The sequence below is a fragment of the Vreelandella piezotolerans genome, assembly GCF_012427705.1.
Taxonomy (GTDB): Bacteria; Pseudomonadota; Gammaproteobacteria; order Pseudomonadales; family Halomonadaceae; genus Vreelandella; species Vreelandella piezotolerans.
Genome location: NZ_CP048602.1, coordinates 2,529,601 through 2,587,271 on the forward strand (window position 1 = coordinate 2,529,601; position 57,671 = coordinate 2,587,271).

The window sequence follows — 57,671 nt, forward strand, 5'->3', positions numbered from 1 at the left end:
CTATTGGCAATGATAATGCCAACATTGGGGCGAAAGCCGTCAGCGTCGATCACGGACATCACCTTCATAAATTTTCAGTTGTCCCCATTTTTCCATAAGGGAGACAACCGTATCAATACAATATAACGCTAAGTGGTTAAACCCAGGTGACTCTGCGATAATCCCGCGCTTTGTGTCGCTTATAATTAACGAACATTGACCGTCAAGGGGAGCGCCGTGAGTCTGGCCATTTTCGACCTGGATAATACGCTGCTATCCATCGATAGCGATCATGCCTGGGGGGAGTTTCTGGTGGAGCAAGGCGCAGTGGACCCGGTGGCCTACCGCGAGGCCAACGAGCGCTTTCTCGCCGATTACAATGCCGGCACGCTGGATATGATGGCGTTTCTGGCGCTGGCGCTGAAACCGCTGGCTGACAATAGCCCAGAGCAACTTGCTGCTTGGCACCAACAGTTTATGATTAGCAAGATCGAGCCGAACATTCTACCCAAGGCGGAAGAGCTGCTGGCGCGACACCGCACCAAGGGCGATACCTTGCTGATCATTACGGCCACCAACCGTTTCATCACTGGCCCGATTGCCGAGCGGCTGGGCGTGGACGACCTGATTGCCGTCGACCCCGAGATGGTCGATGGCCGTTACACAGGACGCGTGGCCGGTGTGCCCAGCTACCGGGAAGGCAAAGTCACCCGCTTGGAAGCATGGCTGGAAGGGCAAGAGTGCACCCTCGATGATGCGTGGTTCTATAGCGACTCCCATAACGACCTGCCGCTGCTGGAAGTGGTCGATAACCCCGTCGCCGTAGATCCTGACGATACACTTCGCCAAGTGGCCGAAGAGCGACACTGGCGAATCATGAGTTTGCGGGATTAATGGCATTCGACCCACCTACCCTATTAACGCTAACCATCGCCATTGCCGCTGCAGCGGCGCTTTATTTGCTGATGGAGTGGCGTGGCGCTCGAGAACGGGCGCTGCTGCTATGGGCAGCAGGGTTTGCCACGATCACGGTGGGCTCGAGTCTTTCACTGCTACGCGCCAATGGTTTCTTCCTGGTCGGCGTGTGGTTTGCCAATGGCCTGCTGATCCTGGCCCACTGGCTCTTCTTGCTGGGCGTCTTGCGCTTCGTCGGCCAACGTCCCAGCCAGGCCTGGTGGCTGCTGGTCGTCATCTGGTGCGCACTGCTGCTACTCCCCGCCCCCTTGACCAGCTCCAAACTCTATCTGGCACTCAATTCGTTATTGGTAGGGCTGCTCGCCTTGAGGGCCAGCTGGGCGCTCAAACTGGAGTCCGGCAGCGCCACTCTCGGCACTCGCCAATTGCACTACGTCTTGTTGATTCACGGTCTTTTTTACATCGCCAAGGGGCTGCTGCCCTTGGCCCCCAACACGCTGGTCGACCTCATGGCCTTTCGTGGAGCCATCATTCGCGTTTCATTGGTGGAGGGTGCTATGGCCATCTTGCTGATTGCGCTCTCGATGACCGGCACCGTGCGCTACCAGCGAGAGCGTCACATCACGCATCTCGCCGAACGCGATGCCTTGACGTCACTGCTCAACCGGCGTGGCTTCGAAACCCAGGCACTTCGCGTGTTAAAACGCATCACCCCAAGCCAACCTGGGGCGCTACTCCTGGTCGATTTGGACAACTTCAAGCAGGTCAATGACCTCTATGGCCACGCCGCGGGCGATCACCTACTGATCGCCCTGGGCGATATCGCTCAACAAACATTGCCAGCGGACGCTCTGATGGCCCGCTTGGGCGGCGATGAGTTCGTATTCCTGCTGAAAGACGTCGATGACGATGCTGTACTGCGCATGGGCCAACAATTACGCCAACGGTTTCAAACCGTGGCTTCGCACACGTACCCCACACCCAACCCTGTTTCGTTGAGCCTGGGCGTCACACGCCTCACCCAGCCCAGCCAAGACCTGTCCAGCCTCCTTGCACGAAGCGACCAAGCCCTATACGAAGCTAAACGTAGCGGCCGAAACCGTATGGAAATTTGCTGACGCCACCACCACGAGACATCGGGGTGCCCAGCTACTATACATCTCGACAAATCGAGCACCCGGCTACCACATCACGGTGAATCGAGGCACCCCCGTAGCACGGCGTAACGACTGAGCGAGAGCAACGAGCGAAAGAGGCACCCACGAAGGCGGCGGCAGCCGCCCCGATGGCGTTACCGAACCAAACGTGCCACCAACACCCACCGCGCCCCATCGGCAACGCTCCTCGCGTTGCTTCGCGGATGCGCTCCGCTTACGCCGCGCTACGGGTGTATCCACTGAAGCTATCCCGCAAGCGACATAACGTTCCATCCAAATCCATTGCGCTGGGCATAAAAAACCCCGCAAGCATGGCTTGCGGGGTGGATGCGGTTGGCGGGTGCCAAACGGCGCGTTTAGCCGAGCAGATGCTCGACGGCGGCGCGCTCTTCACGCAGTTCTTTTTCGGTGGCTTGCATCTTCTCTTTGCTGAACGCGTCCAGTTCGAAGCCTTGGACGATTTCATATTTGCCACTCTGGCAGCGCACCGGGTAGGAGTAGATGATGCCTTCGGCAATGCCGTAGCTGCCGTCGGAGGGAATCGCCATGCTGACGATGCCGTCGCAACCCAGCGCCCAGTCGCGCATATGGTCGATGGCCGAAGAGGCGGCAGACGCTGCAGAGGACGCACCGCGCGCTTTGATGATGGCAGCACCGCGCTGCTGAACGGTCGGGATGAAGTCGTTTTCGTACCAGTCGCGCTCGACCAGATCGAAAGCGGCTTTGCCGTCGACTTTGCACTGGGCCAGATCCGGATACTGGGTGGCGCTGTGGTTGCCCCAGATGATCATGTTTTCGACGTCGGTGACGTGCTTGCCGGTTTTCTGAGCCAGCTGCGTCAGCGCGCGGTTGTGGTCCAGACGCGTCATGGCCGTGAACTGACCTGCATCCAGATCCGGCGCGTTGCAAGAAGCGATCAGCGCGTTGGTGTTGGCCGGGTTACCGACGACCAGCACTTTGACGTCACGGCTGGCGTGGTCGTTCAGTGCTTTACCCTGCACGGAGAAGATCGCAGCGTTGGCTTCCAGAAGATCTTTACGCTCCATACCCGGGCCACGCGGACGTGCACCTACCAGCAGGGCGAAATCGGCATCTTTGAACGCTACGTTCGGATCGTCGGTGGCGACGATGTCTTGTACCAGCGGGAACGCACAGTCGTTGACTTCCATCACGACGCCGTTCAGCGCGTCCATCGCTTGGGGAATTTCGAGAAGCTGGAGAATGACGGGCTGATCCGGCCCCAGCATGTCGCCAGCGGCAATACGGAAAATAAGAGAGTAGCTGATTTGACCGGCACCGCCGGTAATCGCAATACGGACTGGATCTTTCATCATTGCTCCTTGATGGTTCGCCTAATGGAGGTTCGCCTGGTAAAGAATAGCGCCACGATGTTATGCCCAGACGCTCAAAAACTCAATCAGACATGAGACGACTACCCATTTGCACGCGGGCTTGATACTCGCTGAAAACGGCCAGTTACGCTATGGTGTGACGGGCTGCGGTACCATCCTTACCGCGCTATCTATTTTGTCATTTCCTTGGAACAGTGACTTCCCATGCGACGAATTCCCCCTTCTTATGCGCTGGCAAGCCTGCTGGTGCTGGCGTTAGTGGTTTGGTTGGCCGTCGGCGATTTTCAGCAGTTTCAATCGTCTCCGCCAGAGAACAACGCGGAAGAGGCCAACGCCCTGCCCCGTGTGGAGGTCAACAGGCAACAGAGCACACCCTATATTCCCCAGCAGGTGCTGCAGGGCCAACTTACCGCCGAGCGTGAGACGGTACTGCGTGCCAACGTCGCGGGTTACGTGGCCGAAAAACCTATCGAGCAAGGGGAGAGCGTGAATCAGGGGGAAACGCTACTCGTGCTGGATAACGACGCCCTGCCCGAGCGCTTACAGCAAGCCCGAGACGAGCTAGCACTGGCCGAAGCTGAGTACGCCGGTGCCCAAAACCTGCGCCGCCGTGAGCTGATCTCGCAACCGGAACTGCTGCGCCTGCAAAGCGCACTCAGCGCCAGCGCGGCTCAAGTGGCTCAGTTGGAGAAGCAGCTCGAAGACACCCGCCCCACGGCCCCGTTCGAAGGCGTGCTGGATCGTGTTCAGGTGGAGCTTGGCGACCTGCTCCAGCCTGGCGAAGAGTGGGCGCGCTTGATCGATGATCGCCGTTTGACCGGCACCGCGTGGGTATCGCAACAGCAGGTGGGCAAATTGGCCGTTGGCTTGCCGGTGACGGCGCGCCTGCTCAACGGTGGCTCGCTCACCGGCGAGGTCAGCTACATCAGCAGCCGCGCCGAGGAGGCGACGCGCACCTTCTATATCGAAGTCGCCCTGGACAACCCCGAACGCTTGCGCTTGGCCGGGGGAAGCGCGGAGTTCACCATCACCCTGCCCCCTCGACAGGTGCACACGCTCTCTCCGGCGCTGTTTAGTCTGGATGATCGCGGTCAGTTAGCCATCAAACATGTCGATGACGAAAACCGCGTGGTGCAAACGGCGGTCGAGCTGGTGAGCGCCGACACCGAACGCGCCTACGTGACCGGCCTCCCCGACCCCGTCACGCTGATCACACTGGGCGCGGGGTTGGTGAGCCCCGGCGACGCAGTAACGCCCGTGTCTGCCCAGGAAGGTGGTCATGCGTCGACTGATTAATGCCGCCCTCACCCATACACGCACCACGCTTTTACTGCTCGTCGGGCTATTGCTAGCGGGGACGACCGCTTGGCAGATGATTCCCAAAGAGGCGAACCCGGACGTGACGATCCCGATCATCTATGTGTCGCTCGCCCTAGAGGGCGTGAGCCCTGAAGATGGCGAGCGTCTCTTGGTGCGCCCCATGGAGCAAGAGCTTCGTGGCATCGAGGGGCTGCGTAAGTTCACCGCACAGTCCAGCGAAGGGCACGGTTCGGTGACGCTGGAGTTCGACCCCGGATTTGATCCCGATACCGCGCTGGCCGACGTCCGGGAGCGTGTCGATATTGCCCGCAGCAGCCTACCCGACGAAGCCGAAGAGCCTCGGGTGATGGAGGTGAATGTCTCCGAGTTTCCTGTGCTGAGCATTGGCCTCTCCGGTGAGCTGGATACCCGCGAGCGCATGACCATTGCCCGGCGCTTGAAAGAGGAGATCGAAGGCATTGCCGATGTGCTCGAAGTGGACATCGCGGGGGAGCGGGAGGACCTGTTGGAAATCGTCGTCGACCCATTGGTGCTGGAGAGCTACGGCGTCGATTTCGATACGCTGTTCAATCAAGTGTCGCGCAATAACCGCTTGGTGGCCGCGGGCAGCCTGGATACCGGTGCAGGGCGACTAGCGCTAAAAGTGCCTGGGATCATCGAGTCGCTGAACGACGTGATGAACATGCCGGTGAAGGTCGAGGATGACCAAGTCGTCACCTTTGGCGATGTGGCTTGGATTCACCCGACCTACAAAGAGGCGGAAGGGTTCGCCCGGATCGATGGCCAGCCTGCCGTGGTATTGGAAATTTCCAAACGCGCCGGGGCCAATATCATTGCCACCATCGAGGCGGTGCGGGCCACTTTTGCCCAAGCAGAGGAGCTGCTGCCGGAGCAGCTGCGTGTCACCACCATTCTCGATGAATCGGTGACCGTGCAGAACATGCTCTCGGAGCTGCTCAATAACGTATTGACCGCCGTGGTGCTGGTGCTGATCGTGGTGGTGGCCGTGATGGGCTGGCGGATGGCGCTGCTGGTAGGGCTGACGATTCCAGGGGCGTTTTTGACCGGCATTCTGCTGGTGTGGGCGTTTGGCTTCACGCTCAACATCGTGGTGCTGTTTGCACTGATTTTGGTCGCGGGCATGCTCGTGGATGGGGCTATCGTCGTCAGCGAGTTGGCCGACCGGCATCTGCACGACGGCCAAGCACCGCATCAAGCGTGGCTCAATGCCGCCTCACGCATGAGCTGGCCGGTCATCGCCTCTACGGCAACGACACTTGCCGTGTTCATCCCGCTGCTGTTTTGGCCGGGCGTGGTGGGCCAATTCATGAAGTACCTGCCGGCTACGGTGATTCTATGCTTGCTGGCCTCGCTGGCCATGGCGCTGGTGTTTCTGCCTACGCTCGGCCGGTTGTTCACCCGCACTTCGCACGCTAGTGGCTCCGGGCCGATAGACGAAAGCACGGCGCTCGGGCGTAGTTATCGTCGCCTATTGGGCCGCCTGCTGCAGCATCCGGCCTGGGTACTGCTGTTTGCGGTACTGCTCATTGCCCTGCTATACACCGGCTATGCCCGTTTCAATCATGGCGTGGATTTCTTTCCTAACGTCGAACCCGACAGCGCCCAGGTGCTGGTCCGCGCTCGCGGTGATTTCTCGGCAGAGGAAACGGATGCCATTCTGCAGCGCGTAGAGCAGCGTTTGGAAGGCATGGGCGAAGTGGAAGCCCTCTATGCGCGCTCTTACGCCGTGCCTGACCAGCAGATGGGTAGCGATGTGATTGGCATGCTGCAGTTTCAGTTCATCGACTGGTATCAGCGTCGCCCGGCGCGCACCATTTTGGCGGACATGGCCGAGCGCACCCAAGACATCCCAGGCATTACTCTGGAATTCCAGGAGCAGGAAATGGGTCCCGGCGGCGGTAAGCCCATCGTCCTGGAAGTCAGCGCGACGGACCCAGAGGTGGCCGATGCGGGGGTCGATCAACTGACGGCCATGATGCGCCAGCTGGGCGGTTTCACCGATATTCAGGATAACCGCAGCCTGCCGGGCGTCGAGTGGCAGGTGAATGTGGACCGCGAAGCGGCCGCCCGAATGGGGACCGATATCACCACGATTGGCAGTGCCGTGCAGCTACTCACGACCGGCCTGCAAGTGGCATCCTACCGCCCGCCCACGGTCAACGACGAGGTGGATATTCGCGTGCGCCTACCGGAGAACTGGCGCACGCTGAACCAGCTCGAACGTTTGACCATCAATACCCCACGGGGCCAGGTTCCGATTTCCCACTTCGTCGAGATCACTCCTGCGCCCAAGGTGGGCACGCTCAACCGCATCGATGGCCGTCGCGCCATTACGGTCGAAGCCGACTTAGCGCCAGAATTCTTGGCCGATGAGCGGCTGCGCGCGCTATTGGACGCTGGCCAAGGCCAACTGCCCGACGGTTTGATGGTCAACGTCGCCGGTGAGCAAGAGGATCAGCAGGAGTCGATGCAGTTTCTGGTCAGCGCTTTCTTGGTTGCGATTGGCTTGATGGCATTGATTCTGGTGACGCAGTTCAATAGCTACTACCAAGCCGCGCTGGTGCTGTCGGCGATCGTTTTCTCGACCGCCGGGGTGTTGATGGGCTTGCTGATCACCGGCCAAGCTTTTGGCATCGTGATGGTGGGTATGGGGGTCATCGCGCTAGCGGGTATCGTGGTGAACAACAATATCGTCTTGATCGATACCTATAACGAGCTGCGCGCCGAGGGCATGCCCCCCGCTCAAGCGGCCTTGGAAGCAGGCTGTTTACGCCTGCGCCCGGTGCTACTCACCGCGATTACGACCGTACTGGGGTTGATGCCGATGGTGTTGGGCGTCAACGTCAATTTGTTTGCCCCGGCATTAGGTTTCAACGCCCCGTCTGCCCAGTGGTGGACACAAATGTCCAGCGCCATTGCCGGCGGCCTCACCTTCGCCACTGCCCTCACCCTCCTGCTCACCCCGTGCATGCTAGTGATTGGAGGTAAGTTAAGGCGTGATAAATAAATGGTGAGTGGTGAAGCATTGTGCATCAGGCAGCGGGCGCGCTGCCTGATGATGAGATGTTAGGCGGGGGATTTGGCCTGCTGGGGGCTGTGGGCAGCGTGCAAGCGGGCGATGAGCTGGTCTTCCAGGGCAAAGCGCTCGGTCAGGCCTTTGGCAAGGCGGTCGATCCAGGCGGGGAGGCGCGCTAGGTTTTGCTGGCAGCGTACTGAAGAGGCGAAATCCTCGTCGAACTCCAGCACCATGGCCGTGGACATCTCTAGCCGTTCGAGCAATTTACCGGCGATTTGCAGCGCGCTATCGTCGTCGAAGGCTTTGGCTTCTTCCGCTAGCTGCGGATACACCTCGAAGTGACCCGCGCTGATGTAGTCCATCAGCAGCTCGCTGAAGGTGTCGATACGCGCCTTGCTCACGGCTTCCAGCTCCGCGTCACAGGCATCTTTTAGCTCAATGAAGCTCACCAGCAGCGCTCGGCGTTGATCCAGCCAGCGGTCGATCAGGCTGTGCACGCCCCCCCAGCGCTCCAGGGCATTTTTGCAATCTTCGAGCATGGGGCTTTCTCCTTGCAGATAGCCGCCTTGAACAGGGCTAGACTCGCTTTTCCTTCTACCTCTGTCAATCCTGGCGGGAATGATTTCCTTGATACTGGAGAGTACGTCTTCGTTAGTCAACGCTTGCGTTAGACAGCCGTCGATAGATCGGCTGCCTAACGACTATGCTAGCGCTTGATGGCTAGCCACAGCATACGCAGCGGCGCCAGGGCCAGCACCAGAAAACCGATCAGCGTCCAGGCAGGCAGTGACAGCCCTAACAGCATGAAGTCGATCTCAGCGCACTCGCCTGACCCTGTCAGCACCATGGCGACAACGTCCTGCATGGGCAGGATATCCATCATGTAATCGAGCCCTGGGCCGCAGCTCGGCACTTCATCGGCAGGCAGCCCCTGCAGCCACACATGCCGCCCAGCAATGAAGGCACCAGTGCCTACGGCCGCCAGCCCCAATACGCCGTAGAGGCCTTTGCCAACACCGCCTTTAGGGTTATGGATGGCCGCCATGGCTAGCACCAAGCCAGCCGCGATGACCGCTACGCGCTGAAAAATACACAGCGGACATGGCTCCAAGCCAGCAATGTGCTCTAGGCTCAAGGCAACGGCCATCATCAATACGCAAAAAGCAACACCGGCAAGCGCCGCCGGACGAATAGCGGAAGGGGTCATTGGGCATCCTCGGAGGGTAAAGCGGACAGCGCCCGTGACTCACGCGCCTTGGCAAAATAGCTCTCAAGAAACGCGCTGAAGCTCTCTTGGTCGGCCTCTTCGATATCCCGTTGCTGCTGATGCGAGGTATCGATCAACTGCGCCAGCAGTGCCTCGCGAGAGCGTAACATGGGCGTGGCTTTTAGCTTATCGGCTTGCGCCTGCGCCATTTCAAGCAGCGTATCGCTCAGTGAGCCATTGCTTTCCTGCAGACGCGCCAGCATCTGCCCTGACGGTGTTAGCGATGGATCCTGAAGGCGTGGCGCCAACTCGTCGAGCGCAGCAGCGTGGGGCTCGCCCTCTTCGACCGCATCGAGCAGCCGCGCCACATCGGCCATCTCCGCAAAGATTTGCTCGCCCCACTCAGGCAGTGTGACCGACTCGCCATCCCGCGTGAGACGAAGCTCCGGATCGCGCCCACGCTCTACCACTAAGCGACGGTTATCGTCCAAACGGTCGCACTCCTCGTCAGAAATCCATGGGCTATCGCTAAGTAGACACCACATCAAGAAGGTATCGACGAAGCGCATCTGCGTTTCGGTGACGCCCAGCGGGTCGAACGGGTTGAGGTCCAGGCAGCGCACTTCGATGTACTCGACGCCACGCGCCTCCAGGGCTTGGCTGGGGGTCTCGTTGTGTTTGGCAACACGCTTGGGCCGAATATCACTGTAGTACTCGTTTTCGATCTGCAGGATATTGGCGTTGAGCTGCCGCCACTCGTCGCCGTTTCTCACGCCGAGTGCTTCGTAGTCGGGCCAGGGAGTGGAAATGGCATGACGCAGCGTATTGACGTAGTTCGACAGCGAGTTGAAACAGATTTTGAGCTGCGCCTGCACCTTGTTCTGGTAACCAAGATCCGACATGCGCAGTGTGGTCGCATAAGGCGCGTAATACGTGTCGTCGCTCAGCGGCTGAAGTTTATCCGGCACGTGGCCATTCGGCAGAAAGCTCTTGTCGATGGCCGGCGAGGCGCCAAACAGATAGAGCAGCAGCCAGCTATGGCGACGAAAGTGGCGAATCATCCCGAAATATCGGGTCGAGCGGTAATCATTGAAGGGAATATTGGTGGCTTTTTCCATTTCCCGTAGGGCGTGCCACATATCCTCTGGCAACGACACGTTGTAATGCACGCCTGCAATCGCCTGCATGATACGCCCGTAACGCACGTCCAACCCTTTGCGGTAAACGTGCTTCATGGTGCCCACATTGGAGCGACCGTAATCGGCAATGGGTACGCTGTCGTTGCCAGAAAGACGTGCTGGCATGCTGCCCGGCCAGATCCACTCGCTGTCTAGATGATGATAGGTAAATGTGTGCAGATCAGATAAGAAGGCCAGTGCCTCCTTCGGCTCGGAGTAGACCGGGGTGATGTACTCCAGCAGCGCTTCGGAGTAATCGGTGGTGATATGCGGGTGCGTCAGTTTCGATCCGAGCGCGTGCGGGTGAGGCGTTTGGGCGATATGGCCATGGGCATCGACCCGCAAACCCTCTTTTTCCAATCCGCGACGCAGGCGACCCAAACGCCCTAACCGCGCGCTCGGCAGCAGCCGCTCTACCTGGGCGGTGAGCGAGGGTGGCACAGTGAGTGGTTCAGACAAGGTGAACACTCCTTGTTAGTAAGGCCTGCATCGCGCAGGCCTCGTTGAGATCAGCTGGCATCGCCATAACCATTACCCTGCTTTCTAATCGAGAATAGACAGCAGGATATGGCGGCAATGGTGAAATATTCAAGACACGCGACTATTTGCCCCGCTTGGCTTTGAGCAACGCAGCACCGAGCGCCCCCATGGCGGCAGGGGCCTCATTTTGCTGTCCCGCTGGACGCTTGCCACCTTGGCGCTGGCTTCGGGCAGGCTTGCGCGGCGCTGGCGAGGCCGGACTGCCCGACACCTCGGGCTGTTCCGGTTCATCATCCAAGCGCATGGATAGCCCCACCCGTTTACGCGGAATGTCCACGCTCATCACTTTCACCGTGACGATATCCCCCGCCTTGACGATGCTGCGCGGATCATCGATGAAGCGGTCGGACAGCGCCGAAATATGCACCAAGCCGTCTTGATGCACGCCAATATCCACGAATGCCCCAAAGTGGGTCACGTTAGTGACGGTGCCTTCCAACACCATGCCCAGCTTCAAATCGTTGAGGGTTTCGACGCCCTCACGGAATTCAGCGGCCTTGAACTCCGGGCGCGGGTCGCGACCGGGCTTATCCAGCTCTTTGAGAATATCGCTTACGGTAGGCACACCAAAGCGCTCATCGGCGAAGTCGGCGGGCTTGAGCGCTTTCAGGGTGGCGCTGTCGCCAATCAGCCCTTTCACGTCGCGGCTGTTCTGCTTGGCAATGCGCTCTACCAGCGTGTAGGCCTCGGGGTGAACCGCACTGGCGTCCAGCGGGTTCTCGGCGTTGCTGATACGCAAGAAGCCTGCGCACTGCTCGAAGGTTTTCGGGCCCAGGCGGCTCACTTCAAGTAGCTCTTTACGGCTCTTGAACGCCCCCTGAATGTTACGCTGCGCCACGATATTGTCGGCGATCGCCGCGCTGAGGCCTGCCACACGCGATAACAGCGCGCTGGAGGCGGTATTGAGATCCACGCCCACGGCGTTCACGCAGTCTTCGATGACCGCTTCCAGGCTGCGCGAGAGCTGCACTTGAGAAACATCGTGCTGATATTGGCCAACGCCGATGGATTTCGGTTCGATCTTCACCAGCTCGGCCAAGGGGTCTTGCAAGCGGCGGGCAATCGAGACAGCGCCGCGAATGGTCACGTCGAGATCCGGGAGTTCGCGCGCCGCGTACTCGGATGCCGAATACACCGATGCGCCCGCCTCGGATACCATTACCTTGCTCAGCCGATGGGCTGGAGCCAGCGCTTTTACCAGCTCGCCCGCGAGCTTATCGGTTTCCCGGCTGGCGGTGCCGTTACCCACGGCAATCAATTCCACGCCATGCTGCTTGACCAACTTGGCGAGCACGCTGAGCGACTCGTCCCAGCGGTTTTGCGGCGCATGGGGATAAATGGTGGCTTGGTCGACGAACTGGCCAGTGGCATCGACCACCGCTACTTTACAGCCGGTACGTAGGCCGGGGTCGAGCGCCAGGGTCACTTTCTGTCCGGCCGGTGCGGCGAGCAGCAGATCCTTCAAATTGGCGGCAAACACGTCGATGGCGGTCTGTTCGGCCTGCTCGCGCAGGCGGCCCAGCAGCTCGGTTTCCAGCGCGGTGTATAGCTTCACACGCCAGGTCCAGCGCACCACTTCATTCAACCACTTATCCGCTGCACGCCCCTCATCGCTAATGCCCACCTGCTTGGCAATCGCTACCTGGGCGGGATGGATGGGCGCGTCGTCTTCGCCCGGCAAGCGGATCGCCAGGCTCAAGATGCCTTCATTGCGGCCGCGGAACATGGCCAGCGCCCGGTGCGAGGGCACTTTCGCCAGCTTTTCGTCGTGCTCGAAGTAGTCGGAGAACTTCGCGCCCTCCTGCTGTTTGCCCTCCAGCACGCGCGCACTGAGTTCGCCCTCTTGCCATAGCCGCTCGCGCAGTTGACCAATGAGCTCCGGGTCTTCGGCAAAGCGCTCCATCAGAATCTGCTTGGCGCCATCCAGCGCCGCTTTGACATCGTCGATGGCGGGGATATCCCCCTCGGCTTCACGCAGGTAGTGGGCGGCTTCGCTTTCGGGCTCGAGCGCTGGATTCGCCAGTAGCGCGTCGGCCAGGGGCTCCAACCCCGCCTCACGGGCAATTTGCGCTTTGGTGCGGCGCTTTTTCTTGAAGGGAAGGTATAAATCTTCCAAACGCTGCTTGGTATCGGCGGCTTGAATGGTCGCTTTAAGGCTCGCATCCAGTTTGCCCTGCTCATCGATGGCGGCTAATACCGCCTCACGACGCTCTTCCAGCTCGCGCAGGTAACGCAGGCGTTCGTCCAACTGGCGAAGCTGCGTATCGTCCAGCGCGCCAGTGACTTCTTTACGGTAACGGGCAATGAAAGGCACGGTAGCGCCCCCATCCAGAAGCTCTACCGTGGCGGCGACCTGTTCCGGCCGGACGCTCAGCTCTTCGGCCAAGCGTGCAGTAATGCGTTGTTTGACATCCATAACGTACAACTAACTCATGCAGCATTCGAGGTGCCGACAAGGTACCACAAACCACCTAGGGTGGCATGGCTTGGGTGGCATGGCTTGGGTCGCATGGGCTGCGTGGCCGACACCCGATACCGCTAGGCAGGCACGAAGCGCAGCGCCACGCCATTGTTGCACCAGCGCAGGCCGGTTGGCTCGGGGCCATCTTCGAACACGTGCCCCTGGTGACCGCCGCAGCGGGCGCAGTGGTACTCGGTGCGCGGCCAGACCAACTTGAAATCCAGTTTGGTCAGCAAGTGACCTTCGACATGGTCGAAGAAACTCGGCCAACCGGTACCCGAGTCGTACTTCATGGCGCTGGTGAAGAGCAGCAAGTCGCAGCCTGCACACCGGTACTCGCCCTCACCGTACTGTTCATCCAGGGGGCTCGAAAACGCCGCTTCGGTGCCCTCTTCGCGCAATACATAAAAGGCGTCGTCCGAGAGGCGCTCCCGCCACTGCTCTTCACTCAACTCCAGCGTATCCAAATCCGGGGCGGCTTCGAGATCGAGACGGGGAAAACCGAACGAGACTCCCGGCAATACACCGGCCAAACCGGTCAACCCTGCCAGTCCTAGGAAGTGGCGACGTTTCATTGGCGTGACTCCCATCGACAACGGTCGAATAGCAAAGAGAAACAAGCAGATAAGAAAAAGGGACGGTGCCTACGCACCGTCCCTTTCTGACTACTTAGTTGCCCTTACGTTCGGCAACTACTGTTCGCGAGACGTAAAAAATCACGTCAGCTGCGGGCCTGCTTGAATGATCGCGTCGTTGACGCCTTCGAATTTCTTGAAGTTATCGACGAACTTGGTGGCCAGCTCCTGCAGGTGGCGGTCGTAGGCGTCGCGGTCTGCCCAGGTGTCACGCGGATCGAGCAGGCTGGAGTCGACGCCCGGCACGGCGACCGGTACATCTAGGTTCAGGCCGTCGATGTGTTTGGTCTCTACGTCGCGCAGAATGCCCGACTGAATGGCGCTGATGATCGCGCGGGTGGTCGGAATGGAGAAGCGCGAGCCGCCTTCACCGTAGGCACCGCCGGTCCAGCCGGTGTTGACCAAGTAGACCTGGGCGTCTTTTTTCTCGACGCGCTTGATCAGCAGGTCCGCGTACTCACGGGCCGGACGCGGGAAGAACGGTGCACCGAAGCAGGTGGAGAACGTCGCCGCCAGACCTTCGGACGAACCCATTTCGGTAGAGCCGACCTTAGCGGTGTAGCCCGACAGGAAGTGGTAAGCCGCCGCTTCTTTGGACAATATGGAGACGGGTGGCAGCACGCCCGACATGTCGCAGGTCAGGAAGACGATGGCATTCGGCTCGCCCGCCAGGTTTTCCGCCACGCGCTTCTCGACGTGCTCCAGCGGGTAAGCCGCACGGGAGTTCTGGGTCAGGCTGTCGTCGGCGTAATCCGGCTCGCGACGGTCGTCGAGGACGACGTTTTCCAGCACGGTGCCGAACTTGATCGCGTTCCAGATGACCGGCTCGTTCTTCTCGGACAGGTCGATGCACTTGGCGTAGCAGCCGCCTTCCATGTTGAAGACGATACCGTCGCCCCAGGCGTGCTCGTCGTCACCGATCAAGAAGCGCGCCTGGTCGGCAGACAGGGTGGTTTTGCCGGTACCCGAGAGGCCGAAGAACAGGCAGGTCTCGCCATCTTCACCGACGTTGGCCGAGCAGTGCATCGGCAGCACGTCGGACGCTGGCAGCAGGAAGTTTTGGACGGAGAACATGGCTTTCTTCATTTCGCCTGCATAGCGCATACCCGCAATCAATACTTTGCGCTCGGCGAAATTGATGATGACACAACCATCGGAATTCGTGCCGTCACGGTTCGGGTCGCAATCGAAACCGGCAGCGTTAAGGATCGTCCATTCGTCTTTCGCAGCTTGGTTGTAGGCCTGAGGGCGCACGAACATGGTATGGCCAAACAGGTTCTGCCAAGCGGTTTCCGTCGTGACGCGTACTGGCAGGTAGTGCGTGGCATCGCTGCCAACGTGAAGCTCGGCGACGAAGTGATCACGACTCTCCAGGTGCTCTTCGACCCGTGCCCACAAGGCAGAAAACTTGTCGGCGTCGAAGGGGCGGTTGACGCTGCCCCAGTCGATACTATCGCGGGTGGTCGGCTCATCGACAATATAACGATCTTTCGGTGAACGCCCAGTGCGTAGTCCTGTATTGACTACCAGGGCACCGTTGGCGGACAGGCGGCCTTCACCACGGGCCACGGCGCGCTCGATCAGTTCGGCGCTGCTGAGATTAACGTGGGCTTGGGGGGCGGCTTGAGTCGTGGTCATGTCGATTCCTGGGTCTCTAATTTACCGGGCGTCGCCGACGCCTTGAGAAATCATCCTAGCCGCTGGCAGGGTGGTCACAGCTGACTAGGTGCGCTGAAGTCCGGCGCATTATGGCAAAAAGAAAACCCCCGGGAAACGGGGGCTTCGGGCAAATATCTTGTAGTTAAACTACTACAATGCCACTACATTTTGTGTTGCAGCGCAGTAACTTTTCAAACAACCGTTTGCCCGCCTGGCGCTAGACGGGACCAGCTGGGAGGTCTAGACGATAGGCCAAATAGCATGCCCAGCCAGCGCCGACTACACAATTAGTGAATCACCGGCGGCGGCGCACCTGGGTCTTCCAATAAAATTTCAATATCGGCGGCGGTGTAGTGATATTTCGTGTGACAAAAATGGCATTGAGTGTCGATGGCGCCTTGCTCGTGCAATATATCGCGCAGTTCGTCCTTTCCTAATGTATAGAGCGCGTGGCTCATGCGCTCCCGCGAGCAGGTGCAGCCAAAGCGGAGCGTTTTGGGATCGAAGACCCGTACGGTTTCTTCATGGTAAAGACGGTAGAGCACGTCACGCTGCTCCAGACCCAGCAGCTCCTCTGACTTGATGGTGTCGGCCAGGTACACGCTGCGCTCCCAGGCGTCGACGTCTTGATTTTGCGACGCATCCGGCAGGCGCTGAAGCAGCAGGCCGCCTGCCCGCTCACCATCGGCTGCGAGCCAAAGCCGGGTCGGCAACTGCTCGGATTGGCCAAAGTAGGCTTCCAGGCAGCCACCCAACGTGTCGTGGTCCAGCGCGACGATCCCTTGATAGCGGTGGCCCTCTCGCGGGTCTAGGGTAATCACGATTTGCCCCTCCCCGACCAGCTCGCGGAAGCTGGCGTGCTCGCTGGGCAGCGCGGCGTCTTCGGCAATGCGCGCGATCGCTCGCAGCTCGCCACCTGGGTTGGATTCCGCCATGAGCAGAGCGAGCGCCCCTTGGCCACGCACTTCGATACTGAGCGTGCCATCGAGCTTGACGGTATCGGTCAGTAGCGCCACCGCCGCCAGGAGCTCACCCAGCAGTTGGTTCACTGCCGGTGGGTAGGCGTGTCGGTCGAGCACCTCCTGATAGGCGGTACCGAGCGTGACGATTTCGCCACGCACGTTGGTTTGGTCGAACAGAAAACGTTGGATTTGATCGGACATAACGAGACCATGAAAGAGAGAGTCAAAAGAGAGCACTGGGAGTCAGCCGCGGCTTACTCCCCTTGTTGACGCTGAAAACGCTGGATATCGCGCCGCTGCTTTTTGTCAGGACGCTTGAGGGGGTGCTGCATGACTTCATTGGTCAGCCGCCGCGCCTCGGCTTCTTTGGCACGTCGCGTCGCGCTCTCTTGGGTTTCTGCATAGAGTTTGCGCGCCTCGGGGGCACCCCGACGCTGATCCGAGAGCGCCGTTACCTCCACTTCGAAAATATCCCAGCCCTGCGGAACGCGGATCAGCGCGCCCAGTTCGACGTTCTTGCTGGTTTTGACGCGGGCGCCATCGTAGTGAACTTTTCCGCCTTCAATGGCTTTTTTGGCTAAGGCGCGGGTTTTGAAAAACCGCGCTGCCCATAGCCACTTATCCAAGCGAACGCTATCACTCATTCACGCTCTCCTCAGGTGGGTGGATGCTGCCCTGGCAGATCGGCTGGCAGCAGTTGGGCAAATCGATCAAGAGCGATGAATTCCTGCAGCTCTTTTTCGGGGCGCTGACTATCGGGCTGCTTGATACCCAACAGGTGCTTGATACCGAACTCGCGAGCGCTCTCTAAAACGCGGGGGTTATCATCGATGAAGAGCGTACGAGCAGGATCGAACGGCTCCCGTTCTTGCAGAGCCAACCAAAACGCCTGCTCCTCTTTGGCTGCCCCCACGTCTTCCGATGAGATGATGGCGTCCAGGTAGTTTTCCAACCCCGTGAGGGGGAGTTTCAACGCTAAGCTTGCGCGGTCGGCGTTGGTCGCCAATACGACCCGGGGGTGCGACTGCTTTAGCCACGTCAAAAAATCGTGTGCATCGCTGCGCAGACCAATCAAGTGTTGCACTTCGCGCTTGAGCGCGACGATGTCGACATCGAGCTCGCGGCTCCAGTACGCCAGGCTATACCAGTTCAGCGTCCCCTGCTCCCCCATGATGCGGGTTTTCAACGCGTCTTGACTGGCTTGGTCTAACTGGTGCAGCTCGACGTAGCGACGTGGCAGATGCTCGAGCCAAAAGTGGCTGTCGAAGTGGAGGTCCAGCAGCGTGCCATCCATATCGAGCAGGACGGTATCGATCTCTCGCCAATCAATCATTGCCGCTCCAGTCTGAAAGAGTAAGCGTGCTATTGTAGCGTAACCCGTTTTTTGCAGCCACGGAGGCAGGATGTCACGCGACGATACAGCACACGGCGATACGCCAAACGGCTACCCACGCAAGCCGCAAATCCTGGGGCGCCAGCGTGTTGCGCAAAGCCGCTTGTTCCAAATCGAAGCGCTGGACTTACGCTTCTCCAACGGAGAGGAGCGACAGTTCGAGCGGTTGACCGGCGCTGATCGAGGCGCGGTCATGATCATTGCCATGCCCGACCCAGAGCATGTGTTACTCATTCGGGAGTATGCCGCAGGGTTCGAGGACTACGTGCTCACGCTACCCAAAGGCTTGGTCGACCACGGTGAAGACATCGTGACCGCCGCGAATCGCGAGCTAATGGAAGAGTGCGGTTTCGGTGCACATCGCATCGAACCGCTGGTCGAGCTGTCGTTGGCACCTAACTACATGCGCCACCGTATGCAGGTTCTCATGGCGACGGACCTCTACCCCAAGCGCTTACCGGGCGACGAGCCCGAGCCGCTGATCGTCGAGACCCATGCCATCGAAGAGTTACCCGCGCTACTGATGCGCGAAGACTTCCATGAAGCGCGCGCCATCGCAGCGCTCTATATTGCGCGGGATAAGTTGCGCGAAGAGAAGCGCCGTAGTGAGATGGATTTGCTCTAACCGCCTGGTTCAACAGCCAGAACGCGCCGGGCGTTCTGGCTGTTGAGCATTACAGATGATGCTTGAGCGGAATCCAGCGACGCTGGCGGTGGCTGTCTAGGCCCGCTTCCAGAAGCGCCATGCTACGAAGGGCGTCATCAATATCCACTGGAAGCGGCGCTTTATCACGAATCGCCGCGCTCACCCCTTGGTAATAGGCGAGATAATCACCTGGCAGCGAAGGATGATCGTGGCGCACCAGTGGCGCCTCCTCGCCTTCTCCCTCGCGCAGCGTGAGTATGCCAGGGCCATCTGCGCCCCAAGCGGCTGACGGCGTCTCCCCGGCTTTCAGACGATCTTCCTGCGGGTCTAGGCCGTATTTGATGTAGCTCCCCTTCGTGCCATGCACGCGGTAGCGCGGCGTCGGCTCGGCCACCAGCGTACCGGCACTCAAGCTGACACGTCGATCGTCATACTCCAGCAAAGCGAGAAAGTCGTCGTCGGCCCTGGCACCGTCGCGGCGTGCGCCTAGCTCGAGCAAAATGGCACTGGGCATGCCAAACAGTTCGCAGGCTTGATCGAGGAGGTGCGGTCCTAGGTCGTACCAAATACCGCCGCCAGGGGTGGCTTTTTCCCGCCAGCGATCACGCACTTCGGGGCGAAAGCGATCGAAGCGCGACTCGAACCCCGTTACCCGCCCCAGCGTCCCTTTTTCCAAAAGCGCTTTGAGCGTCAGGAAATCGCTATCCCAACGGCGGTTATGAAACACCGATATCAACCGCTCTTTGTCCATTCCCAGGGCTTTTAACTGCTTGGCCTCGGAGAGCGTGACGGTGAAGGGCTTATCGACCACCACGTGCTTTCCAGCAGAGAGCGCCGCTTTGGCCAACGGGAAGTGAGTGTCGTTTGGCGTGGGGATGACGATCAGGTCGATATCCGGTCGCTTACATAGCGCCAGCGCTTGGCTTTCTACCTCTACATTGGGCAGGTCTGCCTGCACTTTGGCCGCATCGCTCGATGAGACGGCCACTAAGTCCATCCCTTCGGTTGCTTGGATGAGCGGGGCGTGGAACGTCTTGCTCGCAAAACCATAGCCAACGAGGCCAACGTTGATGATCGCCTTCATTACAATCCTTAGTCGATGTGACGGTTCAGGCTGGCAAAAAAACAGCCCGCACGAGACGGGCTGTGGTGTCACTTAATCTAGCTTGGACAGATCGCGCACCGCGCCTTTGTCCGCAGAGGTAGCGAGCAGCGCATACGCTTTGAGCGCAGGTGTGACCTTACGCGGGCGCTGCTCGACGGGCTTCCAGGCATCTTTACCTTTGGCGTCCATTGCCTCGCGGCGCTTGGCCAGCTCGGCATCGCTCAGTTGCACGTTGATCGCGCGGTTGGGAATGTCGATCAAGATGGTGTCGCCCTGCTCGACCAAGCCAATGGCGCCGCCCGCCGCTGCTTCTGGGGAAACGTGACCAATCGACAGCCCAGAGGTGCCGCCAGAGAAGCGGCCATCGGTGAGCAGCGCGCAGGCTTTGCCTAGGCCTTTCGATTTCAAGTAAGAGGTTGGATAGAGCATCTCCTGCATGCCCGGCCCCCCTTTGGGACCTTCGTAGCGGATAACCACCACATCCCCCTCTTTCACCTTGCCATCCAAGACGTTGGCCACCGCTTGGTCTTGCGACTCCACCACGTGGGCTTTGCCCTCGAAGACCAGAATGGAGTCGTCGACGCCAGCAGTCTTCACCACGCAGCCATCCAGCGCGATGTTGCCGTAGAGAACGGCCAAGCCGCCCTCGCGAGAGAACGCATGCGCCAGGTCGCGAATACAGCCGGTGGCACGGTCGCCGTCCAGACTCGGCCAGCGGGCGCTTTGCGAAAACGCGGTTTGCGTGGGAACGCCGCCGGGGCCTGCTTTAAAGAACTCCACCACCTCTGGGCTTGGCGAGCGCATGATGTCCCACTCATCCAGCGCCGCTTTCAGGCTGTCGCCATAGACGGTCGGTACCGAGGTATCCAATACGCCCGCGCGGTCCAGTTCACCCAGGATGGCCATGATCCCCCCGGCACGGTGAACGTCTTCGATGTGGTACTTCTGGGTATTGGGGGCCACCTTGCATAGCTGCGGCACTTCCCGGGAAAGACGGTCGATATCCGCCATGGTGAAGTCGATTTCCGCTTCTTGGGCGGCGGCCAGCAGGTGGAGGATGGTGTTGGTCGAGCCGCCCATGGCGATGTCCAGCGTCATGGCGTTCTTGAAAGCGGCTTTGCTACCAATCGCGCGGGGTAGCAGGTGCGCCTCTTCACCTTCGTAATAGCGTTTGGCCAACTCGACGATGCGATGCCCCGCAGTCTCGAACAAACGACGACGGTCAGCGTGGGTCGCCAGCACGGTACCGTTACCCGGCAGCGCTAGCCCTAGCGCTTCGGTGAGACAGTTCATGGAGTTGGCGGTGAACATACCCGAGCAGCTGCCGCAGGTAGGGCACGCACTGCGCTCGACTTCGGCGAGGGTTTTGTCGTCGACACTGTCGTCGGCCGCCATGACCATGGCATCGACGAGGTCGAGGCCGTGATCCAGCAGCTTGGTCTTACCGGCTTCCATTGGGCCGCCGGAGACAAAGATGACCGGAATATTGAGACGCATCGCGGCCATCAACATGCCTGGGGTGATCTTGTCGCAGTTGGAAATACACACCAGCGCATCGGCACAGTGGGCGTTACACATGTACTCGACGCTATCAGCGATGATGTCGCGGCTCGGCAGCGAGTAGAGCATGCCATCGTGGCCCATGGCGATCCCGTCATCCACGGCGATCGTGTTGAACTCTTTGGCCACGCCTCCCGCTTTTTCGATCTCGCGCGCCACCAGCTGCCCCATGTCTTTTAAGTGCACATGCCCTGGGACGAACTGGGTAAACGAGTTAGCAACGGCAATGATCGGTTTATGAAAGTCATCATCTTTCATACCGGTGGCACGCCAAAGGGCACGAGCGCCAGCCATATTGCGGCCAGCGGTGGTGGTACGGGAGCGGTACTCAGGCATGGTGTCCTCTACATCTTTATCGTGGCCTGCCGCATACGTGGCGGCAGGCAATTGAATCCAGCGGCCTTAGATTGTGGCATGAGCGCACCGCCTAGACTAGATGTAGAGGGCAACCAAACGCGTGGGATGCTGATGCCTCCTTAAAAGGTCTCCCACTCCTCCTCGGCAGGGGCCGTTTCTCGACGCTTGGGCGCAGGTGTGGATAGCGTCTCTGCGCGCGCTTGTACCGCATGTTGCGACGGTAGGCCGGGAGCTGGATCGTTACGCTGAGACAGTCGCATCCGCGCTGTCTCGCTGCTCTCCTCCTCCGCGCCCTCTAACCGGAAGGCGGCAATGACGTTCGCTAGGTCTAGCGCTTCGTGGGTCAAGCGCTGGGCGGCGCTGGAAATCGACTGCACTTTGGTCGCGTTCTGCTGGGTGACATGATCCATTTCAGAGACCGCCGTGTTGATCTGAGCAATGCCGCTGCTCTGCTCGTCCGAGGCGGTACTGATCTCTTCCATGATGTCGCTTACCCGCATCACTTGGTTGACCACCTGCTCGATAGATCGCTCGGCCTCTTTGACGGCATCCGCGCCACCGGCAATCTCTTGAGAGGAGGTATCGATCAATCGGCGAATCTCGCCCGCCGCATCGGCACTGCGCCCGGCTAAATTGCGTACCTCGTTGGCGACTACAGCAAATCCTCGGCCCTGCTCACCTGCCCTAGCGGCTTCGACCGAGGCGTTCAAGGCCAGGATGTTGGTCTGGAAAGCAATACCATCGATGACCGTGATGATATCGTTCATTTTAGCGGCGCTTGCCGCGATGCGCTCCATCCGCTCCACCAACGCCTGCATGCGCTCACCCGTTTCGCGGCTGGTCGTCGCATTTTGCATGGCCAGTTGATTGGCTTGACGCGCGTTTTCGGTATTTTGCTGCACCGTTGCGGTCATTTGGTCCATGCTGGAGGCCGTTTGCTGCAGCGACGAAGCCTGCTGTTCGGTGCGTGAAGCCAACTCCTCGTTTTGCTGATGGATGTGCTCCGAGGCGGGCGTGACGATCTCCACTTTGTTGCCGACTTCGGTAATCAATCCTGAGAGGCTGGCACGCATGGTTTCCAGAGAAGCCAGCAGCTCGCCAAGCTCATCGTTTCGCTTGAGGGTGACCCGATTGGCCAAATTACCTGCTGCAATTTGAAACGTGACGCGACGTGCTTCATTGAGCGACTTGATCAACGACCGTAGCACGGCCACGCTGAGCCCTACCATCAGCAAAATACCGAAGAGTAAGACGCCCAACTGCCCCCACAAGAGCCATTGCTGCTGACGCTCTGCATTGGCCATGAGTGTTTGAGCCGCGGCACGCTCGTTATCGACCAGCAAATTGATGGTGGCACTAATGCTATCGGAGGTCGGCTTCACGACATCGTTGAACGCCTCGAACGCCGCAAAGCCATTGCCATCGCGTATCGCGGTGAACGCCGTGTCAGCGCCGCTCAAGAACGTCGTCAAATGCGCCGTCAGCCCCTGCTGAACGCCACTGGTTTCCGTGCGCTGGGCGGTGAACCCCTGCCATGTTTGGTTGATATCACCTTGGAGTGTGGTCAACTGCTCTTCGAGCACATCCAGATCGGCACGTCGCGGGTTACGCACGGCAGGCTCCAGCGCCTGCAAGAGCTGGGCGGTACCCTGCTCGATTTGCTGCAGATTGGCCACCCCTTCGAGCCCGGTTTGGTTCAGTGTGCGCAGCCGGTCAGCAGAGCTGGTGATGCCATACACGCCGGCGGCCCCCGCCACGGCCAGCAGCGCAATAGCGGCAATGACCATCCCCATCAGTTTGGCCTGCATACTGCTGAAGCTAAAACGCTGCACCCATCCGCGCACCCCGGTGCGCCGTAATGCACCATGATGGAGCTTGAACCCTCGGCTTCGGCCCTGTTGCATAGTGCTATACGCCCTGGCGGCGCGGGCAATGGCTTTTTGTCCGGCTTTACGGCGAATCGCCGTATAGCCTGCCACTCGTTGACCATCGAGTAACGGTGCTACCGTGGTATGTACCCAATACGTGTCGCCATTTTTACAGCGATTTTTGACGACCCCTTGCCACGTTTTTCCCTTTTCGATGGTCGCCCACATATTGCTGAAAACCATCGCAGGCATGTCCGGATCACGAAAGATGCTGTGGGGTTCCCCCATTAGCTCTGTCTGCGCGTAGCCACTGACATCGACGAATGTCTGGTTCACGTAGGTGATCGTTCCCTGGCGGTCAGAGCGTGAAATCAACACCTGATCATCAGAGAGCTCGAATGCTGCTTGGCTGGATATGCTCATCAAGAACCCCTACTGTTTTTTTATGAAAGGCCTGTTTTGCCTGTGACCCAGCGACGTCCTTTTTACCAAGCCGTTATCGAGCGTCGATCCACTTTCGGACCTACGCCCATCCACAAAAACGCAGCAAAAAATATGCCACCCGGCGGGTGGCATATTCAAATGATCGACCATGCGAATCATCAATGGTGATTAAACGCAGCGCTTCCCATGAAACGCCTTAAAACGTATCCCACTCCTCCTGTTCGTCTTGGGACGGTGTGTACGAATGTGTTTGACGACGGGCGTGTTTCGACGGCGCGTCACTAGGCAGTCCTGGAACGTTCTGCTTGATGGCTCTTTGGGCACGTGCCAATTTTTCGCGTGCAGCGCCGATACTCTCGGCTTGTGCGCCCTCCAGGCGGAAGGCATCGACGACGTTGGCCAGCTCGAAGGCCTCCAGTGCCAAGTTGTCTGCCGAGGCCGCAATCGACTGCACTTTAGTGGCATTTTGCTGGGTGACGCTATCCATCTCGGCAATGGCGGCGTTGATTTGGCCAATCCCGCTGCTCTGTTCGTTCGATGCCGTACTGATCGAGGCCATGAGCTCGCTGACGCGGCTGACCTGCGCCACGACGTTCTCGATGGCGCTCTCGGCTTGCTCGACAGCGCTACGCCCGCCGCTCACCTCTTGCGTCGTGCTATCGATCATTTTACGAATTTCCTGGGCGGCATCGGCACTACGACTGGCTAGGGTGCGTACCTCACTGGCGACCACGGCAAAGCCCCGGCCATGTTCGCCCGCACGGGCGGCCTCTACCGAGGCGTTGAGCGCCAGGATATTGGTTTGGAAAGCAATGCTGTCGATGACGCCGATCATTTCGGTCATTTTTTCGGCGCTTTTGGCAATGCGCTGCATGCGCTCGACGAGCTGCTCCATTTGTTGGCGAGTATCCCGCGTGCTGGCGGCATTTTGCTGGGCTAGCTCCGTGGCTTGACGCGCATTGTCGTTATTCTGCTGAACGGTGGAGGTCATCTCCTCCATACTCGAGGCGGTTTGCTGCAGCGACGACGCTTGCTGCTCCGTGCGCGAAGCAAGCTCCTCGTTTTCGGCAGCAATTTGTTGGATCGCAGGCGTGACGACCGACACGCGGTTTTCGACGTCGCCCACGATACTAGAGAGACTGAAGCGCATCGTATCCAACGAGTAGAGCAGCTCCCCCAGCTCATCGTTACTCTGGCGACGCTCACGGGCCGCCAGGTTACCGGCCGCGATTTGAAACGTCATATAGCGCGCCCCCGCCAAACTGCGAAAGACCGACTTCAGAATGAACACGCTGAGCGCCACCAGTATGCAAAGACCGATCAACAGCAGTACTAACTGAGCAATGAACATCTGCTGACGGCCTTGTCGTGCGTCCTCCACCAGATCGGCGGCACCGGCACGCTCGTCGTCCACTAGCTGGCTGTTGAGCTCTCGGATATTGGCCGTTGCGGGCAGCACCACGCTATTGAGCGCCTCGAACGCTGCAAAACCGTTGGCTTGATCGATCGCTTCGATGGCGCCCGTCACGCCGCCGCGCCAAGCGGCGAACGCTTCATCGAACCCCTGTAGCACCGTTGACGACGCGCTGCTGGTTTGGCGATACGCCTCCCATAATGTTTGGGCACTTTGAGTGTTGGCCGCCAATTGTGCCGATACCGTTTCCATATCGACACGACGCGGGTTTCTGACGGCGGGCTCTAGCTCCTCGACGGCCAGTCCAATATGGCGCTCGATGAGCTGCAAATCGGCGACGGACTCCAATCCAGAACGGTTGAGGGTTTCCAGTCGCTCACCAGACACGCTCAAGCCATAAAGACCCAGCCCACCCGATAGCCCTAGCAACACGACGGCTGCCACGACCATCCCGATCAATTTGGCTTTGAGACTGGTGAATTGAAAGCGGGCGACAATGCCACCTAGCCCCCGGCGCTGCAATGCGCCTTGTTGTAGCGTGTAGCGGCGCGACTTGCCCTTTTCACGTATGTCGGCGTACACCTGCTCGGCCAAGGCAATGCGCTTTGGCGACGCTTTACGGCGCAGTGAGGTATAGCCCACGATGCGATCGCCGTCTCGCAAGGGGGCGACGGTAGCGTTGACCCAATAGTGATCGCCATTTTTGCGGCGGTTTTTCACCGTTCCCTGCCACGTTCCGCCCGCTTGAATGGTTTTCCAGAAATCGGCGTAGGCCGCTTCGGGCATATCGGGGTGACGGATCAGGTTGTGCGGTGCTCCCAGCAGTTCATCTCTCGAATAGCCGCTGACTTCTACGAAAGCAGCGTTGGCATAGGTGACGTTCCCTTTCAAATCCGAGCGTGAAATGAGTACCGTCTCTTCGTCGAGCACGTATTCACGTTGCGTAACGGGCTGGTTATTGCGCATAGAAGCTCCCCAGAGGTTTTTTTTAATAATTGATTTTGAACTATTATCACGAATTTACCGGGCGCCTAACCAGTGAATAGCTATAAAAAAGCGCCGCTCTCTTCAGAGCGGCGCAGGCGTGAACAGAAAGAGAGTCAGGCTCAATCGCTATTTGAAGACCACGTTGGCGACATCTCTATAGCGATTGGCAAAATGAACGGTCATGCCCTCTTTGAGATAGTCGGGCAACTCCTCGTAATCACGACGGTTGGCCTCAGGAAGAATCACCTCGAAGATATCGCTTCGGCGCGCGGCGATGACCTTTTCACGAATGCCCCCTACCGGTAGCACTTGCCCCGTGAGCGTCAGCTCCCCGGTCATGGCCAGCGGCCGGTCGATGGCCTGGTGTTTGGCCAATGATAGCAGCGCCGTCGTCATGGTCACGCCAGCAGAGGGGCCATCCTTTGGCGTGGCGCCTTCAGGCACGTGCAAGTGCACGAACGCCGAGTCGAAGAAGTCGGCATCCGCACCATACTCGGCCAAGTGACCCAGTGTGTAGCTGTAAGCAATGTTGGCAGACTCTTTCATGACATCGCCCAATTTGCCTGTCAGCTTGAAGCCGCGATCCAGCGAGTGCACTTTGCCCGCTTCGATGGGGAGCGTCGCGCCGCCCATGGAGGTCCAGGCAAGCCCCGTCACCACGCCTTCGCCTTTGAGCACTTTCTCTTTGCGGAAAAGCGGAGCACCAAGAAACTCTTCGAGGTTCTTCACCGAAATTTTGACGGTCTCGATATCCTCTTCCAGCAGTTTCACCGCCGCTTTGCGCACGATACGGTGGAGCTGCTTTTCCAGTTGGCGAACGCCAGCTTCACGTGCATACCCCTCGATGACCTGCTTGAGAGCGGCATCGCTGAGGTTGATACGTTTCTTCGGCAGGTTGTCGCGTTTTAGCAGCTTCGGCCAAAGGTGGTGCTTGGCGATTTGCAGCTTCTCTTCGGCGATGTAGCCCGACAGACGAATTTGCTCCATACGGTCCAGGAGCGGGCCAGGAATGCTATCCAGGGTGTTGGCCGTGCATACGAAGAGCACCTTGGACAGATCCATGCGTACGTCGAGGTAGTGATCCAAAAAGTCGACGTTCTGCTCAGGGTCGAGGACTTCGAGCAGGGCCGACGCGGGGTCGCCTTGGAAGGACTGACCCAGCTTGTCGATTTCGTCGAGCATGATGACCGGGTTCTCGACCTCGACCTCCTTGAAAGCCTGGACCAACTTGCCGGGCATCGCCCCTACGTAGGTGCGACGATGGCCTTTGATCTCGGCCTCATCGCGCATGCCGCCCACGGAGAAGCGGTAGAACTCGCGACCCAGCGCCTCGGCAATGGAGCGGCCAATGGAGGTTTTCCCCACCCCTGGCGGGCCAACCAGCAGCACGATAGAACCGCCCACATCACCTTTGAAGGTGCCTTCGGCCAGAAATTCGATGATGCGCTCTTTGACATCTTTCAAGCCGTCGTGGTCGCGGTCGAGGATTTGACGAGCATGGGCAAGATCCAGCTTGTCCTGGCTGGTGACACCCCAAGGCAACGAGGTCAGCCAGTCGAGGTAATTACGCGTGGTGCCGTATTCTGGGGAACCGGTTTCCAACACGCTGAGCTTGTTCAACTCCTCATCGATGCGCGCCTGCACCCGCTCGGGCACCACCAGGGCTTCCAAGCGGTTTCTGAACGTATCGACATCGTTCTCTCGATCGTCTTTAGAGATGCCCAGCTCACGCTGAATGACCTTGAGCTGCTCGCGGAGGAAAAACTCCCGCTGACGCTCCTGCATCTGCGCGTTGACCTGCTCGCTGATCTCGCTTTGCAGTTGAGCCACATCGATCTCTTTGCGCAGCAGCGGCAGCACTTTGTGCATTCGCTCCGCCACTGGCAGCGTGGCCAACACATCCTGAAGCTCGGGGCCTTTGGCCGACGTAATGGCTGCAGCGAAGTCGGTCAGCGGTCCTGGCTGGTGGGGGCTGAAACGGTTCAGGTAGTGTTTGAGTTCCTCACCGTAGAGCGGATTGATCGGCAGCAGTTCCTTGATGCCGTTGATGATCGCCATGGCGTAGGCACGGGTCTCTTCGTCTTCGGCATTGACCGGCTCTTTGGGGTAGGTGACTTCCACCAAGTACGGCGGTTCTTTGGAGAGCCATCGCTGAATTTTAAAGCGCTGGAGTCCTTGGGCAATGAACTGGATTTGCTGATCTTCGCTTTTGAGCTTGTGCACCTTGACGGCGGTACCAATCTCAGGAAAACCGTCGTGATCCAGGGAGTCGACGCCCTGCTCACCCACGAACGCGACACCAATGGTATGGTGCGGGGTGTTGCCAACGCGACGCATGGTCTCTTCCCAGCGTTCGCGGTTGATGACCAGGGGCTGCACCTGGGCGGGGAAAAAGGGGCGGTTATGAATCGGAAGCAAGTAGATGCGCTCGGGCAACATATCGCTGGCGGGCACGAGCGAACTTACCCGCTCACCGTCCGAACGGTAGGCCTCGCCGTGGGCGCTCTGCTCTTGAGCGTCTTGTTCCTGTGACTCAGCATCGGTGAGCCAATCTAGGGGTTCTTGATCGCGGTCGTAATCCTGGTCGCTCATGCGCCCTCCATCAACAGTAGCCTGCGGCTGTTGCCGCTTTGTATGTTGAAAGGAATGTGGGCAGGGTGGGAAAACTTCAACCCTAAAAGCGTTTTACCTAACTCTCGTTAGGCGGCCACAACGATGGCATGGGTCGACCGTTGACGCGCCATACGCCTCGAATCACGTCGAACTGCAGTTCACGGGTGCCCAGTGGCAAGCCCAGCCAGAGCGCTGCCACGGTAGGCGCATCGTGCCACACGAAGTCACCATCGATGCGCTCGATCCAGCGAGCGCGTTCGACTGGCTTATCCAGTGACGTTACGCTCAGCTCTTCCAAGCGACGTGCATCGAAGAACAGGGCCCCCTCGGCATTGACTTGCAGCCCCAATAACGGGCTGTCCAAGGCGATGGTGGTGATATCGAGGCGCGGAGAGTCACTCAATACTTGGCGCAGGTCGGGCTCCAAGCGAGCCAATAACCCTTCTGCCATGGGCAAGCTAGTGTCTCCCCAGGCGGCCTCTTGGCGCAGTCGACGAATCGTTTGCCGAACGGCATCCCCATTCAAACGCGAGAGTTCTGCCTCGATACGACCATTCAGGAGCGGGGTGTCAGGCGCTTCACTCGGCACATGCACGTCGCCGACGACCAGCTCGCCTTTTAGACGAAGCTCGCTCTCATCCAGCTCCATGTGACTATGGAGATCCAGAGGCGCTACGTTGATGTCGTAGGCAGGGTAATGCAACGCTAGCTGCTCGATGTGCAGATGGTCACGCTGGGCAAAGTGGTAGGCATCGTCGATGTAGGTATAGCGACTTTCCAAGGTGGCGGGACCCAGCGTGAGTTGTGATAGGCCGTCGGTCAGGGTGAGCTGATCGAGCAGTCCACGCAGGCGCCAATCCCCAAACACGCCTTCCAAGCGTACTCGGGCACCGCGAACCTCCAGCTCGCGCCCGTTTTGCTGAATGACGAAGGGAGCAAGTGCCAAGCGCAGCTCGGTATGACCACTCAAAGTTTGATAGCGGCCCTGCCAACGGGGGACCGACGGTGCCGAGACTTCACCCACCGCCTTTTGTAGCACGCTATCCAAGCGCGGCAGCAGCGTGCCTTCGACATCGGTACTCAACACCCCGTGTCGTGCTCGGTAGGTGAGCTCTAGACGCCAGGGGCGTCCCAGCAGCGGCGAAAGAATCAGCCGCCCCCGAGAAGTGAGCCATCCTTGTCGATTCTCTACCTGGCTAACACGCCACTCGCCGCGTGCCTCTAGATCTTCGAGCGCCTGACGGAGACTGCGCTCGAAAAGCACGCTGGATAGCAGTTGCGCGACCATCCACACGACGGCAATCGTCGCGAGAACAGGCACGATCAAACGTTCCTTGCGCATGCTATCTCCTTGAACGGCCCCTCAACGAGACCTGATTCCACGCCACCCGTCGATCAATGCAGCCAAAACCACAGGTGCATGGTACTCCAGGCGTAAATCCCTGCCATGACATCGTCGATCATGATGCCAAACCCACCGGCCACTCGGCGGTCAGCCCAGCGAATGGGCCACGGTTTAAAGACATCGAAAATGCGGAACACCACGAACCCCCACAGCGCCGCTTCCCAGGAGAATGGCACGGCGGCCATGGTAATCCAATAGCCAACGAACTCATCCCAGACGATCCCCGAATGATCGTGCACACCCAGATCGTGGGAGGTTTTGTCACATAGCCAAACCCCAACGATAAATGCGGCCAGCACGATCCCCAAGTACCAACCGAGGGAAAGGTCGGCCATCATCCAGTAGAAGGGAATGGCCGCCAACGTGCCAAACGTGCCCGGCGCCCAAGGCACCGTCCCGCTGCCCAAACCGAAGGCAAAAAAGTGAGTGGGGCGTCGCCAAACGCTCGCTGGTGCACGGTTCATGATGCACCCCCTCGGAAGTGCTGCCAGCCCGTCGCTCTGCCGTCAGGCACGCCCGTCACGCCCAACGTCTCCGTGCAGCGACCAATCACCCTCAGAGACAGGCCGCTCTCGGCCAGTTTAGCAACCGCCTTAGTGACTTGATCGGGCGGTAGCGTGACCAAGAGTTCGTAATCGTCTCCTCCGGAGAGCGCTGCCGTCAGGGCTTGCTCGTGGCCGAGGCACTCGACCAGTCCCTCGGCCAGCGGTAGCGACTCGGGGGCCAGGTCGACCCCCACGTGAGACGCCTCTCGCAGGTGGGTCAAATCCGCCAACAAGCCGTCGGAGATGTCCATCGCCGCCGTCGCCACTCCGCGCAGAGCGATGCCGGCGTCGAGCCTTGGCTGTGGCATGAGGTAGCGCTGAAGCAACGGATGCGCAAGGTCTCGCTCACCGCGTTGCCACAGCGCTAGCCCGCCCGCGCCGCCGCCTAGCGCCCCGGTTACCGCCACGACATCGCCTGGACGGGCGCCTGACCGGGTCATTGCTGATCCTGCAGGCACTTCGCCCATGACCGTAACGCCGATACTCAACTCACCGGACGTGACATCGCCGCCCGCCAGCACCGTGGCATGCTGCTGGCAAAGCGCATGGAACCCCCTCGCGTAGCGGGACAGCCACTGTTCCGCATGAGCGTCATCCTCGAAGGCGCGCTGGTCGAGCGTCAGTGCCATCAAGCACCAGCGCGAGACGGCTCCCATGGCCGCCAAATCGCTGAGGGCCACCGCCAACGCCCGGTGACCGACTGCCTGAGCCGGCGCATCGTGAGGGAAGTGTACGTTCACCACTGACGTGTCAACGCTCACTGCCAGCTCTTGGCCGGCCTGAGGCATCAATAGGGTGGCGTCATCGCCGCATCCTAGGGCAACGCCATTCGTCGCTTGCGCCTCCTGCGGCGACATAAAGAAACGTCGAATCAGATCGAATTCGGCAAGCACAAAGGCCCCTTAAACGCTTGATCAGCCCCCTCCGCTTACAAGCGGCGGGCGCTGACTTCGGCACTTCGTAAGCGGTTGGCTAGCTTATCGAGAATGCCATTCACGTATTTATGGCCGTCGGTGGCGCCAAATGATTTTGCCAGCTCAACGCCTTCGTTAATCACTACGCGGTAAGGCACTTCCATTCGCCGGGAGAGCTCGTACGCTCCCAAGCGAAGAATGGCCAGCTCTACCGCGTCCAAATCTTCCAGGCGGCGATCCAACAACGGGGCGATTTCGCGGTCCAGCTCGGTTTTGAAGCGCACCGTGTTGTGTAAAAGCTCATGGAACAGCGCTTTGTCGGCGATTTCCATGACCTTGACCCAGTTCTCGTGATCTTCGAGATCGTCGTCGGCCACCTGACTGCGAAATTCCGCTTCGATGCTGGTAATCGATTTACCGGTCATCTGCCATTGATAAAGCCCTTGTACCGCTAACTCCCTGGCGGCGTGACGCCCCTGCTGTGCGGCTGAGGGCTTGCGCTCACGACGCTCACTCATTGCGAATCTCCCACCGGCAGGGCACGCAGTAGAGAGACCATTTCCATCGCCGCCATGGCCGCCTCAGTGCCTTTGTTACCCGCCTTGGTGCCGGCACGCTCGATGGCCTGCTCGATGGACTCGACGGTCAGCACACCGTTGGCTACTGGCGTATCGAACTCCAACTGAAGATGATTGATGGCCGTGTTGCAGCCCCCCGCCACGTACTCGAAGTGCGGTGTGCCGCCGCGAATGACGGCGCCAAGCGCAATCACCGCATCGGGCTTCATCACGTTGAGCACGCGCTTGACGGCTAGGGGCAGCTCCCATGCACCGGGGACGTGAACGATGTGGATGTTTTCCATGTCCACACCGTGGCGCGTCAGACTGTCGACGGCACCTTCTACCAAGCTATCCACGACGTGGTGATTAAAACGACCCACCACGATCACGTAGCGCCCATCGACGTCTACGAAGGTACCTTCAATTTGCGAAAGGGATTGCATCGATTTATTCCTGCTGAAAAGTTGGCTCGTCGGCCGTGTCATTGGGCCCCAGCCGCTCGACCACTTCTAGGTCGAACCCAGAGAGCGCTGAGAACTTCCACGGCGAGCTGAGTAGGCGCATTTTACCCACGCCGAGATGGCGTAGAATTTGCGAACCCGTACCAATCGTTAAATAATTGCCAGAGCCATCAGAGTCGCTGGTGCGCGGCTGACGCACGCGATCCAGATAGATATCTAGCTGATCCTTCAAATCTTGATGTGGCCGCCCGTCATCGATCAGTACGAACACCCCGGCAGGCGCCTGGGCAATCTGTTCGATGGCGCGGTGAGCATCCCAACGGCATTGATCGCCCTTCATCAGCCCCATCACATCGCGCAGGGTATCGGCCAAATGCACGCGCACGGTAGTGGCCTGCTCGGGTGTGGGCTGCCCGTTCACGAGCGCGAGGTGGTGAGCGCCCTGAATACGATCACGGAACACATGCAGCGCCAGCTCACCATGGACGGTGGTCACTTGCGTCGTTTCTACGTGATCTACCGTTTGTTCGTTGACGATCCGGTAGTGAATCAAGTCGGCGATGGTGCCCATCTTGATATCGTGTGCTTTGGCAAAGGCCTCTAACTCAGGGCGGCGGGCCATACTGCCGTCATCGTTCATGATCTCACAAATGACGCCGCTGGGATCTAATCCGGCCAGCGCGGCTAAATCGCAAGCGGCTTCGGTATGGCCTGCGCGACGCAGCACGCCACCGGGTTCGGCCATCAGCGGAAAAATATGCCCTGGCTGAACGATATCCGTCGGTTTGGCATTCGGCGCAACGGCGGCTTGCACCGTACGGGCGCGGTCGGCGGCTGAAATGCCGGTGGTGACCCCTTCGGTCGCCTCGATCGAGAGCGTGAATTTGGTGCCAAAGCCGGAGCCGTTATCGCGCACCATGAGCGGCAGATTGAGCTGCTCGCAGCGCTCACGGGTCATCGGCATGCAGATCAGGCCGCAGGCATAGCGCGCCATGAAATTGATATGCTCTGGCTTCACCATTTCGGCGGCCATGATGATATCGCCTTCGTTCTCGCGATCCTCATCGTCCATGAGAATCACCATTTTGCCCTGGCGAATGTCGTCTACCAGCTCAGCGATGGGGGATAAACCCTCTGAAGAGGAGTGCGCCATGGAATCTCCAAAAATTAGGCTCGCATCGTATGCGAATTCGGGCGTCAGGGTACCTTGCAATGACGGCTTGCGCTAGTCAGCGTGCGGGGCGGCTATGATCCACCAGTCGTTTCCCACGGTTCGCGACTCGAGGATCGTCAAGCGCTTTTGATCGGCCATCTGGGTCATTCCCGGCAGGGAAAACAGCGGTCTTGCCTCGCCGCCCAGCAATGTCGGCGCGACGAAAAGCTGCATTTCATCGACCAGGCCGGCTTCCAGCAGCGCGCCCGCAAGCGTCGCTCCCGTTTCTACTAAGAGTTCGTTCACCTGCTCATTATCTGCCAGCCAGCGCAGCATGTCAGCCAGTGCAATGCGCCCGCCTTCGGCAGGCAGCACGTGAATCTCGGCCCCGGCCTGCGCCAACCGGTGCCGTTTCTCTTCGCTGTGCTGGTCAGTGGTGATGATCAGCGTGCGCCCGGGCTCGCGCAGACACGCTGCCGCCAGAGGAAGACGCAGGCGAGAATCAAGAATCACTCGCAGGGGTTGGCGCTGGGTGATGTCGTCGGCGTTGCCCAAGGCTAATTGGTCGGCCCGCAGCGTCAACCGGGAGTCATCCATGATGAGCGACTCTACGCCGCTCAGGATGGCGCTCGACCGCGCCCGCAGGCGCTGCACCTGCGTGCGCGCCTGGGGCCCGGTAATCCATTGCGACTCACCTGAGCCCATCGCGGTCCGACCATCCAAGCTCATGGCCATCTTCAGCCGCACAAAGGGACGGCGGCGCACCATGCGCGAGATGAAGCCGGGATTGAGCGCCCGGGCGTCGGCTTCCAGCAAACCTACCTGCACGTCGATACCGGCGGAGGCCAAGTGTGCGATACCGCCACCGCTGACCTGGGGGTTGGGGTCTTGCATCGCGATCACCACGCGACGGACACCCGCCTTGGTCAGGGCCACGGCACAAGGGCCCGTGCGCCCCGTGTGAGAACACGGCTCTAACGTGACGTACGCCGTCGCGCCCTGTGCAGCGTTGCCTGCCGCTTGAAGCGCATGAATTTCGGCATGAGGTTCCCCAGCCCGCACGTGATACCCCTCCCCCACGATGCGAGCGTCTCCATCGCTATCGAAGCGCACGATCACGCACCCCACTCTTGGGTTAGGGTCGGTGGTGTAAAGCCCCCGCTTGGCCAGCTGAATCGCGCGGGCCATGTAGCGATGATCGGCAGTGGAGAACTCACCCATCATGACGCTCCGTTCGGTGATCCCTGCCCGGCCGGCTCATCGGAGGGCTCTTGGGAGAGCCGATCGATTTCAGCACGAAACTCATCCAGGTCCTGAAACTTGCGGTATACAGAGGCAAAACGAATGTAGGCCACTTGGTCGAGGCTACGTAACGCTTTCATCACCGCCTCGCCCACCTCCCGGGCGTTCACCTCACGGTCACCACGTGCGCGCAACGTTTGACGAATGCGCTCTACCGAGGCTTCGATCGCTTCGGCACTGACCGGGCGTTTTTCCAGTGCGCGGAGCATCCCCGCACGTAGCTTTGCTTCATCGAAACTCTCGCGAGAACCGTCGGACTTCACCACCCGCGGCATGATCAACTCAGCGGTCTCGTACGTCGTAAAACGCTCATGGCAGCTGGCGCACTGGCGGCGTCGGCGCACCTGGTCACCCTCTGCCACCAGCCTGGAATCCGTCACTCTCGTATCGTTTGCACCACAAAAAGGGCAATGCATGGCAGTCAACCTATTATCAGTACGCACTAAAACCAGTACGTGCAGCGTGTCAGCCTGAACGAAGGGACGCAGCGTCACGGTGCGTGCTCTACGAGCCCTTCGCTATTTTGTAAACTGTTTTATCGCCAGCTGTCGGCGGTAGCCGACCCGCCGAGCTATCGTATGGCGGTGTTATACAGCCCCTATCTCAACGTATTGTAACGATTTGGCACACAAGCTGCAGCGTTTGTCGAAGGATGATTGAAAGGACGCCCGCTATGACCGCTTTCGAAAAGACCGTTCACCACTACCTCACCCAGCTATACGGCCCGCGCGCAGGGGAAGTGCAGCGGCGAATAGGTCAACACGTCGCGCATTTTCGCGAGGGAGCAAACGCTGCACCGACCGTTAACGGTCAATCTGTCGATGCACCAATGTGGAGCGAAAAGGATCAGTGGGTCATCTGTTACGGCGACTCGATCGTCGATGAGGGAACGCCACCGCTAGCCGTGCTGGATACGTTTTTGCAACGTTATCTGGGAGACACCGTCAGTGGGGTTCACGTGCTGCCCTTTTTCCCTTGGAGCAGCGACGACGGCTTTTCGGTGATTCATTATCGTGAGGTCAATAGTGAGCTGGGCGCGTGGTCGGACGTCCAAACCCTAGCCAGCCACTACGACTTGATGGCTGACTTGGTACTCAACCATGTCTCCCGAGAGTCGCTCTGGTTCGTCGACTATCTCACCGGTAGCCTACCCGGGCGCGACTATTTCATTGAGGTGGATCCTGACACGGACGTTTCCCAGGTCACCCGCCCGCGCAGCAGCCCGTTATTGGTGCCGATCTCGACGCGTCGCGGCACCCGCCACGTATGGGCTACCTTTTCGGAAGATCAAATCGATCTCAACTTCGAAAACCCGGACGTGCTGCTCGAGTTCGTGGGCATTTTGCTGTTCTACCTGCAGCAAGGCGTACGCATCATTCGCCTGGATGCAGTGGCCTTTCTATGGAAACGGCTCGGCACCCCGTGCATCCATCTGCCAGAGACCCATACCGTCGTGCGCTTACTGCGCGCTATCGTGGATGAGGTGGCGCCCGGCACGCTGTTAATTACCGAAACCAACGTGCCACACGCCGAAAACATTAGCTACTTCGGCTTGGAGCGGTTGACGCAGGGCACTCCCGACGAAGCCCACATGGTGTATCAGTTCGCCCTGCCCCCGCTTTTACTGCATACCCTGACCCGCGGGGAAGCGACGACGCTACAAACGTGGTTGAACAGCCTCCCGGTACTGCCGCCGCAGTGTACCTACTTGAACTTTACCGCAAGCCACGACGGTATAGGTGTACGGCCTCTTGAAGGCCTGCTCCCCGACCACGAGCGTGACGCGCTGCTGGAATTGATGCACCGCTTTGGTGGATTTGTCAGCATGCGCAGCAATCCTGACGGCAGCGACACGCCCTACGAGATCAATATCACATGGTTCGAGGCGATGCGCGGCACCCGCCGTGGCCCGGACCCGTGGCAAATTGCACGCTTTCTCTGCAGCCAAGCGATCATGCTCAGCTTGCAAGGGATCCCTGCGCTCTATATCCACACGCTCACCGGCACGCTGAACGATGTGGAAGGTGTGGAACGTAGCGGCCGCCTGCGCTCGATCAACCGCCGACGCTGGCAGCTCGATGAGCTTGCCTTGTTATTAGAAAGCCCCGCCACCCCGACTCATGACGTTTTTCACGCCCTGCATCGGCTGCTAACACAGCGTCGCCAAGAGCCTTGTTTCCACCCCAACGCCCCGCAGCGCGTGATCGACACTCCCCCTGAGCTGCTCGCCCTCGAGCGTGGCCCCCTGCCTAACGGTCGACGCCTACTCGCGCTCTATAACGTGACCGATGGTAAGGTCGATCTCACTCACGCAGGGGATGCCCTCCATCAAACGCTTACTCAGCATGACTGGCAGCCGATCGGCAGTGCGAGTACTCACCATGACGCGACGCTGCCACCCTATGCCGTGTGCTGGCTGGTGGCTGACGCTTGACGCTTGCGACATAACGACTCAGGCATCCATGATCGTCACTCTTACATAATCATCCGCTGCGATACTGTGTGACGATCATGTCACGAGGCAAGGAGGCGCGAGTGCCCCACGCCGTTTTACTAAAAGGATTATGCGATGTCATGGGTTTCATTAAAAAGTCTCGGTCGTGTCAGCCTGCTGGCCGCGACAGCTAGCACTGCCGTTGTCAGCTTCGCTGACGAGCTGCCCGCGCCCATTCAGGCGCTCGCCAACCAGGGTTTGACGATTCATGGTCAGTTCGATGCACCGGGCGGAATGCGCGGCTTTGGGGCCAGCGTGCAAGGGCAGGACATGGCGATTTATCTCACCCCCGATGGAGAGCATGCGATCATTGGCACGCTGGTCGACGGTGAAGGCACCGACCTGACTGAGGCCCAGCTCGATGAGCACGTACGAGCGCCGCTAGAAGCCGACACGTGGGCGCTGCTCGAAGAGAGCCACTGGATCCAGGATGGCAACCCGGATGCGCCACGCGTCATCTACACCTTTACTGACGCCAACTGCCCTTATTGCCGCCAACTATGGCAACAAACCCGCCCATGGGTAGAGGCTGGCAAGGTCCAGCTGCGCCATATCATGGTGGGTATTCTAGCCCCCAATAGCCCGGCACTCGCCGCCACGATACTGGGCGCCGAGGACCCATCCGCCGCGCTACATCGCCATAGTGAGGGCGATGAACTCTCCCCCAGCGCACAGCCACGAGACATCGAAGAGCAGGTCTACGACAACAATCAACTCTTCGAACAGCTCGGCCTCTACGCCACTCCCACCAGTGCGTTTCAACGCGAAACCGACAGCGGCACGGTCCGCATAGACCGTATTCAAGGCCTACCCAGCGACGAGCGCTTCATCGAAATGATGGGTAGCGAAGCGCCATGAGAGCGTCGATGCGGCTGGTATTGCTGCCCATTTGGCTAGCGGGACAGCCGCTGAGCAATGAACCAGCCCAACACCATGGCCGCCAACAGCGCGAGCAGCGGCAACGTTGCTCCGCCGATGGAGGCGATCGCAGGACCAGGGCAGTAACCCGATAGCCCCCAGCCCACGCCAAACAGCGCCGCGCCGCCTAACAATTTGGCATCCAGCTCTTGCTTGCTCGGCAGTTGGAAGTGGGTGCCAAACAGCGGCGTGCCGCGAGCGAAGACCACGCGATAGCCCACGAACGTGGTGCCGACGGCGCCACCCAGTACGAACATCAACGTCGGATCCCAGGCACCAGCCACATCCAAAAAGCCGAGCACGCGCGCGGGGTCGGTCATCCCGGAGATCGCGAGTCCTACACCGAACAGCAGGCCAGCGAGATATCCCGCCGCTGTTTTGACCGCTGGAACCCTCATGCTCCACCTCCCATGACATGGCGAACCACATAGACCGTCGCGATGGCCGCGACCAGGAAGGTGACGGTGGCCGCCATCGACCGAGGTGCCAAACGCGCCAAGCCACATACGCCGTGACCGCTGGTACAGCCACTGCCAAGTCCCGTGCCTACCCCTACCAGCAGGCCTGCCAACAGCATGAGCGGCACGCCGCCTGCGGGTTCACCGATCACCGCACCGGGGACGCCTGCCACGTTACCCAGCCCGCCCCCGGCCGCCATCACCAGCAACGGGCCGCTGACTAGCCCAGCCAAGAACGCCATGCGCCACGCGCTGTCTCCTCTCGGGCGCTGGGTCATCAGCCCTCCAATGATGCCGCTAATACCGGCAATACGGCCCAGCGCCCCCATTAGCCATACCGCTGAGAGGCCTATCAACACGCCTCCCATCAACCCTTGCAAACTTGCCAACCCATTGGCTGTTTCATTCATGACTGATGATCTCGCCTTCTACTTTCCAACATCAAAACCGGTTGATCGGCACTTTTAAATACACTTGCCCGTCATCTTCTGCTGGGGGCATTTCCCCCGCCCGCATATTGATCTGCACCGAAGGAATGATCAGGCGCGGCATACCTAACGTGGCATCCCTCTCGGTACGCATCTTGACGAACTCCTCTTCGGTAATGCCGTCATGCACATGGACGTTCGCTCGGCGCTGCTCGGCCACGCTCGTCTCATGTTGATAGTGCTCACGTCCAGGTGCTTGATAGTCGTGGCATAAAAACAGCCGCGTTTTTTCGGGTAGCGCCAGCACTTTCTGAATGGATTGATAGAGCGTGCGTGCGTCGCCGCCGGGGAAATCGCAGCGCGCGGTACCGTAGTCCGGCATGAACAAGGTATCCCCCACAAACGCGGCGTCGCCTATCACGTAGGTCAGACAGGCGGGCGTGTGGCCCGGCGTGTGCAGCACCCGCCCTTCGAGCCCACCAATGGCGAAGACATCGCCCTCTTTGAAGAGCGCATCGAACTGGCTGCCGTCTCGGGCAAACTCCGAGCCTGCATTGAAAGCCTTACCGAATATTTCCTGCACATCGACGATATGGGCACCAATACCGGTCTTGCCGCCTAGCGCCAAGTGTAGATAGGGGGCCGCCGACAGATGATCGGCGTGTACGTGCGTTTCTAAGATCCATTCCACCGTCAACCCCTGGCGGCGCACAAAGGCGATGATCTGCTCCGCCGAGCGAACGTCGGTGCGGCCAGCGGCGTAATCGAAGTCCAGTACGGAGTCGATGATGGCGCACGCAGCACTGTCGGGATCTTGCACCACGTAGCTGAATGTATTGGTAGGTTCGTCGAAAAAGTGGGTCACGATGGGGCGTTGCATCGAGAGCCTCCCATTGATGGATAACTATCGTTGAGTACGTGCCCTGAGTGTAGCGCAAATAAAGTTATATATTTATATCATTAAAGAATTAATAGTACTTTCCATCCCTACTTTTCGATTCACTCGACTAAGGTATGAACGATAATGGCCGATAACAGTGAGGGCTTACTTACTGCTTGGAATTTTTTATAGGGACACCATGAACCGTTTGACAACGACACAGAAACTTTGGGGCACGCTGGGCATCATTTGGGTGGCGATGCTACTGCTGGTGGGGTGGTTAGCGTGGGAAAACCGCCAAACCATCGAAAGTGAACGACGCGACAGTATTCAGCATATCGTGAGCAGCATCCATGGACAGTTAGAAGCGCTACAGGCACGCGCCGAGAGCGGCGAACTGACCGAAGAAGAAGCGCAGCAGCGAGCCATCGACAGCATCGCCAGCGTTCGTTTTGGTGAGGGGGAGTACGTCTTTGCTTTCGATGACGATTTAGCGATCGTTTCGCACCCTAACCGCCCCAGAGGCGAGGATATGAGTGCCTATCAAGACGCCAGCGGTATGCGACTCTATTCAGCCTTTTTGGACGTTGCCCAAGCCGGTGGTGGCCACGTGGACTACTACTCACGGCGTATTAGCGGTGACGACCAAGTGCCTAAAGTGAGCTATGTTGCCTACCTGCCAGAGTGGGGCTGGTCGCTGGCGGCTGGCGTGTATGTCGACGATATCAATGCCGCCTTCATTGCCCGGTTGATTCGTTCCGCCTTCATCCTCTTGGTGATCGGTGTACCGGTCACCCTCCTGATGGGCTGGGTCATTCGTGACGTTGCCCGCCGACTGGGCGGTGATCCACGCTATGCCGCCACGGTGGTACGTCACATCGCCGATGGGGATCTTACTCAAGCGGCCACCCTCTCCGCTAACGATCAGCATAGCTTGCTGTATGACATCAACCGCATGCGCGAAACGCTGGCGGGCACCATCAGTGACATTCACCACGGCGCGGATCAGGTGAATCACGGCGTGGAGCAAATCGTTGGCGTCAACGAAGAGCTTTCCACCCGTACCGAAGAGCAAGCTGCATCCCTGGCGGAGACCGCCTCCAGCATGGAGCAGCTAACGGCAACGGTAAAGCAGAACGCCGACCATGCTGACCATGCTCGTACCCTCGCCACCAAAACGGCGGAAAGTGCTCAACGTGGCAGCGACGCCATGGCGTCGGTGATTCATACCATGGAGAACATCAACAACAGCGCCACGCAGATGAGCAGTATCGTCAATACCATTGATGCCATCGCGTTCCAGACCAACATTCTGGCACTTAACGCTTCTGTAGAAGCAGCCCGCGCGGGGGAGCAGGGGCGTGGTTTTGCGGTGGTGGCCAACGAGGTTCGCCAGTTGGCTAGCCGCTCGGCGTCTGCTGCCCAGGAGATCAAAGGTTTGATCGAAAACGCGGATGCTCAGGTGGTCGAAGGCAGCCGCCAAGTTAAAAACACGGGTGAAATGATCAACGGTGTAGTGGCTGACATTCAGCAGCTCAGCACGCTGGTGCAGGACATCTCGGCAGCCACCATCGAACAAAGCAGCGGTATCGAGCAGGTCAATCAGGCCGTGACACAGATGGACCAAATGACGCAGCAAAACGCAGGGTTGGTACAGCAGAGTAACCACGCGACCCAGCAACTCGCGCAGCTGAGCACCCAGCTCCGCCATTTAGTGACCAACTTCAAGCTCGACCACCAAGCACCACAGGCCGCCATTGCCCCAGCCGCCATTACCCCACCTATGGCCCGCTCCTCCTCCTTTAGCGATTTTTAATCGCCCAGACATGGCCTCCGCCTAGCACGGCGGAGGCCATGCCATGCCTAATACGCCTCGACTAGACCTTGCCTTGATTATCCAGCTCTACCGCCTCGTGCATTCTGGCCAACAGGTCGGGCACGGCGGCTTGTACGCGGTTCCAGCTAGGAATGAAGGGCCGCTCCCGGGGATTGTCCAAAAACAGGTTTCCCGCTTCCAACAGGTTGCTGGCAAACAGCTCTACCGCCTGCTCTTCACAGTGACGATCCAAACTGAGGCCATTCATGGTGGCGTCGTGATCGTAAGCTTCGATCAAATCGAGCGCCAAACGATAGTACGTGGCTTTGAGCGTGCGGAAGTCTTCACTGCTAAAGCTCACTCCTTGCGTCGCTAACTTGCGATACAGGGCCTTGGCGATGTCCAAGCTCATTCGGTTCAGGCCACCGGTAGCATCCCCCTCGCTGACGGGCTGATGCTTGTGGTCATAGGCATCGGCAATGTCCACCTGACATAGTTGACGATGAGAGTAGTTACGCTGGAGCTCGGACAGCACGCCGATTTCAAGCCCCCAGTCGGCGGGAATACGAATGCCTTCCAGCACGTCGCTGCGCATTGCAAACTCGCCCGAGAGCGGATAACGAAAGCTATCCAAATAATCCAGATAAGGCAGCGGCCCGCATACGGTCTTGAGCGCCCGCAGCAGCGGCGTCACCATCAGCCGCGACACGCGGCCATTCAACTTTCCTTCGGCAATACGAGGGTAATACCCTTTACAGAAGCTGTAGTTGAAGCGAGGATGCGCCACGGGATACATGAGCCGCGCCAGCAAGCTACGGTCATAGGTGAGAATATCGCAGTCGTGTAGGCCTACCACCGATGAACGGCCGGAGGCCAATACGTATCCCGCGCAGTACCACACGTTGCGTCCTTTGCCGGGCTCTAGTGCGCCCAGGCCGTGGCTCTCCAGCTCGGCATCGAGTTCGCGCAAACGTGGGCCGTCGTTCCATAAAATGCGCGTGTGCTGAGGCAAACGGGAGAAAAACTCGCGGGCATACAAAAACTGTTCACGGTCGGCACGATCCAGGCCGATCACGATTTCATTGAGATACGGCACCTTTACCAACTCATCGACGATCGCCGATAGCGCGGGTCCCTCCAACTCGGAAAACAGCGACGGCAGGATGAGCCCCATCGGTCGACGGTTGGCGAACTGGCTTAGCTCTTGCTCGAGCGCCTCGACCGGGCGACGGGTAAGATTATGAAAATCGGTGATGACGCCGTTTTGATGGAAGTCACTCATACGCGAACCTCTTGATGGGTTAGGCCGTGACGGCTAGCAGTACTGGGGCCGCCGCTAGTCGGCGGTCGTCTCGCCCCCACCAGTGGGCCACCCCCTCGGCCCAGCCGGCGGGTCCGGCCGCTCGAGTGCGATACAGCGCTTCATTCGACGGGGTGACGGCCAGTTCGTGGCACCCTTTGATGACCACGGCCTGATCGACCGCCTCGAGCATGGATACATCGTTGGGACCATCGCCCAGGCCTAGAGATAGCGGCGGACGGCCGCGCAGCGCAGTAAAGCGCTTGATGAGCCAATCGACGGCGCTGCCTTTATCCGAAGCGTTGCCCATTACATGCCAAAAACGCCCACCTTGAGTCAGCATCAGGCCGTCGCCCTCTAGCGCTAAGCGGAAATTTTTTAGGGCAGTGTCGTCGTCTTGCCAGATGAGCGGCTCGCTGCCTTCGCGCTGTCGGGCAGCTCTCGCGCGCGTCTCATCCAATCCCGTCAGCGACATGACCTCAGTGATATCGAGCTCGCTCATTCGAGTGAAACGCACGCCCAGCCGCGTGCGCCACACGTTCAGTCGCGCGCGGATGAACCCAACGTCCACGCCGGTGTGCTTGACGACCACCCCATCTAGACCGCTGCCAGGGCGATCCAGCCGCGCATGGCACCAGCCTGGGGGCAAGCCGATCACTGCGCCGTTTTCCGCTACGAATGGCGTTGCGGTCAGGCCCAGCGACTCACGCAACGTCACTAGTTCGGCACGGGTTTTGCTGGTCACCGGAATCACCGGCACGCCCAGCTGTTTCAGGCGTGCGAGCCAAGGTGCTGCAGGCGAAAAATCGTAGCTATGATGATCGAGCAGCGACCCGTCGAGATCGGTCACCACCAAACGCGGTGTCAGCGCCGGATCAGGGCTTCCAAGAGGCTGGAGAGGAAGACTCGCCAACATGCGGGGAGTCTGTGTCGTGCGGGAGTGTTCGTTCATGGCGCCACCTTATCGCAATCTGAAAAGCCGTTACTCAGGCGTCGTTCTCAGATAAGCAATAAAGCAGAATGTGTGCCAACACTATTTATATAAAATAAATCAAAAACTTAAAAAAGAATCGGCATGACCGATTATGAGGGCACCAAAATAGAGCACCTAAAATGCACTAACATAGTGCGGTTTAGGGCGTCATAAACAACCCCAGTCGTGAAATATCTAGTCGTGAAATACCTGTAAAAAAAGTTGCACAAGGCCTTGGCAAACGCTCGCAAATAGCTATACTCGGATTGTACCCACTGACAACCTTGTACACCCCCTCACCTGATGTCAGTGGGCTGCAGTGAGCCAAGCCCTTTCATGCCCGCCTCCCCCGGCGGGCTTTTTTTTTTCAGCTCACTCCTCCCACACGCTCATTTAGTACATCCCCCTTCGACGAAAACATCACTCTACGTGAATGACGACTTCGACACGGCGATTACGCGCCCTACCCTCTGCGGTGCTGTTGTCTTCGAGCGGCTGCGTCGCGGCTAACCCCACGGCTCGCAAGCGCTCTGCAGCAACGCCAGCCGCTTCCAAGGCTTCGACGATGGCGATGGCACGGGCGCTGGAGAGTGCCCAATTGGACGAAAATTCCGGGGTGTTGATAGTTTGGCTATCGGAGTGGCCTTCGACCCACACCTCCCCCTCGTAACGCTGGATCGTTTCCAACAGACTACCCACCAGCGAGGCACCTCCCTGGGTCAGTTCGGCGGTTGCCGAAGGGAACAGCAGCCTATCTTGCACCCTAAGACTAATTCCCTCTGCCACACGCGAGACTTCGACACCCTCCAGGTTGGGTAAGTAAGGCGAGGTATCGACCCGTTCAGCGAGGTTGTCCATCAGCGCAAGCGCGCCACTGATTGCCTCATCGCTCACCTCGCGGACGTTCACCGGCGGCCGGTCCGTGAGCAGCACCATATAATCGGCCAAAGGCAGTGCCTCCGACGGTGCTTCTACCTGGAGCAGTGGCGTGGGCAACCGGGGAAGCGGCTGTGACAAAGAGGGAGACGGCCGCCTGGCCTGGCGACTGTCCGTCAGCGATGCGACCAGGTTCCACTCTGAACTGGACTCTGCATCGGCATCAGCGGGAAGCGCCAATAAGGGCGGCGCGCTGGGCGAACGTGCGACGCGTGGCGGCAGTCCTGCAACACCCAATGCGGCGCTGATCGCCATGGGGTTGAGCTCACCCGGCACCACTGTCGGCATCAGCGGACGTGACTGGCGCCGCTCCTCCAGCAGGGTCGGCAAAGGCACTTCCAATGGTGTCGTAAGGGCCGTGCTTGTGTCCGCTACTGGCTCGTCAGGGGCCCAATTGGGACCCGTGACGCCGGCGGCGGCGATAATGATGACGAACAGCGCGACGAGGAGCGTCATGATATCGATATAGCTAATCATCCATCCGCTGTTGCTATCGTCCTCAGGGTATGTCGATAGCAGCGAATCATGACGCGGGCCGCTACGGTGGTCCTCAAGCATGGGGGTGATTACTCATTCAAGTTTTTAACCTCGTGGCCGATCTATGCTAAGCATGGCAAACTAGTCTATCAAAAAGCCGATTAGTAGCGATAAGGAACTACCAGGTGCGCACTCGTCCTATGACACACCCCATTGCCCGTTATTTACGCCCCGTTGGCCTGGGACTTGCGAGCCTGATGCTCAGCGGCTGTTTTTACGCCAGCACTTCCCAAGCGCCCATTGCTACGACATACCCCTATTCGGAACAGCAAAAGATGCAGGCAGCCCAGCATTGGGAGGTCCTTGCACAGCATGAAGCCGCGGGCATTTTATCCAGCGAACGAGTACGTTTTCGCGACTTGCACATTGCGGCGCCGGAGCATGAGCAGTACGGCTCCTATTACAGTGGCGGGGAATTCGAGCGTGGCTTTAGAACACTGCTAACCAGCGAGCTCGTATCCGGCGGCGGTAGCGTCACGACACAGCCACGTGCCAACGGCGCCACGATTCAAATCGATGTGGAAGTCGTCGAGCACCGAGATCGTGGCTATACACGACCACCCTTTGGCGCTTACACGGCCTTAGCGAGCGGCATCGCGGTGGCCAGTATTCCTTTAGGTAACTGGAGTGAACCAGCACTTGCGCTCATCCCAGCGGCGATGGTGGCCGATACCACCAGCGGTAGCTGGACACCCAAAGGCAATGAAGAAATCATCATCACCACCCAGATAGTGGAACAGGATCAAATCCTCTACTCCTCCTCCAATATCTATTACATTAACTCGGGTGATCGCCGCCAATACGCCCCGCATCGGGTACCTAGAACGCCTACGACGCCGACTGTTTCTATCACTGATACTTGGTAATGTTTATGTCTCTACGCTCAATCTTTGCGTTACCGTCGATGCGCCTGCTTCGCACTGACATGTTGGCTACGCTTTGCATGACGCTACTGCTGGCAGGCTGCGCTAACCTAGGCAATAGCGCCCAACTTCAAGAACCAGAACCAGACTTGTCAGAGCTCGCCCATGAAGCGGCGCAGCGGATGGTCGCTAACAATCCTGACTTGACTCGCTATAGCCCGATGATTGCAGCCACGTTCGTCAGTATCGATAATCTGAGTCAATCGTCGACCTTTGGTCGGATCAGTTCCGAGATCATGGCCTCGGCACTCGCCCAACAAGGCATGCAGGTTCGCGAAGTCAAAATGCGCGATAGCATGTTTATCGAAGAGAGCGTGGGGGAATTGATTCTATCGCGCCAAGTTCAACGGCTAAGCTCTCAGCACAATGCGCGCTCCATCCTAATGGGCACCTACGCTCAGGGCCAGGACTATCTATACGTAAGTGCCCGCGTCGTACGCGCTGGTGATGCCATGGTGTTAGGCAGTGCAGACTTCCAGCTACCTTTGGATAATAATATGCGCAGCCTATTAGAGGCTCAGGGCGGATGGTAAAACACCCGATTTGACGCACAGTACCTTCTGAAAGCCTAGCCGATACGCTAGGCTTTTCATTTGCTCATCGAAAGGACGACTATGTCTCTACGTCGCCGTACCCGCCAGCCTCATATTGTGGCCATCAGCCGGGTGATCAAACTGTTTGCCAACATTACCAAGATGCTGAGCTATGGGTTTCACGCGCTCTTTCCTGCCAAGCGCTTTACCCTGCCAGAAAGAGCAGCCCCTTGGCTTTCGTCGAAGCAAGAGAGCAGTATCCCTCGAATCATTTGGCAAACCAACTTTACGAACCGAGTCACCCTGCCGGTGTATCTCAACTATCTGTTCAACCGCCTGATGGCACCGCGCTTTGAGTATCGATTCATGATCACCCAAGCGCGCCACGACTTCATCGAAAAGAACTTCAGCCCAGAGTGGCTCGAGAGCTACGACAGGCTGCAAATTGGTGCTGCCCAAGCCGATTTTTGGAGGCTATTGGCGCTGTATAAACATGGCGGCGTTTACCTGGATATCGATGCCCACGCTATCTGGCCGTTGGGTCGGGTCGTACCAGCAGATATCGACGAATTGTATGTGACGACACGTAAAGGAGAGTTGAGCAATTACTTCATCGCCAGCCGCCCGGGCAATCCCAATCTGCTGAAATTGATCGAGCAGGTACATCAAAACATTGTCGAGAATCAGCTTACCAACGTCTTCGAGCTGACCGGGCCAGGCGTTTTCATCAAGCTATTGGATCAAGCAGACGTGCCCACGGTTTCCTACCGTCACGCTTGCAACCAGGGAAGCTTCACCAACGAGCATTTCCAGTACATCGACAAGAAAGCAGGCAAATGGACCAAAGAGCAGCAAAAGGTAAGCATCATTCGCCAAAATCCCCCCTCGGCCTGATAGGTGCACTTCAACAAAAAAAGCGCTAGCCCGCTAGGGCTAGCGCTTCTGCATACCACGTGGCTATGCAGTGCTTATTTATACACCGGGAAATGACCACATACGTCCGCGACTTTATTCAGCACGTCGGCTTCGATCGCGCTGGTGTCTTCGCCTTTGGCGAGCACGTCGAGAATGTCACAAATCCACCCGGCAAGCTGTGCGCACTCTTGCTCACCAAAACCGCGAGTGGTCACGGCGGGGGTGCCGATACGCAGACCAGAGGTGACGAACGGACTTTGCGGGTCGTTCGGCACGGCGTTCTTATTGACGGTGATATGGGCGCGGCCAAGCGCGGCGTCCGCATCTTTGCCGGTCACGCCTTGCTTGATCAATGACAGCAGGAACAGGTGGTCTTCAGTACCGCCTGAGACGATATCGTAACCACGCTCGATGAAGACCGACGCCATGGCTTGAGCGTTCTTGACCACCTGCTGCTGGTAGGTTTTGAACTCGGGCGCCATGGCTTCTTTGAAGCAGATCGCTTTGGCCGCAATCACGTGCATCAGCGGGCCGCCCTGGCCGCCCGGAAACACCGCTGACTGCAGCTTCTTCTCGATGTCCGGGTCGTTCTCTGCCGACAGAATCACGCCGCTGCGTGGGCCACGCAGGGTTTTATGCGTCGTGGAGGTCACCACGTGAGCATGGGGCAGCGGGCTGGGGTAGACGCCTGCAGCGACCAAGCCAGAGACGTGGGCCATATCGACCAGTAGGTAAGCACCCACTTCATCGGCGATTTCACGGAATTTCGCCCAGTCGACGATTTGCGAGTAGGCAGAAAAACCGGCGATGATCATTTTCGGCTTGTGTCCACGGGCCAGCTCGTCGACTTGATCGTAGTCGATCAGGCCTTGCTCGTTCAGGCCGTACTGAATGGCATTGTAGTGCTTGCCGGAGAAATTCGGCTTGGCGCCGTGGGTCAGGTGGCCGCCCGCGTCCAGACTCATACCGAGGATGGTGTCGCCTGGCGTGACCAGCGCTTGGAACACGGCGCTGTTGGCTTGCGAGCCCGAGTGCGGCTGCACGTTGACGTAGGTCGCGCCGAACAGCTGCTTGGCGTAGTCGATGGCCAGGTTCTCGGCGATATCGACGAATTCACAGCCGCCGTAGTAGCGCTTGCCGGGATAGCCTTCGGCGTATTTGTTGGTCAGCTGGCTGCCTTGTGCTTCGAGTACGCGGGGGCTGGCGTAGTTTTCGGAAGCAATCAGTTCGATGTGGGCTTCTTGGCGTGCCACTTCTTTTTGCATGGCATCAAACAGCGCATCATCGAATCCAGCAATTGTCATGTCGCGGCTGAACATCGGCGGGAACCTCGTTACGAAAGGATCATCATGGAGAAGCGAGGCGGCTATGATACCGCAGCCGGACGCGACTTTCATCGCATCCGCGTCAGGTCTTGCATGAGCATGTTTCATGTTGCCAGCCGCGCTAAAAACTGACCGACTGGACAACCACGCTACTTGAGTTCGAAGGTAAAGGTGAGCCGCTCGCTGCTGCCCATGGGGTCGAGTATGAATTGATTGAGCATAAAGGGATTGGGTACCGCCACGTGAACGGTCAGCGACTGGGCCTTTCCGGCCATGATATCCACCATCCCCACCATCAGTTTGGTGAGCTGTGGGCCTACAAGCGGCCCGAGCTGCTGGGCCTGCGACCAGGCTTGCGAAATCGCCTGTTCTTCGCTGATCCTCCCTTGTGCCGCCATTTCGGTGGCTATACGCGGCAGCAACCCCTCATCGCGGTAAGCCACGGTCGCGTTGCCACCGTAAAGCGTCGCTGCTTCGAACAGCGAGGGGTTTTTGCTGGCCTGCTCGAGTGTGGCGCCCTTCGGTAGGCTAATGGGCACATCCATGGAGAATTCGAGCCCGCCTGCGCCGTCCAGCTGTAGATAGCCTTCGGAGGTGAGGCGCGCACGGCCGTTCGCTTCGCCGGGTTCGGGCTCATGCCACTGGGAAGCACTCTGCCCTTCGGCACTCAAACGCCCGGTTCCGCCCGTCAGCACACGATTCAACGCCTGCAGCTCATCGCGTTCGGAAGGTGGCGCTAGGTCAATCAGCCCCCCCAGATCGAATTCGGCACCGCGAAAGCCTGCTTCGCCTAGGTAGCTGTTACCTTTGACCCAAGCGTTATCCAGCAGCACGCTCCACTGCTCGCTGGTCAAGCTGAAACCGTTCAACTCGGCATGTTCGAGGCGCTCTTCGCCGGGCTGGTCGAGCCCTTCCAGCGCCTCGATCCGCATGTCGCCTAACGCCAGCGTTGCGGAGATGCCGGTGGCGAGATCATCGAACTCCCCACTCACCCCTTGCAGCGCAATCAAACCCACGGCGCTACGGCTCACTTCCTCCAGCTCGAGAGCGTCAATGGAGAGATAGCCAGCAAGCGTTTGGCTATCGAACTCGGCGGCTAGTTCATCGCCCAGGCTACCCTCCAACCGAAAGGTCATATCGGTCAAGCTGAGTGCATTGAGGGTACTGTCTTCGGTCTCGAAAGAGGCCAGTGAGGGAACGGCCGCGCTAGGGTCTCGCATGACCAGCTCGCCCACCGTCAACACGGGCGTGTCGAATCCCAGCTCCGTGAGGCGGATGCCGTCTAGCGTAATCGACTCGGGCTGCGCGTATCGACCGTCCACGCGATAGCGGTCGATCGAGAGCAGATCGCCGTTGGGGTAGGTAACGGCTACATCCTCTGCGACATAGCCATTGGCTTCTTCCACCAGTTGCCCAATCGCCATTCGAGCATCGTCGCCCGCCAACTCCGCCTGCAAATCCGCCTCGAACTGCTCTAGCGACGCATGCGCAGTCCCTATGACCAGCCAAAATGACACCCCTGCAACGCCCCATGTCATTACCTTACTACGCATACCCTGACCTCCCTGTTGAAAGGCTTCAGCATATCACCAAGTCACGATACCGCCACTGCCGTCCAGGTAGTAAAAAGGCGGCTCGTGACCGCCTTTTGTAAGAGAGACGCTACGCCTCGCCTAATAATCCCAGACTCGCCGCGGGGGCTTGTTTGCGCAGGCTGTAGGAGAGTGCGTGGCCAATCAAACCAATCAGCAGCGCGCCGCCAATGGGAAGTGCTAGCCACAGACCCAGGTGCAGGCGGGGTGTAAGATCCAGCCAATAGAGGTAGAGCGCCGCGGTAGCGAGCTCTGCCAATAGGGCTCCCAACACGCCGCTGGCAAACCCGAGCAGCGCGTATTCGGCCCCCTGCACTCGGGAAATCATACGGTTACCTGCACCAAACACCCTTAGCAGACCACTTTCATGGGCACGCACCGGGCGGCTGGCGGTAAGCGCAGCGTAAAGCACGCTGACACCCGCTAACAGGACTAGAACCAGCACGAGTTCTACCGCCCGAGTGACCTGGGTCAGCACGTCGCGCACCTGCCCTAGAATGGCATCCACATTGAGCAGAGACACCCCAGGGAAGTCGATGACCAGCTCGCGCACCAGCCCCTGCTCTTGATCCGGCAGGTGGAAGGCGGTGATAAAGCTATGGCCGAACGACTCCAACACGCCGGGCGGGAAGATCACGAAGAAGTTGGGATTGAAGCTATCCCAGTTCAAGCTGCGCAGGCTTTGAATATGCGTGGTGATGCTATCGCTCCCCACGGCAAACGTGATTTCGTCTCCTATCCCCAAACCAAGGCGTTCAGCCAAACCATCCTCTACCGAAATAGGGACGGTTTGCGACTCGCTGGAGACGGTGGCATCCACTTCGCTCATCCAGCCTTGGGGCTCCGCGACAAACCACTGCCCCGCCACCACCTGGTTCCCTTCGGGCAGCTCTGATTGCCAGGTGAGGTTCAACTCACGGCGTAGCGAGTTATCGCCTCGAGCATCAGGAGGTACGGCCTCCCTGGGTGCTTGGCCGTTAATCTGTGTAATTCGCCCACGTACCATCGGGTAGAGTGTGCTTTGGGTCTCTACTCGAGGCGCGACCGCCTGCTCGAAAGCATCGCGTTCGCTGGGCTGTATGTTAATGGCAAAGTAATTGGGCGTGTCAGCGGGCAGTTGATCTTGCCATGTCGTGAGCAGATCGCCTCGCACCAACACGATCATCGCCATGGCAAAGAACGTGACCGAAAAGGCAAGTAGCTGGCCTAGCCCCGCCTGTTTACGACGGGCTAACTGTCTTCCCCCCAAACGCAACGCCTGCGCCCATTCACTGCCGCCCGTCAAGCGCTGGAGGGCACGTAGCATGCCTTTCAATAACAGGGAACTCACGCCCCATAGCAGCGACAGGAGGACTGCCCCGCCCACCAGCAGCGCCAAGGCCAGCGAGAAGCTGCCCGAGTAGAGCCACAGCAGCCCTCCAAAGACGATGCTAGCCACGCCGACCACCAGCCACGCCGCGGGCGGGAGCGGGTCTAACTCACGTCGCAGTACTTTGAGCGCGCTCACCTGCTTGATACGCAGCAGCGTTGGCCCGGCAAAGCCGACCAATACCGCCAACGCCGTGAAAATACCCAGCCATAGCGGCATGATGCCCGGCGGCGGCAGCGTCATGGGCAGGAAACTGGTCAGTAGCCACAGCAGCACGGCTTGCCCCACCAAGCCCAACAGCGCGCCGATGAGCGAGGCCATCAACGCCAGTCCCAGCAGCTGTAGGCTAAAGATCGTCACCAGCTGATACTGGCTGGCACCGAAACAGCGCAGCAGCGCAGCGGTATCCAGGTGGCGCTCTACGTAACGGCGGGTCGACATCGCCACCGCGACACCCGCCAGCAGCACTGCCGCCAAACCGGCCAAGCCCAAGTAGCTTTCTGCCCGTTGCAGCGCATTACCCAACTGCGGACGGTCGACTCGAACATCACGCACCTCGACACCGTCACGGCGAAGCTGCGTCAACAACCCTTGAACCTGATCCAATGCCTCGGGTGGACCAGCGGCCAACAGTTCGAACTCGATACGGGACCCTGGCTGTACCAGCCCGGTTGATTCGAGATCAGCGGTATTGAGCATCAAGCGCGGGTTGAAGTTACCAAAACCGGCGGACTGGTCCGCTTCGCGTTCGATAATCCCGCTAATGGTCAGCTCCGCTTGCCCCACCTGTACGCGGTCGCCTATCGCGATCTCGACCAACTCGGCCAGCCGAGGATCGGCCCAGGCTTCGCCCGGTGGTGGGCCTGACGCGATTTGCTCAACGCCGTTTCCTCGGTCCACATGTGACACACCATAGTGCGGATACACATCATCGACTGCCTTGAGGCTGGCGGGCTGAAAGCGCTCCCCTTGGCTGATCATGGAGACTAGATCCACTTGATCGCTCAGCGTGAAGCCAGCCTGCTCCAGAGTGGCGCGCAGCTCGTCTGAAAACGGGTCGCGCTGTTCGAGGACTAAGTCGCCCCCTAGCATCTGACCCGCTTGACGCTCCAAGCCACGCTCTAAGCGGTCAAGGAAGAACGCAATCATGGTGGACGCGGCCACCGCCAAGACCAGGGCCACGAACAGCGCTCGCACGTCCGCCGCGCGAAGGTCGCGCTTGAGGCTCCGCGCGGCTAATCGCCAGTTGATATCACTCATCGCCTTCCTCGCTGTTGACTGGGGCCGGTTCGAACGGCACGAGCTGGCCGTTGGCCAGCCGCAGGCAGCGGTCGCAGCGGCGCGCCAAGGCGTGGTCGTGTGTCACGAGAATCAGCGTCGTGCCCGCTTCTTTATTGAGCGTGAACAGCAGGTCGATGATCTGCGCACCGGTATCCGGGTCTAGGTTGCCGGTAGGTTCATCGGCGAACACCAGCTCGGGGTCCGTCACGAAAGCGCGCGCAATGGCTACCCGCTGCTGCTCTCCGCCGGAAAGCTGCTTAGGCTGATGAGACGTGCGCTCCCCCAACCCTACACGCTCCAACCACTGCTGGGCAGCGTGCGATTCTCCGGCTCGAGGAGAGAGCTCTAGGGGCAGCAGTACGTTTTCCAGTGCGCTGAGCGTCGGCAGCAATTGAAAGTTCTGGAACACGAAGCCCACTCGCCCCGCTCGTAATGCCGCACGACCATCTTCATCCAAGCGACTCAAGGCATGGCCAAAAAGAGTCAATTCGCCGTCGCTGGGCGTATCCAACCCGGCCAGCAAGCCCAGCAACGTGGATTTACCCGCGCCGCTTTTGCCCAATATAGCCACACTCTCCCCGGCCGCTACGCTCAACGACAAGTCATGTAAAATAGTTAGCGTGCGTTCACCGCTGGTCACCCGTTTGGCGAGCTTTTCGGCCTGCAGGACGGGCTGGCTAGCGGCTGCTTGGGGAACCTTCTGGGCAGCAGATGGGTCGGTGTGGGGCGAGCGCAACGGCGCACCTTCGGTCACGGTATGGGATGTAGGGTCAGAGGAGTAAGACATGAAGCGTAAATTCCCTGTAGCTCTTTGGATATTAGCGATACAAAAACGCGTGGTTCCAGCATGGTTGACGCAGATACTGACCTTTCAGTCGTGGCAAACGGCCGTTCGTGGTGGTCTATCAAGCACCCTTCTACTGGTCGTATTCTTGGGGGCTGTCCCGCTGCAAGCCAGCACTGCCGAAGAGGGCTTGCCAACGCTCCTCGTCATGGGAGACAGCCTGAGTGCGGCTTATGGTATCGAGCAGGAGCAGGGCTGGGTGTCGCTGCTGGCAGAGCGCCTCGACGGTGACGCACAGGTGGTGAACGCCAGCATCAGCGGAGAGACCACCTCAGGCGGTGCCCAACGTTTTGCCGATATTATCGGACAGCGTCAGCCGGATATCGTTCTTTTAGAACTTGGCGGTAACGATGGTTTACGCGGTTTACCTCCCGCTCAAATGCGCGCCAATTTAGCCACTATGATCGAGCAGAGCCAGCAAGCGGGTGCGGAAGTATTACTCCTAGGGATCGATATTCCGCCGAACTACGGTCAAGCCTACCGCGATGCCTTCACCGGGGTCTATCACTCTCTGGCACAGGAGTACGAGCTCTCGCTGGTGCCCTTCTTGCTGGAAGATATCGCCCTCAATCAACAATTAATGCAAAGCGATGGCATCCATCCTACCGCTGACGCACAGCCCATTATCTTAGATAACGTTTGGCCCGCCCTTGAACCCATGCTGGAAGAGACGTATCAGGCCTCTTCTCAGTAGTATACTTGGTGCACAGCACCGACTGGCTAAGCACCGGTTTTTCATAGCTTGCACGCATGTAGTCTAAAAACTACAATATTTTTATGATCGCTATTAAACAGACCGACACTTACCGACGGTGGGAACGTAAGCTCCGTGATTCGCGCACAAAAGCACTGATTGCTGCTCGTATTTTCAGGCTAGCCAACGGATTAGCTGGCGATGTAAAACCCGTTGGCCAAGGCATCAGTGAACTGCGTATTCATCATGGTCCAGGATATCGTGTCTATTTTAAACAACGCGGTAACGAGCTTGTCATCCTGTTATGTGGTGGCGATAAAAGCACGCAGCAAAACGATATCGATACAGCGCAGCGTCTGGCAGCACAATGGGAGGAATCATGAGCGATAAGATTTACGACTATGACCCGGCAGCAGCATTAGAGAACGATGAAGCCATCGCTCTCTTTCTCGCTGATGCGCTGGAAACCGGAGATGCCACTTACGTTGCTAAAGCGATGGGTATCGTAGCGCGCGCTAAGGGAATGACAGAACTTGCTCGCGAAACTGGCCTCTCCCGTGAACAGCTCTATCGTTCGTTCAGCGAGCAAGGCAACCCAACGCTGAAGACGATGTTAGCTGTCATGCGTGCACTGGGTATGGACTTAACGGCAAAACCACACCAAGAAGAACCCGTCATGTAAACATTGGTACTTTCTACTGAGGAGATATAGCGCTTTTATGCCTTAGCTTGTAGTCTTAAGCGATATTTGACCAACGCTAATGGCGTCCATGTCGACTTCATCATCCCCTCCATGCTGCTCCCTATCGCGCCGGCAGTTTCTGGCTTCTGCTGGCGCGTTGTTATTGGGCGTTGGGCTGGGGATCAATCCCAGCTCTGCTGTGGCGTTCAACCCGCAACGGCTTCGGCAAAGTATGCAGCAGCTATATGGACAGGGGGGGCTCAGCGTTTTAGAAGAGTGGTTCGCCCTGCTGGAGCGCTTGCGCGGCCAGGATGTACAAGCCCAACTGCGTGACGTGAATGATTTTTTCAACCGCCGCATCCGCTGGGTGGAGGATATTCGCGTTTGGGGAGAGGAAGACTTTTGGGCCACCCCCCTGGAAGCGCTAGGTAAAGGTCAAGGCGACTGTGAGGACTACTCCATTGCTAAATACATTACCTTAAAGCAGTTGGGAGTACCGGGTGAGCGCTTGCGCATGATCTACGTTCGCGCCCGAATTGGCCGTAGTCAAATCACCCAAGCCCACATGGTGCTAGGTTACTATTCGACGCCGAACGCCGAGCCACTGGTACTGGATAACATTGCGCCTTCTATTTCTCCCGCTTCCCAACGTAACGATCTAGATCCCGTTTTTAGCTTCAACAGCGACGGGCTTTGGGCAGGTGGCGGTTCAGAATCCCGTGCCGACCCACTGGCACGACTGTCGCGCTGGCGCAGCGTGATCGGGCGGATGCAATCACAAGGATTCATTTAAGAGGACTGGCGCTATGTCGCTGATTAAACAGCTTTGGCTGGCCATTATTGCGCTCTTACTACTGTCGTTCGTAGGTAGCTTAGCGATCAGTATTACCAGCAGCCGTGACTACATCGAGCAGGAAGTGCGCATCAAGAACGCAGACAATGCCACCACCTTGGCCCTGTCCATGAGCCAGCTCGACAAAGATCTAGTGATTCTGGAGCTGCTGATCTCTGCACAGTTCGATACCGGCTACTATCGTTCGATCATTCTGCGTGACGCCGAGGGCGAAGTTCTTGTCGAGCGCCGCGCCGATGGATATAGCGGCGACGTGCCTGCATGGTTTAGAAGCTTAGTGCAGTTTGATGTCCCCACCGGTACTGCAACGATTCAAGATGGCTGGCGACAGTTCGGTACACTGGAACTAGAGAGTCAGCACAGCTACGCCTACGCTTCTCTATGGCGCAGTATGCTAGAGCTTGCCGGCTGGTTTTTGCTGGCAGGTGCCATTAGCTTGGCGATTGCCACCGTCTTGGTGCGGGGCATCAAGCACCCGCTGGTACGCGTTGTGGCTCAAGCTAAAGATATCAGCGCGCGACGCTTCACGACTATCCAAGAGCCCCGCACCTTAGAGCTACGCGAAGTCGCCCAGGCGATGAACGTGCTGTCCGCTAATGTACGCCAAATGCTGAGCCAAGAGAGTCAAAAGCTCGATGAGCTGCGTCGCGATTTGCAGCATGATCGGGTGACGGGCGCACTGAACCGTGATGTGCTGATGGGCAGATTGGCCTCACTTTTGGGTAGCGACGATGCCCGTGCCACCGGCCTGATGGTCATGGTGCGTGTACAGGCGCTAGAGCACTTGAACG

Annotated in this window: 50 protein-coding genes (2 of these 50 only partly in view); 16 read left to right on the top strand and 34 right to left on the bottom strand. The window is 58.9% G+C overall.

Annotated features, from left to right (window positions below; translation table 11 throughout):
• Positions 1-53 carry the beginning of an RNA pyrophosphohydrolase gene (locus GYM47_RS11595; RefSeq protein ID WP_139527002.1) on the bottom strand. 442 nt of this gene lie to the left of the window's left edge, so only the first 53 of its 495 coding nucleotides appear in the window; it begins with the start codon at positions 51-53; its stop codon lies off the left edge, out of view.
• A 163-nt stretch (positions 54-216) separates the two neighbouring features.
• Here GYM47_RS11595 and GYM47_RS11600 point away from each other — a divergent pair, with 163 nt between their 5' ends.
• Positions 217-873 (top strand): histidinol-phosphatase, encoded by a 657-nt coding sequence (locus tag GYM47_RS11600; RefSeq protein WP_139527001.1) that lies wholly within the window; start codon positions 217-219, stop codon positions 871-873.
• Entirely contained in the window at positions 873-2,012 is a 1,140-nt protein-coding gene (locus GYM47_RS11605; protein ID WP_153842752.1) for a GGDEF domain-containing protein, read from the top strand. Before GYM47_RS11600 ends, GYM47_RS11605 begins: the two co-directional genes overlap by 1 nt.
• A gap of 395 nt (positions 2,013-2,407) precedes the next feature.
• On the opposite strand, the gene GYM47_RS11610 is transcribed toward GYM47_RS11605, so the two are convergent.
• Positions 2,408-3,382 carry a malate dehydrogenase gene (locus tag GYM47_RS11610; protein WP_153842751.1) on the bottom strand — a complete coding sequence of 325 codons (975 nt, stop codon included), beginning with the start codon at positions 3,380-3,382 and terminating at the stop codon, positions 2,408-2,410.
• Between the two features lie 225 nt (positions 3,383-3,607).
• On the opposite strand from GYM47_RS11610, the gene GYM47_RS11615 reads away from it, so the two are divergent.
• Together GYM47_RS11615 and GYM47_RS11620 are read left to right on the top strand one after the other, a co-directional pair.
• Positions 3,608-4,699 carry an efflux RND transporter periplasmic adaptor subunit gene (locus GYM47_RS11615; RefSeq protein WP_153842750.1) on the top strand — a complete coding sequence of 364 codons (1,092 nt, stop codon included), beginning with the start codon at positions 3,608-3,610 and terminating at the stop codon, positions 4,697-4,699.
• A complete protein-coding gene (locus tag GYM47_RS11620; RefSeq protein ID WP_153842749.1) occupies positions 4,683-7,751 on the top strand; it encodes an efflux RND transporter permease subunit in 3,069 nt (1,022 codons plus the stop codon). The genes GYM47_RS11615 and GYM47_RS11620 overlap by 17 nt, the downstream gene beginning before the upstream one ends.
• 59 nt (positions 7,752-7,810) lie before the next feature.
• Here the strand turns inward: GYM47_RS11620 and rsd are convergent, their stop codons facing one another.
• From rsd to yrfG, 9 genes are all read right to left on the bottom strand, one after another.
• Positions 7,811-8,299, bottom strand: a complete 489-nt coding sequence (gene rsd / locus GYM47_RS11625; RefSeq protein WP_139526997.1) for a sigma D regulator — start codon at positions 8,297-8,299, stop codon at positions 7,811-7,813.
• Positions 8,300-8,466: 167 nt separating this feature from the next.
• The gene (locus tag GYM47_RS11630) at positions 8,467-8,967 is read right to left on the bottom strand and encodes a disulfide bond formation protein B (protein ID WP_139526996.1); all 501 of its coding nucleotides are present in this window, start codon (positions 8,965-8,967) and stop codon (positions 8,467-8,469) included.
• The gene (gene gshA / locus GYM47_RS11635; RefSeq protein ID WP_153842748.1) at positions 8,964-10,604 is read right to left on the bottom strand and encodes a glutamate--cysteine ligase; all 1,641 of its coding nucleotides are present in this window, start codon (positions 10,602-10,604) and stop codon (positions 8,964-8,966) included. The genes GYM47_RS11630 and gshA overlap by 4 nt, the downstream gene beginning before the upstream one ends.
• A 142-nt stretch (positions 10,605-10,746) precedes the next feature.
• Positions 10,747-13,101, bottom strand: a complete 2,355-nt coding sequence (locus tag GYM47_RS11640; protein ID WP_153842747.1) for a Tex family protein — start codon at positions 13,099-13,101, stop codon at positions 10,747-10,749.
• A gap of 122 nt (positions 13,102-13,223) precedes the next feature.
• Positions 13,224-13,721 carry a peptide-methionine (R)-S-oxide reductase MsrB gene (gene msrB, locus GYM47_RS11645; protein ID WP_153842746.1) on the bottom strand — a complete coding sequence of 166 codons (498 nt, stop codon included), beginning with the start codon at positions 13,719-13,721 and terminating at the stop codon, positions 13,224-13,226.
• A 141-nt stretch (positions 13,722-13,862) separates the two neighbouring features.
• Positions 13,863-15,419: a phosphoenolpyruvate carboxykinase gene (locus GYM47_RS11650; protein WP_153842745.1), complete on the bottom strand. Its 1,557-nt coding sequence runs from the start codon at positions 15,417-15,419 to the stop codon at positions 13,863-13,865.
• A gap of 308 nt (positions 15,420-15,727) precedes the next feature.
• Positions 15,728-16,603 (bottom strand): Hsp33 family molecular chaperone HslO, encoded by an 876-nt coding sequence (gene hslO / locus GYM47_RS11655; RefSeq protein WP_139526989.1) that lies wholly within the window; start codon positions 16,601-16,603, stop codon positions 15,728-15,730.
• Between the two features lie 53 nt (positions 16,604-16,656).
• Complete coding sequence (gene hslR / locus GYM47_RS11660) at positions 16,657-17,046, bottom strand: ribosome-associated heat shock protein Hsp15 (RefSeq protein ID WP_139526988.1); 390 nt, start codon at positions 17,044-17,046, stop codon at positions 16,657-16,659.
• Positions 17,047-17,057: 11 nt separating this feature from the next.
• A complete protein-coding gene (gene yrfG / locus GYM47_RS11665; RefSeq protein WP_139526987.1) occupies positions 17,058-17,735 on the bottom strand; it encodes a GMP/IMP nucleotidase in 678 nt (225 codons plus the stop codon).
• 70 nt (positions 17,736-17,805) lie between these two features.
• Here yrfG and nudE point away from each other — a divergent pair, with 70 nt between their 5' ends.
• Positions 17,806-18,420, top strand: a complete 615-nt coding sequence (gene nudE / locus GYM47_RS11670; RefSeq protein WP_153842744.1) for an ADP compounds hydrolase NudE — start codon at positions 17,806-17,808, stop codon at positions 18,418-18,420.
• Between the two features lie 49 nt (positions 18,421-18,469).
• Here nudE and GYM47_RS11675 read toward each other — a convergent pair whose 3' ends face one another.
• The 13 genes from GYM47_RS11675 to nrdR form a co-directional block, all read right to left on the bottom strand.
• Positions 18,470-19,525, bottom strand: coding sequence for an oxidoreductase (locus GYM47_RS11675; RefSeq protein WP_153842743.1), 1,056 nt, complete (start codon positions 19,523-19,525; stop codon positions 18,470-18,472).
• 72 nt (positions 19,526-19,597) lie between these two features.
• Positions 19,598-21,442, bottom strand: coding sequence for a dihydroxy-acid dehydratase (ilvD, locus tag GYM47_RS11680; RefSeq protein WP_153842910.1), 1,845 nt, complete (start codon positions 21,440-21,442; stop codon positions 19,598-19,600).
• Positions 21,443-21,582: 140 nt separating this feature from the next.
• Entirely contained in the window at positions 21,583-23,754 is a 2,172-nt protein-coding gene (locus GYM47_RS11685) for a methyl-accepting chemotaxis protein (RefSeq protein WP_153842742.1), read from the bottom strand.
• A gap of 217 nt (positions 23,755-23,971) precedes the next feature.
• Positions 23,972-26,155 (bottom strand): methyl-accepting chemotaxis protein, encoded by a 2,184-nt coding sequence (locus GYM47_RS11690; RefSeq protein ID WP_153842741.1) that lies wholly within the window; start codon positions 26,153-26,155, stop codon positions 23,972-23,974.
• Between the two features lie 147 nt (positions 26,156-26,302).
• Positions 26,303-28,768, bottom strand: a complete 2,466-nt coding sequence (gene lon, locus GYM47_RS11695) for an endopeptidase La (RefSeq protein ID WP_153842740.1) — start codon at positions 28,766-28,768, stop codon at positions 26,303-26,305.
• Positions 28,769-28,865: 97 nt separating this feature from the next.
• Positions 28,866-30,131, bottom strand: a complete 1,266-nt coding sequence (locus tag GYM47_RS11700) for a DUF945 family protein (protein ID WP_139526980.1) — start codon at positions 30,129-30,131, stop codon at positions 28,866-28,868.
• A gap of 53 nt (positions 30,132-30,184) precedes the next feature.
• The gene (locus GYM47_RS11705) at positions 30,185-30,658 is read right to left on the bottom strand and encodes a phosphatidylglycerophosphatase A family protein (RefSeq protein WP_139526979.1); all 474 of its coding nucleotides are present in this window, start codon (positions 30,656-30,658) and stop codon (positions 30,185-30,187) included.
• Positions 30,655-31,632 (bottom strand): thiamine-phosphate kinase, encoded by a 978-nt coding sequence (gene thiL, locus GYM47_RS11710; RefSeq protein ID WP_153842739.1) that lies wholly within the window; start codon positions 31,630-31,632, stop codon positions 30,655-30,657. The genes GYM47_RS11705 and thiL overlap by 4 nt, the downstream gene beginning before the upstream one ends.
• Positions 31,633-31,667: 35 nt before the next feature.
• Positions 31,668-32,171, bottom strand: a complete 504-nt coding sequence (nusB, locus tag GYM47_RS11715) for a transcription antitermination factor NusB (protein WP_139526977.1) — start codon at positions 32,169-32,171, stop codon at positions 31,668-31,670.
• Positions 32,168-32,656, bottom strand: a complete 489-nt coding sequence (ribH, locus tag GYM47_RS11720; protein WP_139526976.1) for a 6,7-dimethyl-8-ribityllumazine synthase — start codon at positions 32,654-32,656, stop codon at positions 32,168-32,170. The genes nusB and ribH overlap by 4 nt, the downstream gene beginning before the upstream one ends.
• Before the next feature lie 4 nt (positions 32,657-32,660).
• Positions 32,661-33,827, bottom strand: a complete 1,167-nt coding sequence (ribBA, locus tag GYM47_RS11725) for a bifunctional 3,4-dihydroxy-2-butanone-4-phosphate synthase/GTP cyclohydrolase II (protein ID WP_139526975.1) — start codon at positions 33,825-33,827, stop codon at positions 32,661-32,663.
• A gap of 72 nt (positions 33,828-33,899) precedes the next feature.
• Positions 33,900-35,048, bottom strand: a complete 1,149-nt coding sequence (ribD, locus tag GYM47_RS11730) for a bifunctional diaminohydroxyphosphoribosylaminopyrimidine deaminase/5-amino-6-(5-phosphoribosylamino)uracil reductase RibD (protein WP_139527244.1) — start codon at positions 35,046-35,048, stop codon at positions 33,900-33,902.
• Positions 35,048-35,545 (bottom strand): transcriptional regulator NrdR, encoded by a 498-nt coding sequence (gene nrdR, locus GYM47_RS11735; protein ID WP_139526974.1) that lies wholly within the window; start codon positions 35,543-35,545, stop codon positions 35,048-35,050. The genes ribD and nrdR overlap by 1 nt, the downstream gene beginning before the upstream one ends.
• 257 nt (positions 35,546-35,802) lie before the next feature.
• Between nrdR and GYM47_RS11740 the strand changes: the two genes are divergently transcribed.
• Positions 35,803-37,563 (top strand): sugar phosphorylase, encoded by a 1,761-nt coding sequence (locus tag GYM47_RS11740; RefSeq protein WP_153842738.1) that lies wholly within the window; start codon positions 35,803-35,805, stop codon positions 37,561-37,563.
• 135 nt (positions 37,564-37,698) lie between these two features.
• Positions 37,699-38,481: a thiol:disulfide interchange protein DsbG gene (gene dsbG, locus GYM47_RS11745; RefSeq protein WP_139526972.1), complete on the top strand. Its 783-nt coding sequence runs from the start codon at positions 37,699-37,701 to the stop codon at positions 38,479-38,481.
• A gap of 35 nt (positions 38,482-38,516) precedes the next feature.
• Here dsbG and GYM47_RS11750 read toward each other — a convergent pair whose 3' ends face one another.
• The 3 genes from GYM47_RS11750 to GYM47_RS11760 are packed head-to-tail and all read right to left on the bottom strand — an operon-like array spanning position 38,517 to position 40,307.
• Positions 38,517-38,939 (bottom strand): DUF6691 family protein, encoded by a 423-nt coding sequence (locus tag GYM47_RS11750; RefSeq protein ID WP_139526971.1) that lies wholly within the window; start codon positions 38,937-38,939, stop codon positions 38,517-38,519.
• The gene (locus GYM47_RS11755) at positions 38,936-39,409 is read right to left on the bottom strand and encodes a YeeE/YedE family protein (protein WP_139526970.1); all 474 of its coding nucleotides are present in this window, start codon (positions 39,407-39,409) and stop codon (positions 38,936-38,938) included. The genes GYM47_RS11750 and GYM47_RS11755 overlap by 4 nt, the downstream gene beginning before the upstream one ends.
• Positions 39,410-39,440: 31 nt before the next feature.
• A complete protein-coding gene (locus GYM47_RS11760) occupies positions 39,441-40,307 on the bottom strand; it encodes an MBL fold metallo-hydrolase (protein WP_153842737.1) in 867 nt (288 codons plus the stop codon).
• 199 nt (positions 40,308-40,506) lie between these two features.
• On the opposite strand from GYM47_RS11760, the gene GYM47_RS11765 reads away from it, so the two are divergent.
• Positions 40,507-42,123, top strand: a complete 1,617-nt coding sequence (locus GYM47_RS11765) for a methyl-accepting chemotaxis protein (protein ID WP_153842736.1) — start codon at positions 40,507-40,509, stop codon at positions 42,121-42,123.
• A 61-nt stretch (positions 42,124-42,184) separates the two neighbouring features.
• Here GYM47_RS11765 and GYM47_RS11770 read toward each other — a convergent pair whose 3' ends face one another.
• The 3 genes from GYM47_RS11770 to GYM47_RS11780 all read right to left on the bottom strand — a co-directional run bounded on the left by GYM47_RS11770 (position 42,185) and on the right by GYM47_RS11780 (position 45,890).
• Positions 42,185-43,405 carry a glycosyltransferase family protein gene (locus GYM47_RS11770; RefSeq protein WP_139526964.1) on the bottom strand — a complete coding sequence of 407 codons (1,221 nt, stop codon included), beginning with the start codon at positions 43,403-43,405 and terminating at the stop codon, positions 42,185-42,187.
• A gap of 19 nt (positions 43,406-43,424) precedes the next feature.
• Positions 43,425-44,375, bottom strand: coding sequence for an HAD-IIB family hydrolase (locus GYM47_RS11775; RefSeq protein ID WP_168444457.1), 951 nt, complete (start codon positions 44,373-44,375; stop codon positions 43,425-43,427).
• A gap of 441 nt (positions 44,376-44,816) precedes the next feature.
• Complete coding sequence (locus tag GYM47_RS11780; protein ID WP_153842735.1) at positions 44,817-45,890, bottom strand: OmpA family protein; 1,074 nt, start codon at positions 45,888-45,890, stop codon at positions 44,817-44,819.
• Positions 45,891-46,009: 119 nt separating this feature from the next.
• Between GYM47_RS11780 and GYM47_RS11785 the strand changes: the two genes are divergently transcribed.
• The 3 genes from GYM47_RS11785 (at position 46,010) to GYM47_RS11795 (ending at position 48,219) form a co-directional block, all read left to right on the top strand.
• Positions 46,010-46,735, top strand: a complete 726-nt coding sequence (locus tag GYM47_RS11785; RefSeq protein WP_139527243.1) for a hypothetical protein — start codon at positions 46,010-46,012, stop codon at positions 46,733-46,735.
• Positions 46,736-46,740: 5 nt separating this feature from the next.
• A complete protein-coding gene (locus GYM47_RS11790) occupies positions 46,741-47,325 on the top strand; it encodes a FlgO family outer membrane protein (protein WP_168444458.1) in 585 nt (194 codons plus the stop codon).
• 81 nt (positions 47,326-47,406) lie between these two features.
• The gene (locus GYM47_RS11795; protein ID WP_153842734.1) at positions 47,407-48,219 is read left to right on the top strand and encodes a glycosyltransferase family 32 protein; all 813 of its coding nucleotides are present in this window, start codon (positions 47,407-47,409) and stop codon (positions 48,217-48,219) included.
• A 74-nt stretch (positions 48,220-48,293) separates the two neighbouring features.
• Here GYM47_RS11795 and glyA read toward each other — a convergent pair whose 3' ends face one another.
• The 4 genes from glyA to GYM47_RS11815 form a co-directional block, all read right to left on the bottom strand.
• On the bottom strand, positions 48,294-49,559 hold the full coding sequence (gene glyA / locus GYM47_RS11800) for a serine hydroxymethyltransferase (RefSeq protein WP_153842733.1): 1,266 nt from the start codon (positions 49,557-49,559) through the stop codon (positions 48,294-48,296).
• A gap of 155 nt (positions 49,560-49,714) precedes the next feature.
• Positions 49,715-51,118, bottom strand: coding sequence for a hypothetical protein (locus tag GYM47_RS11805; RefSeq protein WP_153842732.1), 1,404 nt, complete (start codon positions 51,116-51,118; stop codon positions 49,715-49,717).
• Between the two features lie 109 nt (positions 51,119-51,227).
• On the bottom strand, positions 51,228-53,786 hold the full coding sequence (locus GYM47_RS11810) for an ABC transporter permease (RefSeq protein WP_139526952.1): 2,559 nt from the start codon (positions 53,784-53,786) through the stop codon (positions 51,228-51,230).
• Positions 53,779-54,594: an ABC transporter ATP-binding protein gene (locus tag GYM47_RS11815; RefSeq protein ID WP_139526950.1), complete on the bottom strand. Its 816-nt coding sequence runs from the start codon at positions 54,592-54,594 to the stop codon at positions 53,779-53,781. Before GYM47_RS11815 ends, GYM47_RS11810 begins: the two co-directional genes overlap by 8 nt.
• On the opposite strand from GYM47_RS11815, the gene GYM47_RS11820 reads away from it, so the two are divergent.
• From GYM47_RS11820 to GYM47_RS11840, 5 genes are all read left to right on the top strand, one after another.
• Positions 54,593-55,345, top strand: a complete 753-nt coding sequence (locus GYM47_RS11820; RefSeq protein WP_422822485.1) for an arylesterase — start codon at positions 54,593-54,595, stop codon at positions 55,343-55,345. The two genes, GYM47_RS11815 and GYM47_RS11820, sit on opposite strands and share 2 nt — an antisense overlap.
• 83 nt (positions 55,346-55,428) lie before the next feature.
• Positions 55,429-55,728 (top strand): type II toxin-antitoxin system RelE/ParE family toxin, encoded by a 300-nt coding sequence (locus GYM47_RS11825; RefSeq protein ID WP_153842731.1) that lies wholly within the window; start codon positions 55,429-55,431, stop codon positions 55,726-55,728.
• Positions 55,725-56,027 carry an addiction module antidote protein gene (locus GYM47_RS11830; protein WP_044630743.1) on the top strand — a complete coding sequence of 101 codons (303 nt, stop codon included), beginning with the start codon at positions 55,725-55,727 and terminating at the stop codon, positions 56,025-56,027. The genes GYM47_RS11825 and GYM47_RS11830 overlap by 4 nt, the downstream gene beginning before the upstream one ends.
• Positions 56,028-56,106: 79 nt before the next feature.
• Positions 56,107-56,820 carry a transglutaminase-like cysteine peptidase gene (locus tag GYM47_RS11835; RefSeq protein WP_153842730.1) on the top strand — a complete coding sequence of 238 codons (714 nt, stop codon included), beginning with the start codon at positions 56,107-56,109 and terminating at the stop codon, positions 56,818-56,820.
• A 13-nt stretch (positions 56,821-56,833) separates the two neighbouring features.
• Positions 56,834-57,671, top strand: partial view of an EAL domain-containing protein gene (locus tag GYM47_RS11840; RefSeq protein ID WP_153842729.1) — the 5' portion only. 1,070 nt of this gene lie beyond the right edge of the window; only the first 838 of its 1,908 coding nucleotides appear in the window; the start codon lies at positions 56,834-56,836; its stop codon lies beyond the right edge, outside the window.

Coding starts and splice junctions, on each gene's coding strand:
- GYM47_RS11605 (WP_153842752.1), top strand. CDS start 873: ATGGCATTCGACCCACCTACCCTATTAACGCTAACCATCGCCATTGCC.
- GYM47_RS11610 (WP_153842751.1), bottom strand. CDS start 3,382: ATGAAAGATCCAGTCCGTATTGCGATTACCGGCGGTGCCGGTCAAATC.
- GYM47_RS11615 (WP_153842750.1), top strand. CDS start 3,608: ATGCGACGAATTCCCCCTTCTTATGCGCTGGCAAGCCTGCTGGTGCTG.
- GYM47_RS11620 (WP_153842749.1), top strand. CDS start 4,683: ATGCGTCGACTGATTAATGCCGCCCTCACCCATACACGCACCACGCTT.
- rsd (WP_139526997.1), bottom strand. CDS start 8,299: ATGCTCGAAGATTGCAAAAATGCCCTGGAGCGCTGGGGGGGCGTGCAC.
- GYM47_RS11630 (WP_139526996.1), bottom strand. CDS start 8,967: ATGACCCCTTCCGCTATTCGTCCGGCGGCGCTTGCCGGTGTTGCTTTT.
- GYM47_RS11640 (WP_153842747.1), bottom strand. CDS start 13,101: ATGGATGTCAAACAACGCATTACTGCACGCTTGGCCGAAGAGCTGAGC.
- msrB (WP_153842746.1), bottom strand. CDS start 13,721: ATGAAACGTCGCCACTTCCTAGGACTGGCAGGGTTGACCGGTTTGGCC.
- GYM47_RS11650 (WP_153842745.1), bottom strand. CDS start 15,419: ATGACCACGACTCAAGCCGCCCCCCAAGCCCACGTTAATCTCAGCAGC.
- hslO (WP_139526989.1), bottom strand. CDS start 16,603: ATGTCCGATCAAATCCAACGTTTTCTGTTCGACCAAACCAACGTGCGT.
- hslR (WP_139526988.1), bottom strand. CDS start 17,046: ATGAGTGATAGCGTTCGCTTGGATAAGTGGCTATGGGCAGCGCGGTTT.
- yrfG (WP_139526987.1), bottom strand. CDS start 17,735: ATGATTGATTGGCGAGAGATCGATACCGTCCTGCTCGATATGGATGGC.
- nudE (WP_153842744.1), top strand. CDS start 17,806: ATGTCACGCGACGATACAGCACACGGCGATACGCCAAACGGCTACCCA.
- GYM47_RS11675 (WP_153842743.1), bottom strand. CDS start 19,525: ATGAAGGCGATCATCAACGTTGGCCTCGTTGGCTATGGTTTTGCGAGC.
- ilvD (WP_153842910.1), bottom strand. CDS start 21,442: ATGCCTGAGTACCGCTCCCGTACCACCACCGCTGGCCGCAATATGGCT.
- GYM47_RS11685 (WP_153842742.1), bottom strand. CDS start 23,754: ATGAGCATATCCAGCCAAGCAGCATTCGAGCTCTCTGATGATCAGGTG.
- GYM47_RS11690 (WP_153842741.1), bottom strand. CDS start 26,155: ATGCGCAATAACCAGCCCGTTACGCAACGTGAATACGTGCTCGACGAA.
- lon (WP_153842740.1), bottom strand. CDS start 28,768: ATGAGCGACCAGGATTACGACCGCGATCAAGAACCCCTAGATTGGCTC.
- GYM47_RS11700 (WP_139526980.1), bottom strand. CDS start 30,131: ATGCGCAAGGAACGTTTGATCGTGCCTGTTCTCGCGACGATTGCCGTC.
- GYM47_RS11705 (WP_139526979.1), bottom strand. CDS start 30,658: ATGAACCGTGCACCAGCGAGCGTTTGGCGACGCCCCACTCACTTTTTT.
- nusB (WP_139526977.1), bottom strand. CDS start 32,171: ATGAGTGAGCGTCGTGAGCGCAAGCCCTCAGCCGCACAGCAGGGGCGT.
- ribH (WP_139526976.1), bottom strand. CDS start 32,656: ATGCAATCCCTTTCGCAAATTGAAGGTACCTTCGTAGACGTCGATGGG.
- ribBA (WP_139526975.1), bottom strand. CDS start 33,827: ATGGCGCACTCCTCTTCAGAGGGTTTATCCCCCATCGCTGAGCTGGTA.
- ribD (WP_139527244.1), bottom strand. CDS start 35,048: ATGGGTGAGTTCTCCACTGCCGATCATCGCTACATGGCCCGCGCGATT.
- nrdR (WP_139526974.1), bottom strand. CDS start 35,545: ATGCATTGCCCTTTTTGTGGTGCAAACGATACGAGAGTGACGGATTCC.
- GYM47_RS11740 (WP_153842738.1), top strand. CDS start 35,803: ATGACCGCTTTCGAAAAGACCGTTCACCACTACCTCACCCAGCTATAC.
- dsbG (WP_139526972.1), top strand. CDS start 37,699: ATGTCATGGGTTTCATTAAAAAGTCTCGGTCGTGTCAGCCTGCTGGCC.
- GYM47_RS11750 (WP_139526971.1), bottom strand. CDS start 38,939: ATGAGGGTTCCAGCGGTCAAAACAGCGGCGGGATATCTCGCTGGCCTG.
- GYM47_RS11755 (WP_139526970.1), bottom strand. CDS start 39,409: ATGAATGAAACAGCCAATGGGTTGGCAAGTTTGCAAGGGTTGATGGGA.
- GYM47_RS11760 (WP_153842737.1), bottom strand. CDS start 40,307: ATGCAACGCCCCATCGTGACCCACTTTTTCGACGAACCTACCAATACA.
- GYM47_RS11765 (WP_153842736.1), top strand. CDS start 40,507: ATGAACCGTTTGACAACGACACAGAAACTTTGGGGCACGCTGGGCATC.
- GYM47_RS11770 (WP_139526964.1), bottom strand. CDS start 43,405: ATGAGTGACTTCCATCAAAACGGCGTCATCACCGATTTTCATAATCTT.
- GYM47_RS11775 (WP_168444457.1), bottom strand. CDS start 44,375: ATGAACGAACACTCCCGCACGACACAGACTCCCCGCATGTTGGCGAGT.
- GYM47_RS11780 (WP_153842735.1), bottom strand. CDS start 45,890: ATGCTTGAGGACCACCGTAGCGGCCCGCGTCATGATTCGCTGCTATCG.
- GYM47_RS11785 (WP_139527243.1), top strand. CDS start 46,010: ATGACACACCCCATTGCCCGTTATTTACGCCCCGTTGGCCTGGGACTT.
- GYM47_RS11790 (WP_168444458.1), top strand. CDS start 46,741: ATGTCTCTACGCTCAATCTTTGCGTTACCGTCGATGCGCCTGCTTCGC.
- GYM47_RS11795 (WP_153842734.1), top strand. CDS start 47,407: ATGTCTCTACGTCGCCGTACCCGCCAGCCTCATATTGTGGCCATCAGC.
- glyA (WP_153842733.1), bottom strand. CDS start 49,559: ATGTTCAGCCGCGACATGACAATTGCTGGATTCGATGATGCGCTGTTT.
- GYM47_RS11805 (WP_153842732.1), bottom strand. CDS start 51,118: ATGCGTAGTAAGGTAATGACATGGGGCGTTGCAGGGGTGTCATTTTGG.
- GYM47_RS11810 (WP_139526952.1), bottom strand. CDS start 53,786: ATGAGTGATATCAACTGGCGATTAGCCGCGCGGAGCCTCAAGCGCGAC.
- GYM47_RS11820 (WP_422822485.1), top strand. CDS start 54,593: ATGAAGCGTAAATTCCCTGTAGCTCTTTGGATATTAGCGATACAAAAA.
- GYM47_RS11815 (WP_139526950.1), bottom strand. CDS start 54,594: ATGTCTTACTCCTCTGACCCTACATCCCATACCGTGACCGAAGGTGCG.
- GYM47_RS11825 (WP_153842731.1), top strand. CDS start 55,429: ATGATCGCTATTAAACAGACCGACACTTACCGACGGTGGGAACGTAAG.
- GYM47_RS11830 (WP_044630743.1), top strand. CDS start 55,725: ATGAGCGATAAGATTTACGACTATGACCCGGCAGCAGCATTAGAGAAC.
- GYM47_RS11835 (WP_153842730.1), top strand. CDS start 56,107: ATGGCGTCCATGTCGACTTCATCATCCCCTCCATGCTGCTCCCTATCG.